The 56,860-nt window shown below is 72.7% G+C and carries 53 protein-coding genes and 1 pseudogene; 22 read left to right on the forward strand and 32 right to left on the reverse strand.

What is annotated here, in order from left to right; all coding sequences use genetic code 11:
• The 3 genes from A6R01_RS13000 to A6R01_RS13010 all read right to left on the reverse strand — a co-directional run.
• Positions 1-883: DUF222 domain-containing protein (locus tag A6R01_RS13000; protein WP_292606528.1), on the reverse strand; the 883-nt coding region annotated here is incomplete at its 3' end.
• A 454-nt stretch (positions 884-1,337) separates the two neighbouring features.
• Complete coding sequence (locus A6R01_RS13005) at positions 1,338-2,786, reverse strand: LCP family protein (RefSeq protein WP_292606530.1); 1,449 nt, start codon at positions 2,784-2,786, stop codon at positions 1,338-1,340.
• A 36-nt stretch (positions 2,787-2,822) separates the two neighbouring features.
• A complete protein-coding gene (locus A6R01_RS13010) occupies positions 2,823-3,326 on the reverse strand; it encodes an acyl-CoA thioesterase (protein WP_292606532.1) in 504 nt (167 codons plus the stop codon).
• 25 nt (positions 3,327-3,351) lie between these two features.
• Between A6R01_RS13010 and A6R01_RS13015 the strand changes: the two genes are divergently transcribed.
• Positions 3,352-4,569, forward strand: a complete 1,218-nt coding sequence (locus A6R01_RS13015) for an LCP family protein (RefSeq protein ID WP_292606534.1) — start codon at positions 3,352-3,354, stop codon at positions 4,567-4,569.
• On the forward strand, positions 4,566-5,456 hold the full coding sequence (locus A6R01_RS13020) for a crotonase/enoyl-CoA hydratase family protein (RefSeq protein WP_292606536.1): 891 nt from the start codon (positions 4,566-4,568) through the stop codon (positions 5,454-5,456). The genes A6R01_RS13015 and A6R01_RS13020 overlap by 4 nt, the downstream gene beginning before the upstream one ends.
• Here the strand turns inward: A6R01_RS13020 and A6R01_RS13025 are convergent.
• The 9 genes from A6R01_RS13025 to A6R01_RS13065 all read right to left on the reverse strand — a co-directional run bounded on the left by A6R01_RS13025 (position 5,444) and on the right by A6R01_RS13065 (position 13,031).
• Positions 5,444-6,259 carry a sigma-70 family RNA polymerase sigma factor gene (locus A6R01_RS13025; RefSeq protein WP_292606538.1) on the reverse strand — a complete coding sequence of 272 codons (816 nt, stop codon included), beginning with the start codon at positions 6,257-6,259 and terminating at the stop codon, positions 5,444-5,446. The genes A6R01_RS13020 and A6R01_RS13025 overlap by 13 nt on opposite strands.
• Before the next feature lie 67 nt (positions 6,260-6,326).
• Entirely contained in the window at positions 6,327-6,875 is a 549-nt protein-coding gene (dps, locus tag A6R01_RS13030; RefSeq protein WP_292606540.1) for a DNA starvation/stationary phase protection protein Dps, read from the reverse strand.
• Between the two features lie 191 nt (positions 6,876-7,066).
• Positions 7,067-8,278 carry a heparan-alpha-glucosaminide N-acetyltransferase domain-containing protein gene (locus A6R01_RS13035; protein WP_292606542.1) on the reverse strand — a complete coding sequence of 404 codons (1,212 nt, stop codon included), beginning with the start codon at positions 8,276-8,278 and terminating at the stop codon, positions 7,067-7,069.
• A gap of 17 nt (positions 8,279-8,295) precedes the next feature.
• Entirely contained in the window at positions 8,296-8,838 is a 543-nt protein-coding gene (gene purE / locus A6R01_RS13040) for a 5-(carboxyamino)imidazole ribonucleotide mutase (RefSeq protein ID WP_292606544.1), read from the reverse strand.
• Position 8,839: 1 nt separating this feature from the next.
• Positions 8,840-10,003: a 5-(carboxyamino)imidazole ribonucleotide synthase gene (locus tag A6R01_RS13045; protein ID WP_292606546.1), complete on the reverse strand. Its 1,164-nt coding sequence runs from the start codon at positions 10,001-10,003 to the stop codon at positions 8,840-8,842.
• Between the two features lie 43 nt (positions 10,004-10,046).
• Positions 10,047-10,358 carry a winged helix-turn-helix domain-containing protein gene (locus A6R01_RS13050; RefSeq protein ID WP_292606548.1) on the reverse strand — a complete coding sequence of 104 codons (312 nt, stop codon included), beginning with the start codon at positions 10,356-10,358 and terminating at the stop codon, positions 10,047-10,049.
• Between the two features lie 263 nt (positions 10,359-10,621).
• Positions 10,622-11,623, reverse strand: coding sequence for an adenylate/guanylate cyclase domain-containing protein (locus tag A6R01_RS13055; protein WP_292606550.1), 1,002 nt, complete (start codon positions 11,621-11,623; stop codon positions 10,622-10,624).
• Positions 11,624-11,663: 40 nt separating this feature from the next.
• A complete protein-coding gene (locus A6R01_RS13060; RefSeq protein WP_292606552.1) occupies positions 11,664-12,176 on the reverse strand; it encodes a PH domain-containing protein in 513 nt (170 codons plus the stop codon).
• A 36-nt stretch (positions 12,177-12,212) separates the two neighbouring features.
• On the reverse strand, positions 12,213-13,031 hold the full coding sequence (locus tag A6R01_RS13065) for a biotin--[acetyl-CoA-carboxylase] ligase (RefSeq protein ID WP_292606554.1): 819 nt from the start codon (positions 13,029-13,031) through the stop codon (positions 12,213-12,215).
• A gap of 52 nt (positions 13,032-13,083) precedes the next feature.
• Here A6R01_RS13065 and A6R01_RS13070 point away from each other — a divergent pair, with 52 nt between their 5' ends.
• From A6R01_RS13070 to A6R01_RS13085, 4 genes are all read left to right on the forward strand, one after another.
• Positions 13,084-14,700, forward strand: a complete 1,617-nt coding sequence (locus tag A6R01_RS13070) for an acyl-CoA carboxylase subunit beta (RefSeq protein ID WP_292606556.1) — start codon at positions 13,084-13,086, stop codon at positions 14,698-14,700.
• Positions 14,697-14,909, forward strand: a complete 213-nt coding sequence (locus A6R01_RS13075) for an acyl-CoA carboxylase epsilon subunit (protein ID WP_292606558.1) — start codon at positions 14,697-14,699, stop codon at positions 14,907-14,909. Before A6R01_RS13070 ends, A6R01_RS13075 begins: the two co-directional genes overlap by 4 nt.
• Before the next feature lie 129 nt (positions 14,910-15,038).
• Positions 15,039-16,538 (forward strand): glycosyltransferase, encoded by a 1,500-nt coding sequence (locus A6R01_RS13080; protein WP_292606560.1) that lies wholly within the window; start codon positions 15,039-15,041, stop codon positions 16,536-16,538.
• On the forward strand, positions 16,535-17,263 hold the full coding sequence (locus A6R01_RS13085) for a hypothetical protein (RefSeq protein WP_292606562.1): 729 nt from the start codon (positions 16,535-16,537) through the stop codon (positions 17,261-17,263). Before A6R01_RS13080 ends, A6R01_RS13085 begins: the two co-directional genes overlap by 4 nt.
• Positions 17,264-17,287: 24 nt before the next feature.
• On the opposite strand, the gene A6R01_RS13090 is transcribed toward A6R01_RS13085, so the two are convergent.
• Together A6R01_RS13090 and A6R01_RS13095 are read right to left on the reverse strand one after the other, a co-directional pair.
• Positions 17,288-18,319, reverse strand: a complete 1,032-nt coding sequence (locus tag A6R01_RS13090; protein WP_292606564.1) for a response regulator transcription factor — start codon at positions 18,317-18,319, stop codon at positions 17,288-17,290.
• Between the two features lie 27 nt (positions 18,320-18,346).
• Positions 18,347-19,369, reverse strand: coding sequence for a glycoside hydrolase family 6 protein (locus A6R01_RS13095; RefSeq protein WP_292606566.1), 1,023 nt, complete (start codon positions 19,367-19,369; stop codon positions 18,347-18,349).
• Between the two features lie 56 nt (positions 19,370-19,425).
• On the opposite strand from A6R01_RS13095, the gene A6R01_RS13100 reads away from it, so the two are divergent.
• Complete coding sequence (locus A6R01_RS13100; protein ID WP_292606568.1) at positions 19,426-20,031, forward strand: nucleoside triphosphate pyrophosphatase; 606 nt, start codon at positions 19,426-19,428, stop codon at positions 20,029-20,031.
• Here the strand turns inward: A6R01_RS13100 and A6R01_RS13105 are convergent.
• From A6R01_RS13105 to A6R01_RS13115, 3 genes are read right to left on the reverse strand one after another with little or no spacing between them, the layout of a single operon-like run.
• Positions 19,955-20,443 carry a GtrA family protein gene (locus tag A6R01_RS13105; RefSeq protein ID WP_292606570.1) on the reverse strand — a complete coding sequence of 163 codons (489 nt, stop codon included), beginning with the start codon at positions 20,441-20,443 and terminating at the stop codon, positions 19,955-19,957. The genes A6R01_RS13100 and A6R01_RS13105 overlap by 77 nt on opposite strands.
• Positions 20,444-20,464: 21 nt before the next feature.
• Complete coding sequence (locus tag A6R01_RS13110) at positions 20,465-21,661, reverse strand: acyl-CoA dehydrogenase family protein (RefSeq protein WP_292606572.1); 1,197 nt, start codon at positions 21,659-21,661, stop codon at positions 20,465-20,467.
• Between the two features lie 23 nt (positions 21,662-21,684).
• Positions 21,685-22,764 carry a hypothetical protein gene (locus tag A6R01_RS13115; RefSeq protein ID WP_292606574.1) on the reverse strand — a complete coding sequence of 360 codons (1,080 nt, stop codon included), beginning with the start codon at positions 22,762-22,764 and terminating at the stop codon, positions 21,685-21,687.
• 199 nt (positions 22,765-22,963) lie between these two features.
• Here A6R01_RS13115 and A6R01_RS13120 point away from each other — a divergent pair, with 199 nt between their 5' ends.
• Genes A6R01_RS13120 through A6R01_RS13135 form a run of 4 tightly spaced genes read left to right on the forward strand, consistent with a single transcriptional unit; the run spans position 22,964 to position 30,197 of the window.
• On the forward strand, positions 22,964-24,751 hold the full coding sequence (locus A6R01_RS13120) for a biotin carboxylase N-terminal domain-containing protein (RefSeq protein ID WP_292606575.1): 1,788 nt from the start codon (positions 22,964-22,966) through the stop codon (positions 24,749-24,751).
• A gap of 23 nt (positions 24,752-24,774) precedes the next feature.
• Positions 24,775-25,257 (forward strand): PH domain-containing protein, encoded by a 483-nt coding sequence (locus A6R01_RS13125; protein WP_292606577.1) that lies wholly within the window; start codon positions 24,775-24,777, stop codon positions 25,255-25,257.
• Positions 25,254-26,744: a PH domain-containing protein gene (locus A6R01_RS13130; protein ID WP_292606579.1), complete on the forward strand. Its 1,491-nt coding sequence runs from the start codon at positions 25,254-25,256 to the stop codon at positions 26,742-26,744. Before A6R01_RS13125 ends, A6R01_RS13130 begins: the two co-directional genes overlap by 4 nt.
• 57 nt (positions 26,745-26,801) lie before the next feature.
• Complete coding sequence (locus A6R01_RS13135; RefSeq protein ID WP_292606581.1) at positions 26,802-30,197, forward strand: pyruvate carboxylase; 3,396 nt, start codon at positions 26,802-26,804, stop codon at positions 30,195-30,197.
• A 6-nt stretch (positions 30,198-30,203) separates the two neighbouring features.
• Here A6R01_RS13135 and A6R01_RS13140 read toward each other — a convergent pair whose 3' ends face one another.
• Positions 30,204-30,740: a helix-turn-helix domain-containing protein gene (locus A6R01_RS13140; RefSeq protein ID WP_292606583.1), complete on the reverse strand. Its 537-nt coding sequence runs from the start codon at positions 30,738-30,740 to the stop codon at positions 30,204-30,206.
• Positions 30,741-30,799: 59 nt separating this feature from the next.
• Between A6R01_RS13140 and A6R01_RS13145 the strand changes: the two are divergent.
• A pseudogene (locus A6R01_RS13145) lies at positions 30,800-31,999 on the forward strand (benzoate/H(+) symporter BenE family transporter).
• Here the strand turns inward: A6R01_RS13145 and A6R01_RS13150 are convergent.
• The 3 genes from A6R01_RS13150 to A6R01_RS13160 form a co-directional block, all read right to left on the reverse strand.
• A complete protein-coding gene (locus A6R01_RS13150; protein WP_292606585.1) occupies positions 31,932-33,143 on the reverse strand; it encodes a SpoIID/LytB domain-containing protein in 1,212 nt (403 codons plus the stop codon). The pseudogene A6R01_RS13145 and the gene A6R01_RS13150 overlap by 68 nt on opposite strands.
• 125 nt (positions 33,144-33,268) lie before the next feature.
• Positions 33,269-34,414: a SpoIID/LytB domain-containing protein gene (locus tag A6R01_RS13155; RefSeq protein WP_292606587.1), complete on the reverse strand. Its 1,146-nt coding sequence runs from the start codon at positions 34,412-34,414 to the stop codon at positions 33,269-33,271.
• Positions 34,415-34,426: 12 nt separating this feature from the next.
• A complete protein-coding gene (locus A6R01_RS13160) occupies positions 34,427-35,989 on the reverse strand; it encodes a hypothetical protein (RefSeq protein WP_292606589.1) in 1,563 nt (520 codons plus the stop codon).
• Between the two features lie 73 nt (positions 35,990-36,062).
• On the opposite strand from A6R01_RS13160, the gene A6R01_RS13165 reads away from it, so the two are divergent.
• A complete protein-coding gene (locus A6R01_RS13165; protein ID WP_292606591.1) occupies positions 36,063-36,758 on the forward strand; it encodes a DUF305 domain-containing protein in 696 nt (231 codons plus the stop codon).
• Between the two features lie 4 nt (positions 36,759-36,762).
• On the opposite strand, the gene A6R01_RS13170 is transcribed toward A6R01_RS13165, so the two are convergent.
• On the reverse strand, positions 36,763-38,115 hold the full coding sequence (locus A6R01_RS13170) for an MFS transporter (RefSeq protein ID WP_292606593.1): 1,353 nt from the start codon (positions 38,113-38,115) through the stop codon (positions 36,763-36,765).
• Positions 38,116-38,177: 62 nt separating this feature from the next.
• Between A6R01_RS13170 and A6R01_RS13175 the strand changes: the two genes are divergently transcribed.
• Both A6R01_RS13175 and A6R01_RS13180 read left to right on the forward strand, forming a co-directional pair.
• Positions 38,178-38,522 carry a DUF2200 domain-containing protein gene (locus tag A6R01_RS13175; protein WP_292606595.1) on the forward strand — a complete coding sequence of 115 codons (345 nt, stop codon included), beginning with the start codon at positions 38,178-38,180 and terminating at the stop codon, positions 38,520-38,522.
• Positions 38,523-38,578: 56 nt separating this feature from the next.
• Entirely contained in the window at positions 38,579-39,223 is a 645-nt protein-coding gene (locus tag A6R01_RS13180; protein WP_292606597.1) for a hypothetical protein, read from the forward strand.
• A 37-nt stretch (positions 39,224-39,260) separates the two neighbouring features.
• On the opposite strand, the gene A6R01_RS13185 is transcribed toward A6R01_RS13180, so the two are convergent.
• Together A6R01_RS13185 and lpdA are read right to left on the reverse strand one after the other, a co-directional pair.
• The gene (locus tag A6R01_RS13185) at positions 39,261-40,655 is read right to left on the reverse strand and encodes an NAD(P)H-quinone dehydrogenase (protein WP_292606599.1); all 1,395 of its coding nucleotides are present in this window, start codon (positions 40,653-40,655) and stop codon (positions 39,261-39,263) included.
• Positions 40,656-40,692: 37 nt separating this feature from the next.
• Positions 40,693-42,093: a dihydrolipoyl dehydrogenase gene (gene lpdA / locus A6R01_RS13190; protein WP_292606601.1), complete on the reverse strand. Its 1,401-nt coding sequence runs from the start codon at positions 42,091-42,093 to the stop codon at positions 40,693-40,695.
• A gap of 46 nt (positions 42,094-42,139) precedes the next feature.
• Between lpdA and A6R01_RS13195 the strand changes: the two genes are divergently transcribed.
• Genes A6R01_RS13195 through A6R01_RS13210 form a run of 4 tightly spaced genes read left to right on the forward strand, consistent with a single transcriptional unit; the run spans position 42,140 to position 44,653 of the window.
• Positions 42,140-42,592, forward strand: a complete 453-nt coding sequence (locus A6R01_RS13195) for a gamma-glutamylcyclotransferase family protein (RefSeq protein WP_292606603.1) — start codon at positions 42,140-42,142, stop codon at positions 42,590-42,592.
• 42 nt (positions 42,593-42,634) lie between these two features.
• Positions 42,635-43,351 carry a purine-nucleoside phosphorylase gene (locus tag A6R01_RS13200; protein WP_292606605.1) on the forward strand — a complete coding sequence of 239 codons (717 nt, stop codon included), beginning with the start codon at positions 42,635-42,637 and terminating at the stop codon, positions 43,349-43,351.
• 12 nt (positions 43,352-43,363) lie between these two features.
• Positions 43,364-44,080 (forward strand): TetR/AcrR family transcriptional regulator, encoded by a 717-nt coding sequence (locus A6R01_RS13205; protein WP_292606607.1) that lies wholly within the window; start codon positions 43,364-43,366, stop codon positions 44,078-44,080.
• 9 nt (positions 44,081-44,089) lie between these two features.
• A complete protein-coding gene (locus A6R01_RS13210; RefSeq protein ID WP_292606609.1) occupies positions 44,090-44,653 on the forward strand; it encodes a TetR/AcrR family transcriptional regulator in 564 nt (187 codons plus the stop codon).
• Here the strand turns inward: A6R01_RS13210 and A6R01_RS13215 are convergent.
• Genes A6R01_RS13215 through A6R01_RS13245 form a run of 7 tightly spaced genes read right to left on the reverse strand, consistent with a single transcriptional unit; the run spans position 44,640 to position 53,241 of the window.
• Positions 44,640-46,673, reverse strand: a complete 2,034-nt coding sequence (locus A6R01_RS13215) for an HtaA domain-containing protein (RefSeq protein WP_292606632.1) — start codon at positions 46,671-46,673, stop codon at positions 44,640-44,642. The two genes, A6R01_RS13210 and A6R01_RS13215, sit on opposite strands and share 14 nt — an antisense overlap.
• A 12-nt stretch (positions 46,674-46,685) precedes the next feature.
• Entirely contained in the window at positions 46,686-48,053 is a 1,368-nt protein-coding gene (locus tag A6R01_RS13220) for an HtaA domain-containing protein (RefSeq protein ID WP_292606611.1), read from the reverse strand.
• Positions 48,050-49,201 carry a hypothetical protein gene (locus tag A6R01_RS13225; RefSeq protein WP_292606613.1) on the reverse strand — a complete coding sequence of 384 codons (1,152 nt, stop codon included), beginning with the start codon at positions 49,199-49,201 and terminating at the stop codon, positions 48,050-48,052. The genes A6R01_RS13220 and A6R01_RS13225 overlap by 4 nt, the downstream gene beginning before the upstream one ends.
• Positions 49,198-50,292, reverse strand: a complete 1,095-nt coding sequence (locus A6R01_RS13230; protein ID WP_292606616.1) for a hypothetical protein — start codon at positions 50,290-50,292, stop codon at positions 49,198-49,200. Before A6R01_RS13230 ends, A6R01_RS13225 begins: the two co-directional genes overlap by 4 nt.
• Positions 50,271-51,068, reverse strand: coding sequence for a heme ABC transporter ATP-binding protein (locus A6R01_RS13235; RefSeq protein WP_292606618.1), 798 nt, complete (start codon positions 51,066-51,068; stop codon positions 50,271-50,273). The genes A6R01_RS13230 and A6R01_RS13235 overlap by 22 nt, the downstream gene beginning before the upstream one ends.
• Positions 51,065-52,135 carry an iron ABC transporter permease gene (locus A6R01_RS13240; RefSeq protein WP_292606620.1) on the reverse strand — a complete coding sequence of 357 codons (1,071 nt, stop codon included), beginning with the start codon at positions 52,133-52,135 and terminating at the stop codon, positions 51,065-51,067. Before A6R01_RS13240 ends, A6R01_RS13235 begins: the two co-directional genes overlap by 4 nt.
• The gene (locus A6R01_RS13245) at positions 52,132-53,241 is read right to left on the reverse strand and encodes an ABC transporter substrate-binding protein (protein ID WP_292606622.1); all 1,110 of its coding nucleotides are present in this window, start codon (positions 53,239-53,241) and stop codon (positions 52,132-52,134) included. Before A6R01_RS13245 ends, A6R01_RS13240 begins: the two co-directional genes overlap by 4 nt.
• A gap of 185 nt (positions 53,242-53,426) precedes the next feature.
• Between A6R01_RS13245 and A6R01_RS13250 the strand changes: the two genes are divergently transcribed.
• Positions 53,427-54,080 carry a heme oxygenase (biliverdin-producing) gene (locus A6R01_RS13250; RefSeq protein WP_292606624.1) on the forward strand — a complete coding sequence of 218 codons (654 nt, stop codon included), beginning with the start codon at positions 53,427-53,429 and terminating at the stop codon, positions 54,078-54,080.
• Here the strand turns inward: A6R01_RS13250 and A6R01_RS13255 are convergent.
• Positions 54,019-54,504, reverse strand: coding sequence for an SRPBCC family protein (locus A6R01_RS13255; RefSeq protein ID WP_292606626.1), 486 nt, complete (start codon positions 54,502-54,504; stop codon positions 54,019-54,021). The two genes, A6R01_RS13250 and A6R01_RS13255, sit on opposite strands and share 62 nt — an antisense overlap.
• 30 nt (positions 54,505-54,534) lie before the next feature.
• On the opposite strand from A6R01_RS13255, the gene A6R01_RS13260 reads away from it, so the two are divergent.
• Together A6R01_RS13260 and A6R01_RS13265 are read left to right on the forward strand one after the other, a co-directional pair.
• On the forward strand, positions 54,535-56,058 hold the full coding sequence (locus A6R01_RS13260; protein ID WP_292606628.1) for a phospho-sugar mutase: 1,524 nt from the start codon (positions 54,535-54,537) through the stop codon (positions 56,056-56,058).
• Positions 56,059-56,575: 517 nt separating this feature from the next.
• Positions 56,576-56,860, forward strand: a 285-nt coding sequence (locus A6R01_RS13265; RefSeq protein WP_292606630.1) for a hypothetical protein, incomplete at its 3' end; no start/stop codon positions are given.

A 56,860-nucleotide genomic window follows, 5' to 3' on the forward strand; every position in this document is an offset into this window, starting at 1 on the left:
GGGCGTTGGCTGCTCGACCACCTTCGGGAGCCAGGTCGAGGGTGAGGTCGCCGCGGCTGAGGTAGCCCAGGGCTTTGGCCCGGCGGACGTCGAGGGAGTCGGTGGAGCCGGCTGCGAGGAGTTGGTCGGCGATGGTGCGGATGGCGTGCTCGAGCTCTTCGGCATCGGCACGGTCGAGAAGGCCGGTGAGGTGGACGCCGTTGGCGGTGCCGATGGACCACGCGGTTGAGAGGTCGAGGGTGACGTGCAGCGTGGACTGGGTGTCGGCCTCTTCCATCTCGCATGCCTCGGGGTCGAACCGTGCGGCGGCTTCTGCGACGAGTCGTTTGACGGTGGTGAAGGAGGCGGTGTGGATGACGTGGGCGAGGTGGGCGTCGACGAACGCCGCAGCTTCTGCGGTCAGGGCGCGGGTGAGGTCGGTGACGCGGCGGACCCGCCAGACCTGGACCTGGCCGTCCAGCAGGCGCTGCCAGATCTTGGGGAGTCGGTAACGGGCTTCGACGGCGTCGGAGAGCAGCATCCGGCCCGAGTCGGTCGAGCGACCCAGGGCGGCGGCGAGCTCGATGACCGCGAACTCCGAAATCTCCGGTGCACCGGGGCCGGCGAGCTCGAGCATCGTGTCGGCACCGGGCATCCCGAACCGGGACAGCCAGGCGTTCTCTGCTTCGGTGTGGGCGTCGTCGTCGGGCAGCCCGAATGTGCCGTACAGGTCGGGGAGCAGCTGGCCGGTGGTGTGGCGCTCAGCCCACTCGGCGATCGCGATGAACCGGTCCCGGTCGGCCTGGTCAGCAGCCTGGTCGAGGTCGCGAATCTCGGTCAGCAGGTCACCGGTCGGCACAGGAGTGGAGTCCTGTGCCGAGTGATCCTGGTGCCCGAGTGCCATGACCAGATTCTACTGGAACACCAGTTCGAAAGGAACCCTGGATGCGGGCCCGGGGAAGAATCTGTGGAGGACGAGTCAAGCGCAACCCAAGCGAGCACCCCGGCGGACCGAAAGGGTCAAGCGAACCTCAACCAAGTACCGAAATCGAATGCCCACCGGAAGCACGCCTTCGATAAATGCAGGACCTGCTGCAGCGCGAACGCCCAGGCGCCCACCCACCCGGACCACCGAGTCGATGCAGACCGGAGGGCGTGCCGTGAAAGGGGTTCACGAGGAACCCTCCAGTCACCCCGTAGAGCAGGCTGCTTGTCGGCGTACGGGGCTTCGAGGCTCGTCGCTGGCGCTCCTCGCACCTCAACCGGCGGTGGAGGCCGTCGCTCGGCGCCTCCTCGACCGGCGGTGGGGGCGGGGTCTCGAGACGGCGCTGGCGCGCCTCCTCGACCGGCGGTGACGATCAGCAGGCGGAGGCCAGGTCGCCGGCCTGGTTGGCGGCGTAGCCCTCCGACAGCGAGCCGAGCGAGCCTCCGGTGACAGGGGCGCCGGCGTTCTTCTTCGACGTCTTGCCCTTGGACGGGGCGGCGGTGCCCTCGGCCTTCTCGATCGCGGCGGTGACCTTGCGGTGGACCAGGTCGATGTCGGGGTCGGCGGTGTTCACCATCGGCGGGACGATCGAGAGGGTCGAGATCTTCTGCGACTTCGCCTTCAGCGCGAGCTCGAGGAACGTGTCGACCTCGGAGGCGGGGACGTTGGTCGAGATCAGCTCCGAGGACGCCTGGGCGATGGCCTGGAAGTTGCGCAGGGCGACGCTGGGGCTGACCTGCTGGAGCATCGCGTTCATGACGCACTTCTGACGGGCCATGCGGGAGTAGTCGTCGGAGTCGTATCGCGCCCGGGCGTACCAGAGCGTCTCGAAGCCGGAGAGCTTGCGCGTGCCGGGGTCGATGTAGTGGAAGAAGTCGTCGTGGGGCAGGCCGACCGGGATCGCCTGCCGCACGTTGAGCGTGATGCCGCCGACGGCGTCGACGAGGTCCTTGAAGCCCTGGAGGTTGACCATCGCCCAGTAGTTGATCTGCAGGCCGGTGATGCCCTCGACCGCGGAGATGGTCGCGTCGACGCCCGGGTCCTCGCTGCCCTCGAAGAGCTCGGTGTTGTCCTGCGCCCAGGTGCTGACGCCGTTGAGGTAGTCGGCGTCGAAGCCGTCGGGGAACTGCTCGGCCATCACCGACCCCTCGGCGAAGGGGAAGTTCTGCATGTTGCGCGGCAGCGAGACGAGCACGGTGCGGCCGGTGTCCTCGTCGATGGAGGCGACGGTCAGGGAGTCCGGGCGCAGGCCCCAGCGTCCGGCGCCGGAGTCACCGCCGAGCAGCAGGACGTTGAAGCGGCCGTGGTGGGCGTCGGTGACCTGGCCGGAGCCGAACATGGTGAGCATCAGGTCGCGCTGGACGCCGACGACGTGCGCACCGAAGAGCAGCGCGCCGGCGACCGAGAGGCACAGCACACCGTTGACGCCGACGGCGGCTCGACGGTGGGCCAGGCCGAGGGTCAGCGGCTGACCCAGGCGCCAGGCGTCCATGAACAGGAACGCCCAGCCGACCGCGCCGACCAGGAGTGCCAGGCGCAGCAGCAGGAGGAACCACGGGGTCGAGCCGAGGGTGAGGGCGAGCCCGTGGTCGAAGGCCACCGCCACCGCTCCCACGACGACCAGCAGCCACATCCCCACCCAGGTCCGCAGCGCGACCAGGCCGACGCGACGGTTGCCCCCGGCCGCCAGCTGCGCCGAGCCGGGCACGACCAGGGTCATCACCATCAGCGAGAGGGCGCGACGGAACCGGATCCGCGCGGCACGCTCGGCGACCGAGGTGCGCGCTGCCTGGACGGGCGACCCGGGGGAAGGGGCGGGCATGCCCAGCAGTATCACCAGTCACAGGCGCCACACTCCTTAGGCGCGCCGACCCGCCTCGATCTCGGACTTGCGGGCCAGTCGGTGCGCGCGACGGATCTCCGCCTCGCGGTGCCGCCGCAGGTCGTCGGGCGTCTCCGGCACCAGGGGTGGGACCTCGCGCGAGCGGCCCTCCTCGTCGATGGCGACGAAGACGAAGTACGCCGACGCCACGTGCAGCCCGTCCGCGCTCGGGTCGTTCCAGGGCTGGGCCTCGACGCGCACCCCGATCTCCATCGAGGAGCGCCCGGCCCAGTTCACCTGGCCCAGCGTGCGCACGATGTCGCCGACGTGGACCGGGGCGAGGAAGACCATCTCGTCGAGGGCGGCGGTGACGGCCGGGCCGCCGCTGTGTCGCTGGGCCACCGCGCCGGCGGTCGAGTCGGCGAGCTTGACGATCTCCCCACCGTGCACGTTGCCGAGCAGGTTGGCCTGCGGCGAGTGCGTCATCACCGCCAGGGAGACCCGCGCGAAGGCCGGGGACCGCGGTTCGAGGGAGGCCACAGGCACGCACGGTAGCGTCCCCGCCATGACGGAGCGTCCCCCCACCGGCGGCGATGGCGAGAAGCCGCCCTACGACTGGCTGTACGGCAAGCAGGGCCGCCCCACCGACGGCGGCGCCGACGCCGACCCCGATGCCACCCGTCGCATCCCGGTGCAGCCGCGCGGGACCTCCGGCAGCCCGCGCCAGCAGCCCCCGCCACGGCAGCAGCCGGCACCCCAGCCGACCCCCCAGCCGGCCCCACCGCTCGCCCCGACTCCCCCGTCGGGCCCGTCGGGACGCGGACCACGCAGGCGACCGCGGTTCCGGCTCCGCTACGTGTTCCTGCTGCTGGTCCTGTGGCTGATCTTCCTCGTCTACACGCCCTTCCACGCCTGGACGAAGATCTCCGAGTCCGGTTTCGAGCCCAAGGGCGAGCGCCCCGCCGAGCAGCCGGGCACGACGTACCTCATGGTCGGCAGCGACTCCCGCGCCGGCCTGTCGCCCGAGGAGCGCAAGGAGCTCGGCACGGGCAACGCGTCCGGGCAGCGCACCGACACGATCATGATGCTGCACACCGGGTCCGGCCCGAACCTGCTGATGTCGATCCCGCGCGACTCGCTCGTCGAGGTGCCCGGCTACGGCACCAGCAAGATCAACGCCGCCTACGCGTTCGGCGGCCCCAAGCTGCTGACCGAGACCATCGAGCTCAACACCGGCATCCGCGTGGACCACTACGTCGAGATCGGGATCGGCGGGTTCGTCGACCTCGTCGACGCCGTCGGCGGCATCGAGATCTGCCCGAAGATGGCGATGAAGGACCCGCAGGCCAACCTGGACGTCAAGAAGGGCTGCCAGGAGGCCGACGGCAAGACCGCCCTCGGCTACGCCCGGTCCCGCAAGCTCTACACCGGGCTCGGTGACATCCAGCGTGCCCAGGCCCAGCGCGAGGTCGTCTCCGCCGTCGGCGCGGAGGTGCTCTCGCCGTGGTCGGTGCTCAACCCGCTGCGCTACTGGAACCTCAACATGGCCGCCACCCGCACCGTGGAGTTCGGCAAGGGCATGTCCCCGGTCCGGGCCGGCCTCTGGGCGATGGCGATGACGCAGGTCAACGGGGAGAACGGCCTGACGTGCGGGGTGCCGATCAGTGACCTGTCGGTGCGCTGGGACTCCGAGCGCGCGCCGCGGATGTTCCAGGCGATCATCGACGACGACACGGACCGCATCGGCAAGCAGCTGTGCTCTCCGTCAGGATTGGCCTCATGACGCAGACGCCCGAGAGGACCTACGAGACCCTCGACTGGCAGGTCGACGCCGACGGCGTCGCCACCTTGACCCTCACCCGTCCCGACGCGCTCAACGCCTTCGACCTGACGATGGCCCGCGAGCTCGAGCAGGTCTTCCGCACCGACGCCCGCGCCGACGACGTCCGCGCGGTGGTCGTCACCGGCTCCGGCCGCGCGTTCTGCGCCGGCATGGACCTCTCCGCCGAGGGCAACGTCTTCGGCCTCGACGAGTCGGTGCGCCCCACCCCCGAGGAGTTCCGGGCCGCCTACGACGAGCCGCCGTACGACGAGGGCGTCCGTGACACCGGCGGCAAGGTCACGCTCGCGATCCACGCCCTGCCCAAGCCGGTCATCGCCGCCATCAACGGCCCGGCCGTGGGCATCGGCGCGACCATGACCCTGGCGATGGACCTGCGCCTGGCCTCGACCAAGGCCCGCATCGGCTTCGTCTTCGGTCGGCTCGGGATCGTGCCCGAGGCCTGCTCGACGTGGTTCCTGCCCCGGTTGGTCGGTCCGCAGCGCGCCCTGGAGTGGATCTACTCCGCGGAGATCCTCACCGCCGAGCAGGCCCTCGAGGGCGGGCTGCTGCGCTCGGTGCACGAACCCGACGACCTGCTCCCGACCGCGCTGGAGCTGGCTCGCTCCTTCGTCAAGGACCGCTCGCCGATGGCGCTGGCCCTGGCCAAGCAGATGGTCTACCGCAACGGTGCCGCGGCGCACCCGTTGGAGGCGCACCTCTCGGACTCGCTGGCGATGTACTGGACGTCGATGGGCGACGGCAAGGAGGGCGTGGCCGCCTTCCTGGACAAGCGGGCCCCCGAGTTCACCCGCAAGGCGTCGCAGGCTCCGCGGATCTACCCGACCTGACGGGTCGCGCCGGCCTCGACCGGCTCCTCGAGCGCCTCGCGCAGGCGCGCGAGGATGCCGGCGAGGAGGCGCGACACCTGCTCCTGGGAGACCCCGACGGCGTCACCGATCTCGGACTGGGTGCGGTTGTCGAAGAACCGCATGCCCACGATCGTGCGCTCCCTCTCCCCCAACCCGACCAGGAGCGGGAGGACGGCCAACCGTGCCTCGGTGGAGGCGAACGCCGGGTCCACGTCGCCGAGCCGCGCCACCGGCGACTCCTCGGTGGTGGGACGGGGCGCGTCCAGCGAGACCGGCGCGTAGCAACCTTCCGCCGACAGCGCGTCGCGGACCAGCGGCACCGACAGCCCCAGGTGGGCGGCGATCTCAGCGACGTCGGGTTGTCGGCCCAGACGCTGCGACAGCTCGGCCTCGGCCGAGACGACCGCGGCCTGGGTCTCCTGCACCGAGCGCGGCGGACGGACCGTCCAGCCGGCGTCGCGGAAGTGTCGCCGCAGCTCCCCGCGCAGGGTCGGGACGGCGAAGCTGAGGAAGTCGTCGCCCAGCGTCGGGTCGAAGGCCCGGACGGCCTTCACGAGCCCGAGGCTCGCGACCTGGTCGAGGTCGTCGTCGGCGATGCCGCGACCGCGGTAGCTGCGGGCGATGTCACGCGCCACCGGCAGGTTGAGCGAGACGACCTCGTTCTCGTAGCGCGTGCGCGTGGCGCCCGACGAGGCGCGGGCACGCATCAGCAGCCGGGCGGTCTCGGAGCGCCGCCTGGCTTCGCCCACTCGCGCGGTGAGCGCCTCCCGGTCGTCCCCCACACCACGATGGTGGCACGGTCGGGACGGCCGGGAGGGCGATTCCCGCGACTGCGGGTGCGACGGTGGGTCAGCCGGCGGCGCGCGCCGCGCCCTGCTCCGAGGAGGCACCGCTGGTGGAGAGCTCACCGCTCTTGTCCTCCAGGTGCGCGCGGATGAACCAGTGGAACAGCTCGAGCTTGTCGGTCTGACCGATGAACATGTCCTCGGTGACGGGGTCGAGCTCGCCGAGCTCCGCGATCGCCTCGCGGTAGCTGGTGATCACGCCCTGGTAGACGACGTCGAGGGCACCGAGGTGCTCCTGGGTGGTCGCACGCCCGATGGAGTACTCGTCCCACGAGCGGTTCTCGACGATCGCGGCGGGGGTGCCGACCGGCGAGCCACCGAGGGTCGCGATCCGCTCGGCGAGGTCGTCGGCGAAGCCGCGGACCTCCTCCACCTGCGGATCGAGCATCTCGTGGACGGCGATGAAGTGCGGGCCGACGACGTTCCAGTGCACGTGCTTGAGCGTCAGGTGCAGGTCGTTGGCGGCGTACAGGCGGTCCTGGAGCAGCTCGACGACGCGCACGGCGTCCTTCTCGTCCAGACCGGGGGTCGTGTACTTCAGGTTGATAGCCATGTCCTCGAAGTTACCCACGGCCACGGGGGGTCATACCACCCTTCCGGGGAGGGGGCCGGTGCCGCCCGGGGGGACGGTTGGGGACGCGGCACCGGCCTCCCCGAGTTGGCGGAGGACCGCAACACATCGGGTCCGTACCCGGCCACCACCGCCCGATGCGCGGGCAGGGCGGTGGTCCAGACCGAAGGCCCTCAGCGGCCCCCGCTGGGTCCCCGCACGAGTCGCTCGGTGCCGCGCGCGGCGAGCGCGACCAGGCCCTCCAGCGGCCCGCGGCGACCGAGCAGCGCCACGACCGCACCGGCGACCACGACCACGCCGACCTGGACCACGGTCCCCTGGCGCCCCTCCGCCGGCGGGAGGAGGTCCGAGGTCATCAGGACGTGCAGGGTGTAGAGCGTCAGCGTCATGGCCCCGGCGCCGGTGAGGACGGTGACGAGGTGACGGGCGGGTCCGTCGAGGGCACGCAGCGCCCACACGAGCAGTGCTACCACCGCGAGGGCGGCACCACCGGTGCGGAGCAGGTCGAAGGTGGTGCTGGAGTGCGGGGCCGAGACCAGCAGCCACTGCCACGCGCCGTCGACCGGGGTCTGACCGTAGAGGCCGGTGTCGATGAGGCGGTGCAGGCGCTCGAGCGCCTCCTCGTCGTCACGACCGACCAGCAGCCACAGGTCCCGGTCGAGCCGGCGGACCGTGCCCTCGCGCGCCAGCAACCGGTCCGAGACCAGCTCGGCCGCTGCGGCGACCAGGGCCGCCGCCACGGCGACCAGGCCGAGGACCCGCCCCGGCACCCGACGCAGGTCCAGCCGGCCCAGCGCCATCCCGGCCAGCAGGTAGGCGCTCCACACCAGCACGGGGTAGTAGCCGGTGAACAGCACCTCGGAGGCCAGTCGGCCCGGCTCCTCGAGCCCCTCGATCGAGGGGCTGTCGTAGCCGCGCGGCGGCAGCCCGGGACGCACCCACCACAGCAGCACGGGCGTGACCAGGGTCGCGAGGAGGCAGAGCACCGCCAGCAGCCGGGCGCTGCACCCGACGAGCAGCACGCCGATGGCCAGCAGCACGGCGTAGTTGACCAGGATCACCGCCACGCCGGAGTCGACCCCACCGAGGACCAGGCCCAGGAGCCCCACGCCCAGGGCCCGCACCAGGAGGCCGGCGCTGCGGGCCACGCGCGCCTCACCGCGCAGCGGTCGGGGGCCGCCGGTCATCAGGGACAGGCTGACCCCCGCCAGCAGCGCGAAGAGTGCGGAGGCGCGTCCGGAGAGCACCTCGGCCACCCACGTGGGGTCACCGGAGTCACTGCGGGTGGCCAGCAGGTGGGTGGCCATCATCCCCAGCAGGGCCAGGAACCGGGCCGCGTCGAGGCCGACCAGCCGCCCCTGCGCCCGCGCGCCCGTCGTGCCCACCGGGAGGGACGTCCGGGCTAGAAGCCGAGCCGGCGCTCGGGCTGGGCCTCACGCCGCACGACCTCGCCCTTGGCGTGGGCGCTGTCGCGCAGCGAGGCCTGGAAGGCGACCATCCGCTCGCGCAGCCCGGGGTCGGAGGCGGCCAGGATCCGGACGGCCAGCAGGCCGGCGTTGCGGGCGTTGCCGACCGCGACCGTGGCGACCGGGACGCCGGCGGGCATCTGGACGATCGAGAGCAGCGAGTCCATGCCGTCGAGGTACTTCAGCGAGACCGGCACCCCGATGACCGGCAGCGGCGTGACGGCGGCGAGCATGCCCGGCAGGTGGGCTGCTCCCCCGGCGCCGGCGATGATGACCGACAGTCCCCGCTCGGCGGCCTGCTCGCCGTAGGCCAGCATCTCGTGGGGCATCCGGTGCGCCGAGACGACGTCGGCCTCGATCTCCACGTCGAACTCCCGGCACGCCTCGGCCGCGGCCTGCATGACCGGCCAGTCCGAGTCGGACCCCATGACGATGCCGACCCGGGCGCCGCTCCCCGTGCCGGTGACCTGCTCGCTCATCTCACTCGCTCTCGTTGCCGAGGTCACCGCGGAACCAGGCCGCGGCGTGCCGCGCCCGCTCCAGGCAGTCCTCGAGGTCGTCGCCGTAGGCGTTGACGTGGCCGACCTTGCGGCCCGGACGCATCTGCTTGCCGTAGAGGTGGACCCGCAGGTGAGGATCGCGGGCCAGGGCGTGCGGGTAGCCGTCGTAGAGCCGCCCCACCTCGGGGTCGGGCCCGCCGAGGATGTTGACCATGACCGTCCATCGCTCGCGCGGGGCGGGCGAGCCCAGCGGCAGGTCCATGACGGCGCGCAGGTGGTTCTCGAACTGGGAGGTGACCGCACCGTCCTGCGTCCAGTGGCCGGTGTTGTGCGGGCGCATCGCCAACTCGTTGACCAGGATGCGCCCGTCGGTGGTCTCGAAGAGCTCGACGGCCAGGATGCCGGTCACGCCCAGCTCGCCGGCCAGGCGCAGGGCGATCTCCTGCGCGCGGCCCGCGAGCTCCTCGGAGAGGTCGGGCGCCGGTGCGACGACCTCGTGGCAGATCCCGTCGAGCTGGGTGGAGGCGACGACGGGGTACGCCGCGGCCTGGCCGCTCGGCGAGCGCGCGACGAGTGCGGAGAGCTCGCGCCGGAAGTCGACGAGCTCCTCGGCGAGCACCTGGACACACGCCGCCTCGGCCGCCGAGAAGGCCTCCGCGCAGTCGGCCGCCTCGCGCACGACCCACACGCCCTTGCCGTCGTAGCCGCCGCGGGTGGTCTTCAGGACGCAGGGGAACCCGAAGGCGACCACCTCGTCGACGTCTGCCACGACGGCGTTGCGCGGGCAGGGCACGTCCAGCTCGGCCAGGCGGCGGCGCATCACGGCCTTGTCCTGGGCGTGGACGAGCGCGTCGGGGCCGGGACGGACGGCCACGCCGTCGGCCTCCAGGGCGTGCAGGTGCTCGGTCGGCACGTGCTCGTGGTCGAAGGTCACGACCGGACAGCCGTCGGTGACCCGACGCAGCGTCGGCAGGTCGCGGTAGTCGCCGACGAGCTGGTCGACGACGACCTGGGCGGCGGAGACGCCCTCGGCCTCGGCGAGCAGGCGCAACGGCAGGCCGAGCGCGATGGCCGGCTGGGCCATCATCCGGGCGAGCTGACCGCCCCCGATGACGGCGAGGGTGGGCGCGTGGGACTCAGGCACCGGGTCAGCCTAGGGCCGCTCCCGTGGTGGTGGCGTCGCGGGGTCAGGCGGCCGGCGAGGACTTCTCGAAGCGCAGGCCCTTGCCACGGATCGTGGTGATCAGGTGCGGGTGGCGCGAGTCGTCGCCCAGCTTGCGTCGGACCCAGCCGAGGTGGACGTCGATGGTCTTCGAGGAGGTCCAGAACGACGTGTGCCACACGTCGCGCATCAGCTCCTCGCGGGTGACGATGTCCCCGGCGCGGCTGATGAGGGCGTGAACGAGGTCGAACTCCTTGCGGGAGAGCGTGATCTCCTCTCCTGCGCGCCAGGCGCGGCGGGTGGTGGGATCGATGCTGATTTCCTGGACCTTGATCACCCGCACATCGTAAAAAGCAAAATGATTCCCCGGTAGGGGTTTGGCCCGACATGACAGTGACCTCTTCCTGCCAAGAGTCGGCCCCTAGGCCGCCTCCGTGGCCCTCCGCGGGCAGCATCGGGCCAGGTGGGACGGGGATCAGGGCCCGTCGGCCGCGTGGGGATGTCGGGATTGACGCGATCGCATGACTCGACTTGACAGACTCATCTGTCAGTTCCGTCCCCATCCCCCCGGGCGGTCCAGACCTCCGGTCGTCCGAGGCGTCAGTGCCGACGTACGGCGACGGGCTCGACGATCCCGAAGCCGCGGACCGGCCGCGCGGCCATCCGCCGGGTCTCGAACTGGTCGGCCGGCAGCCGTGCCGCGGTGCCGGAGTCGATGATGATGCGGTTGCGGCGCGCGACGTTGGTCAGCCGCGCGGCCATGTTGACCGGCGGGCCGAAGACGTCCCCGAGCCGCATGACGACCGAGCCGCTGGCCAGGCCGACGCGCACGTCCGGCATCCGCGGGTCGCGACCGATGACCTGGATGATCCCCTCGGCGGTGTCGTAGGCGCGGACGGTGTCGTCGTTCACGAAGAGCACCGAGTCGCCGATGCTCTTGATCACCCGCCCCCGCTGGCTGGCAACGACGTCGGCACAGCGCATCTCGAAGAGCTCGACGAGGTCGCCGATGCGGTCCTCGGTGAGGGTGTTGGACAGGGCGGTGAACCCGACGATGTCGGCGAAGCCCACGGTGAGGTCGGTGACGTGCAGGTCCTCGTCGTCCTGGTCGGCCAGGGCCTCGATCCGGCCCGCCGCCGCGGCGAGGTGACGGCGCCAGGCGTAGATCAGCAGCTCCTCGAAGGGCCGCGAGAACTGCTCGACCAGCGCCACGGCCGTGTCGATGCGTGTGCGTCCGGAGCCCTCCGCCGTCATCTCCTCGACCCGCTGGGTCAGCGAGGAGATCTCCCAGTCGGCCAGGCGCGCCATCGTCTGGCCCAGCGCCCGGGTGAGGTTGACGGCCAGGTCCATGTCGAGCAGGCCGGCCTCCATGACCCCGGCGAGCAGTCGCATCGCATCGGCGTCGGCGGCCAGGAACGCGGGGGTGTCGTCGGGGTACTCCGGGAACCCCAGCGCCCGCCAGAGCCGGCGCGCCTGCTCGCCGGTGACGCCGGCGGCGTCGGCGAGCTCCGGGGCGGTCAGCTCGGGCAGCCCACCCAGGATCGCCTGCTCGAGGTCGCCGGGCTGGGGGCCGGTCACGGGGCCGGTCACGGGGCCGGTCACGGGGCCGCTCGTGGGAGCACCCCCCGAGCCGGGCTCGGGGTCAGGCGCCCTCGTCATGACGACCACCCCGGGAGTGCAGAGCGTGCAGCAGGTCGTTGAGCCGGGCCTGGGCCTCGCGCACCCGCGGGATGTCGGGGAGCGCGACCGCGCCGTCCGGGCTCGCGTCACCGATCACGAGGGTGCCGCACCCCAGGAGACGGTCGCTGAGGTGCCGCTCGACCTGCACGTCGCTGATGCGGGACAGGGGGATGTCGTGGCCGCGGCGGGTCAGCACGCCGGTCCGCGTGATGATGCGGCGGTCGGTGATCGTGTAGTGCCCCACCAGCCAGGTCAGCAGCGGCCACACGAACAGCCACAGCACTCCCAGCGCGACCGCGCCCCAGACGATCCACGCCAGCAGCCGCTGGTCGCCGTCGACGCGGGTCTCCACGAACGTCCCCACCGCGAGCAGCAGCACGAGCGCGAGGACCGGCAGCAGCAGCGCCTTGGGGTGGGTGCGCGTGGAGACGACGACCCGCTCCCCCTCGCTCAGCAGCGTGCGTGAGATGGCCACGTCCCGATCATGTCACCTCCGGCCGTCGGCGCGCCCTCAGGCGGGTCGGACGTGGACGACGTCGCCCGCTCCCACGGGCACCTCGGGCCCGGCGGCCGGGGCCACGACCAGGCGGCCGTGCTCGTCGATCGAGGTGGCCCGCCCGACCAGTCGGCTGCCGTCAGGGAGGGAGACCTCGACGTCGCGCCCGACGGTGCCGCAGACCCGGGTGTAGGACTCGCGCAGCCGTGCGACGGATCCGTCCTCGACGCCGGCCTGCCAGGCGCCGTAGGACTCCAGCAGGGTGTCGACCAGCGAGGCGAGCAGGACGGTGCGGTCGGGCACGGGGTGCCCGAGGCCCTCGGACTCGACCAGCAGGGAGGTCGCCGTGGGCACCGGGAGCTCCTCCGCGGCCACCAGCACGTTGAGGCCGATGCCCACCACGGCAGCCGGGCCCTCGGGGGTCTCGACGCGCTCCACGAGGATCCCGGCCACCTTGCGGTCACCGATGAGGACGTCGTTGGGCCACTTGAGGACGGCGCCGAAGCCCGCACCGGCCAGGGCCTTGGCCACGGCGTACCCCGTCAGCAGCGGCAACCACGGCCAGGTGGCCGACGGGACCTCGGGGCGCAGGAGCGTGGAGAAGGTGAGGGCGCTGCCCGCGGGGGTCTCCCACGTGCGGTCCAGGCGCCCGCGGCCGGCGGTCTGGTGCTCGGTGGCCACCACCAGGCCCTCGGGCGCCCCCTCGCGGGCCCGCTCGGCCAGGACGGCGTTGGTCGACGGCGTGTGCGGGAGCACCTCCACGCCCAGGGACGCGAGGCGGCCGGGGTCGAGGGGGTTGTCGACAGGTGGGCGCTGGTCCGAGGCGTCGGTCACGGGCACTAGATTGGCGTACGACGCACCGACGGACCAGAGGAGAGTCGCACCTGTGAGCGCAGCGCCGGACCAGAGCCCCGAGGCCGAGGGCCTCGACATCCACACCACGGCCGGCAAGCTGGCCGACCTGGACCGTCGCCTCGACGAGGCCGTGCACGCCGGGTCGGCCAAGGCCGTCGAGAAGCAGCACGCCAAGGGCCGCAAGACCGCCCGCGAGCGCATCGAGATGCTCTTCGACGAGGGCTCCTTCGTCGAGCTCGACGAGCTGGCCCGCCACCGCTCGACCGCCTTCGGCCTGGAGAAGACCCGCCCCTACGGCGACGGCGTCGTGACCGGCTACGGCACCATCGACGGCCGCCAGGTCTGCGTGTTCTCCCAGGACTTCACCGTCTTCGGCGGCTCGCTGGGCGAGGTCTACGGCGAGAAGATCGTCAAGGTCATGGACCTGGCCATCAAGACCGGCTGCCCGATCATCGGCATCAACGAGGGCGCCGGCGCCCGCATCCAGGAGGGTGTGGTCTCCCTCGGTCTCTACGGCGAGATCTTCCGCCGCAACGTGCACGCCTCGGGCGTGATCCCGCAGATCTCTATGATCATGGGCAACTGCGCCGGCGGGCACGTCTACTCCCCCGCCGTCACCGACTTCACCGTGATGGTCGACCAGACCTCGGCGATGTTCATCACCGGCCCCGACGTCATCAAGACCGTCACCGGCGAGGACGTCTCCATGGAGGAGCTCGGCGGCGCGCGGACCCACAACACCCGCTCCGGCAACGCGCACTACATGGGGTCCGACGAGGAGGACGCCATCGAGTACGTCAAGGCGCTGCTGTCCTACCTGCCCCAGAACAACCTCGACGAGCTCCCGACCTTCCCCGAGGACCCGGTCATGGAGATCACCGACGAGGACCGGGCGCTGGACACGATCATCCCCGACGGGGCCAACCAGCCCTACGACATGCACGACGTCATCGGCTCGATCGTCGACGACGGCGAGTTCCTCGAGGTCCAGGAGCTCTTCGCGCCCAACCTGATCATCGGCTACGGCCGGGTCGAGGGCTCGCCGGTCGGTGTCGTGGCCAACCAGCCGATGCAGTTCGCCGGGACCCTCGACATCGACGCCTCGGAGAAGGCCGCGCGCTTCGTGCGGTTCTGCGACGCCTTCAACATCCCGGTCCTGACCCTCGTCGACGTGCCCGGCTTCCTGCCCGGCACCGACCAGGAGTGGAACGGCATCATCCGACGCGGCGCCAAGCTGATCTACGCCTACTCCGAGGCCACCGTCCCGCTGGTCACCGTCATCACCCGCAAGGCCTACGGCGGCGCCTACGACGTGATGGGCTCCAAGCACCTCGGCGCCGACATCAACGTCGCCTGGCCCACCGCCCAGATCGCGGTCATGGGCGCGCAGGGCGCGGCCAACATCGTGCACCGCAAGACCCTGGCGGCGATCGAGGCCGAAGGCGGGGACGTCGAGGCCAAGCGGGCCGAGCTGATCGACGAGTACGAGACCACCCTGGCCAACCCCTACATCGCGGCCGAGCGCGGTTACATCGACGCCGTCATCCAGCCCCACGAGACCCGCGTCGAGGTCATCCGCGCGCTGCGCCTGCTGAAGACCAAGCGCGCGAGCCTGCCGGCCAAGAAGCACGGGAACATCCCGCTGTGAGCGAGGACCAGAAGCCGCTGCTGCGGGTGGTCAACCCCGACGCGACGCCGGAGGAGGTCGCCGCCGTCGTGGCGGTGCTCTCCGCCCTCGGCGGCGGTGCTCCCGCGCCGGCGCCGCCGCGCTCGCAGTGGGCCTCGCCGCACCGCCAGGTCCGGCGCACCCTGCCGCACGGGGCAGGTGCGTGGCGCGCAAGTGGCCTCCCTCACTGAGAGGTTCCACTAGCATTCGTCCACAGGAAGTCCTGAGGAGATCTTGAGCCTCCACAGGGCGCGGTCTTGAGGTCGACTCCCCAGACTCGTGGTGAGGCGCCGACAGGGCGCCAGCCATGGGAGAGACGAATGAGCGACGACACCCGGCTCGACAGCCGGCCGCAGACGTGGGCGCCCCCCGCGCCCTCCTCGGCCGTGCCCGACTACGTGCGCCGGTCCGACCCAGGGATGGAGGCCTACGCCGACGACTTCATGGACGGCCTGGACTCCATCCCGACCTACCGTCCCACCGTCGGCTGCATCATCCCCGCCTACAACGAGGCCGAGACGATCGCCGGCGTGCTGGACTCGCTGCTCCAGCAGACCCGGCTGCCCGACGTCATCCACCTGATCGTCAACAACACCTCCGACGAGTCGGTCGAGATCGCCAGCCACTACGCCGGTCCGCACACGCGGATGACCCCCAGCGGCGAGCAGCACACGACGATCTACGTCCACGACATCGGCAAGAACCCCGACAAGAAGGTCGGGGCGCTCAACTACGGCTACTCCCTGGTCGAGCACATGGACTACCTGCTCGGCGTCGACGGCGACACCACGCCCGAGCCGGACGCGATCCAGCACCTGGTCGACGAGATCGCCAGCGACGACCGGATCGGCGGCATCTCCGCGATCTACTCCATCGACGACAGCGCGCTGAACAGCTGGATGGAGAAGTTCCTGATCGCCGGGCAGCGCGCCCAGTTCTCGGCGTTCAACATGCAGAACCTCCTCAAGGGCCGCAACATGGCGGTGCTCGGCGGGCAGTTCTCCATCTTCTCCACGCAGGCGCTGCGCGACGTGATGCGCGACAGCCACCAGCGCACCCCCTGGGTGAGCGACTCCGAGGTCGAGGACTCGCTGCTGTCGCTGCAGATCAAGTCCGCGGGCTACCTCACCAAGATCTCCGCCCGGGCCCGCGCCCACGTGGGCGGCATGAACACCCTGCGCTCCCTGGACGCCCAGCAGGTGAAGTGGAACTTCGGCGCCATCGACCTGATGTGGCCCGGCCAGCGCGGCGACACCCGCGGGCAACCGTTCCACCCGAACCTGCGGCTGCGCTGGTTCGAGCACCTCTCGATGGTGCAGAACATGACCACCCGGTTCCTGTTCATGGTGCTGCTGGCGTGGTCGCTGCTCTTCGACGCCTTCGTGTTCAGCCCGCTGTGGCTGATCCCACCGCTGGCCGCGGTGTGGCTGAACTTCCGGGTGGCGCACTCGATGGAGTTCCGCAACAAGCGCGACTACCTCTTCGTGCTGCTGATCTTCCCGGCCGAGCTCTACATGTTCACGCGGATGGGGCACTTCGTCCGCGCGTGGTGGAAGTTCTTCACCAACCAGCAGTCCGACAACTGGGCCGCGCAGGCCAAGGCCGAGCGCGGCAAGGGTTCGGCCTGGATGTACCCCTTCGCCATCGCCGGCGCGATCTACGCCGTCCTGGTGGCCGGCTGGGAGTTCGGGCCGTGGAGCGTCGACCTCAAGTCCGACGTCCTCTACGTGGGGTGGCGCGTGCTCGGGGTGCTCACGATCCTGCAGACTGCCTGGATGATCATCAAGGCCAGCAAGCGCTACAAGGGGTACAAGGCATGAGTCACCGCTCCGCGCGCGGCCGGTCGGCCGCGCGGACCGTCGCGCTCGCCCTCGCGGCCTCGCTCACGCTGAACGGCTGCGGGCTGCTCGACAACGGCGGCAGCGAGCCCACGCCCGCGGAGACCGAGCCGGCGCTCGAGCGGGTCTACGACTCCCAGTTCACCCGCGACGGCACCTTCCAGAGCCACATCTCGGTCGACGGGGCCGAGGACATCGACTTCGTCTACACGCTCTACCCGACCAAGTCCACGCCGCGCACCAACGAGTGGTACCCCCGCGGCAAGAAGTTCTTCTCCTTCACCTTCCAGGCCTACGACCTCGCCCAGGACCTGCGCGACCCCTTCCGCACCAAGCGCAAGGTCTACCTGTCGAAGATCAAGGTCACCTCGCGGACCATCACGAGCGGGGGCGGCAAGACCCAGCGCCCCTACCAGCTCAACGCGGTCGCCAAGAACATCACCTTCGACCCCGAGCCTCTCTCGACGAAGTACGGCATGCTCATCACCTCGCCCAAGGGCGCCTTCGAGCTGCGCAACCAGGCCATCAAGCCGACCTCGCTCGACACCCGGGGCATCGACCTGATGTTCACCGCCACCGTGTGGATCCAGACCGAGGCCGGTGGCTCGGAGTACATCCAGCGCGAGGTCGAGCAGACGGTCCCGATCGCGATCTTCGAGTCCGAGGAGAAGACCGAGGTCGCCGAGATCCCGGTGAACGCCAACTGACCCGTCAGGGTCGGCGCGGCAGGGTCAGAGCGACTCGGCCAGCCGATAGCCCACGCCGCGCACGGTCTCGATGAACCTGGGGTTCGTGGAGTCGTCGCCGATCTTGCGGCGCAGGTTGGCCACGTGCACCTCGACCGAGCGCTTGTCGGCCTCGTTGACGAAGTACGACGTGACGTACTGCTGACCGCGCATCGTCAGGACCAGGTCGGCCTTCGAGCGCACCCGGCGGCCGGTGCTGAGCAGTGAGGCCAGCAGGTCGAACTCCGTGCGGGTCAGGTCGACCGACCCGCCGTCGACGGTCACGATCCGCGTCTCGTTGTTGAGCGCCAGGCCGTTGAACCGGATCCACGCGCCGTCGGGCGCGGGACCTCCGGGCCCGGCGGCCACGGGCGGCACCGGTTGACCGGGCACGGCCTGGAGGTAGGTCTGCTGGGCCGGCTGCTGCACGGGCGCCGGCTGCTGCTGGACCGTTACCGGCTGCTGCTGGACGGGCGGCGGCTGGACCGGCGGCTGCTGCTGGACGGGCGGCTGGTAGGCCGGCGGCGCCGGCTCGGCCGGCCGGGCGGCGTGGGCGCCACCGCGCGGGGCGTCGTCGGCGAACTCCCGCGCCGCCTTGGTGGCCCAGGACTCCTCCTCCGGGGGCGCGGGCGAGGCGGCAGCGGCGCCGCCGACGTCCGAGCGTCCGCGGGGACGTCGCAGCATCGAGTCCGCACGGGCACGCAGCTCGCGCGGGCGGAAGGGCTTGACGAGGTAGTCGTCGGCGCCGGCCTCGAAGCCGGTCACGACGTCGATCTCGTCACCGAGGGCGGTGATGAAGATCAGGTAGGTGTTGCTGAACTCGCGCAGCCGCTTGGCGACGGCGAAGCCGTCCATGCCGGGCATGTTGACGTCGAGCGTGGTGATCAGCGGGTTGTGCCGGCGGACGGCGTCGACCCCCTCGAGGCCGTCCTCGGCCAGGACGGTGCGGAAGCCGGACTGGCTCAGCACGAGGTCGATGAGGTCCCTGACGTCGGGGTCGTCCTCGATGATGACGGCGGTCCAGTCGGCACCTTCCATGCGCGGGAGCCTATAGCAGGCATAGGATCACCATCCGGCGGCACGGGCAAGTTCGACCGCCATGTCGAGGTAGACCTCCCCCGCGGGCGGCCCCTGGTTGCAGGTCCCGTCGGACTCGGCGGGCGGTTTGACCCACAGGTAGGCGTCCAGGCCGGTGCCGTCGGCGACGTACCCCGGCAGCTTGCCCAGGGCCCGACCGTCGGGGTTGCACCAGACCTCGGTGGCGCCGTTGCCGTTGCGACCCCGATCGGTGATCCAGTGGGTGCCACCCAGCGCCGCGCTGAGCCGCTCGGCGAAGACGAGCTCGTCGGCGTCGGTCTGGTAGTTGGAGACGTTGGTGCTGAAGCCGCGCACCCGGTCGATACCGACGTCGCGAAGCATCTGGGCCATCGGCCGCACCGCGACCCAGTCGGAGTGGCCGGCGTCGACGTACGTCGTGACCCCCGCGGTCGCCAGGACGTCGACGGCCTCCCCCAGCAGGCGCACCCGCTGGTCGACCACATCGCACTCCGGAGCCGAGGCCAGCGCGTCGGGTTCCACCACCACCGCGGCCGTCGCATCGGCGGCCGCGAGGGCGTCGGCCACCTCCTGGACCCACGGACGGTAGGACTCCTCCTCCATCCCGCCGGCGGAGAACCCGCCGGAGCAGTCGCGACCCGGGATGCCGTAGAGCACGAACAGCGGCACCTCGTCCCGCTCCTCGGTGGTGGCGACCAGGTCGGCGACGTACTCCCCGACGGTGCCGCGGGGGAACTGCTCGGGGGTGAGCCAGATCCCCGACGGCACCGCCGCCATCCGCATGAGCAGGTCGGCGTCGTCGGCCCGCCCGTCGGCGCGCAGCTGGTCGGCCGCCCGGCGCGTCCGGTTGAGGGGGTCGACGTACTGGGCGCGCTCGGCGAAGACGTTGCGGGCCTGGGGATCAGCCTCCTCGAAGGGGCCCCACTCCTGCCCGCGGGCGAGGAGCACCCCGACGACGACCAGCGCCACCGCGACCCCTGCTGCCAGGAGGACCTTCACGATCCCGTGCTCCCCACGACCCACGAGCGCCATGCTCCCATCATGCCGCTGCCTCATGCCGCTGCCGGGAGGCCGGTACGGTCCGTGCCGTGCCGACCTTCGTGCTCGCCTCCGCCTCGCCCGCCCGCCTCGCCACGCTGCGCAGCGCCGGCCTCGACCCGGTCGTCGTCGTGTCCGGCGTCGACGAGTCCGTGCTGGACGGGTTGCCGCCCGCCGAGCTGGCCGTCGGGCTGGCCGAGCTCAAGTGCCGCGCCGTCCTGGAGCGGGACGAGGTGCCCGAAGGCGCCCTGGTCCTGGGGTGCGACTCGGTGCTCGAGCTGGACGGTCAGGCCCTGGGCAAGCCCGGCTCCCCCGAGGAGGCGACCCGGCGCTGGACCGCGATGCGCGGGCGCAGCGGGGTGCTGCGCACCGGTCACTGCCTGCGCGACACCGCCAGCGGAGCGGAGCGGTCGGTCACCGCGTCCACCACCGTCCACTTCGCCAGCCCCAGCGACGAGGAGGTCGCGGCGTACGTCGACCGCGGCGAGCCGCTGCACGTCGCCGGCGCCTTCACCGTCGACGGGCTCGGTGGCGCCTTCGTGCGTGGCATCGAGGGGGACCACCACAACGTCGTGGGCGTCAGTCTCCCGGTGCTGCGGGAGATGGTCGGGGAGCTCGGTCACCGGTGGACCGATCTCTGGGCTCCGCGCGCTTGAACACCCACATCCGGAACAGCGCGAAGCGGGTCAGGAAGCCCAGGAAGAGCCCCACCACGTTGGCCGCGACGTTGTCCGCGACCGCGGAATCGAGCATCAGCACGTTGCGGCTGCCCCACAGGCAGATCACCGGGATGACCAGGCTGGCGGTGCTGATCGCGAAGAACAACGGCGCCCCGCCGAGGAAGCCGGTGGCCTCACGGTGGCGGAAGGCCCAGACCCGGCTGAGCTGGTAGGTCAGCAGCATCGAGATGCTGTTGGCGATCAGGAACGCAGTGACCGGGTAGCCGTTGAGCCACGCACCGGCACCGCCCGGCTCCCAGTGCACGAGCCAGTTGAACAGCCCTGCGGCGACCAGGGACGCCACCGTCCCGATCACCGCGGAGCGGCTGAACTCGCGACGGATGCTCACCGGGCCATCCTGGCCCAGGGCTCACTCGACCGGCAGACCCAGTCCACGAGCGATCAGCATCCGCTGGACCTCCGAGGTGCCCTCGCCGACCTCGAGCACCTTGGCGTCCCGGTAGAAGCGGGCGACGGGGTACTCCTCCATGAAGCCGTAGCCGCCGAAGACCTGGGTGGCGATGCGGGTGGCGGTCACCGCCGACTCGGTGGAGTAGAGCTTGGCGACCGCGGCCGCCTGCTTGAACTCCTGGTACGGCGCACCCGCGTCCTTCAGCGCCGCGGCCCGGTAGGTCAGCATCCGCGACGCGTGGAGCATGACCTCGAGGTCGGCGATCTGGAACGCCACGCCCTGCTTGCGACCGATCGGGCCCCCGAAGGTCTGGCGCTCACCGGCGTACTCGACGGCCATGTCCAGGCAGGCCTGGATGCAGCCGACCGACAGCGCCGAGATGGCGACCCGGCCGTCGTCGAGGGTCGCGAGGAACTGCGCGTAGCCGCGGCCCTGCTGCCCGAGCAGGTGGTCGGCGGGGACGTGGCAGTCCTCGAAGGAGAGCGGGTGGGTGTCGGAGGCGTGCCAGCCGAGCTTGTCGTAGGCCTTCTCCGCGGTGAACCCGGGCGTGCCGGAGGGGACCATGATCGCGGAGATCTCGGGCCGGCCGTCCTCCCGCGTGCCGGTGCGCGCGGTGACCGTGACCAGCGAGGTGATCGAGGAGCCGGAGTTGGTGATGAACTGCTTGGCCCCGTTGACGACCCACTCGCCGTTGACGAGCTCGGCCTTGGTGCGGGTGGCACCGGCGTCGGAGCCGGCACCGGGCTCGGTGAGGCCGAACCCGGCCAGCTGCTCACCGGCCACGAGCGCGGGCAGCCACTGCTCCTTCTGGGCGTCGGTGCCGTAGGTCAGGATCGGGTTGATCCCCAGGCCGACGCCGGCCTGCAGGGTGATGCCCATCGACTGGTCGACGCGGCCGATCTCCTCGATCGCCACGCACAGGCTGGTGAAGTCGCCGTCCTCGCCCGCGCCGCCGAACTCCTCGGGCGCGGTGAGGCCGAACAGCCCGAGGGCGCCCATCTTCTGCACCACGTCCACCGGGAAGTGGTGCTCGCGGTCCCACTGGGCGGCGTGCGGCGCGATCTCGGCCTGCGCGAACTCACGGACGCTGCGTCGGAACTCCTCGTGCTCCCGGGAGAGCTCGAACGGGGTGCCGGTGGGGTGGGTGCCAGTCATGGCGGCGAGACTACCGCCGTTGGTTAGCGGTTGTTAACCACCAGGGGCGGGGTGCTGATGACGATCGGCTCGCCGAGCAGCCCCACCGTCACGGTGATCGAGCCGGTCTCGGTGTCCACGGCCACGTCAAGCGGCGGCGTCTGCGGCTCCGGCTCGGGCTCCGGCTCGGGCTCGGGCTGGGTCAGGAGGGCGAAGGCGGTCACCGCGGTGGCCGCGAGGCCGACGCCGATGCCGATCCGGCGTCGGTCGACCGGCTCAGCGGGGCGCTCGACGCCCGGCACCCAGCTGCGGCGCGGGCGGGCCCTGAGCCAGGAGGCGCCCTCGGCCCCGAGGGCCATGCCGGCCACCCGCGGGCGCAGCGACCCGTGCAGGGCCAGGATTTCCTCGACAGCGGGGGCGCAGTCGGAGCAGGCGGCGGCGTGGGCGCGCAGGGTGCGCTCCCGTGCGGCGTCGACGACGAGGTCCTCGGTGCGGTGGGCGGCCACCAGGGCGCACCCCGAGGCGGCCAGGTCGCGGGCGGCGGTCTCGGTGGTCCCGAGCCGGGAGGCCAGCGCGCTCAGCGGCTCGGCACCCGCGGCGCCGTGCACGAGCGCGGTGCGGCGCTCGGGGCTGAGCGTCTCGAAGGCCGGCTCCCAGTCGTCGCGGGGCGCAGGGACGACCGGGCCGGCCACCACGCCGGCCGCACCGCTCGCGCCCGCGGTCGACGGGCCGTCGAGCTGCAGCAGCCCGTCACGCAGCCGGGCGTCGAGCTCGAGGAGCTCTCCGACAGCGCGGGCGCAGGCGGGGCAGGTGTCGGCGTGGACGGCCAGGGCCTTGCGCTCGGGACGGGTCAGGCGCTCACCGGCGCTGTCGACCAGGCGCAGCACCAGCGAGCCGCACTCCTCGTCGTAGCCCGTGCCGATGCCGAGGACGACCTCGCGGCGGAACGCCAGCACCGTGGAGGCGACCAGCGCCTCGGTGTCCTCCACCGTCCGGCCGAGCCGCTCGGCGAGCTCGGCCACCGGCTCGCGGTCCACGACGCGCGCCCACAGGGCGGTACGACGCTGGGGGCTGAGGGCGGTCCAGGCGGCAGCCCACGGGTGGGTGGGGGTCGTCTCGCTCACACCCGGTTCAACGCGCGCACGCGTGCACGGTGATGGTGACCTGGTTCACGTCCAGACCAGTGGCGGCGAGTCGCCGCCGGGCGTCGGTGTCCGAACGTCGTACCTGTCCCGATCGGGTGCTCGGCGGGCGATACCCTGCGTCGCGGGCCACCCACGGCCCGCCCTCAGCCACCCCGCACCACGCCAGGCAGGAGTCCACGTGCCGGAGATCAAGCCACTGCAGAAGGTCCTCATCGCGAACCGAGGCGAGATCGCGGTCCGGGTCATCCGGGCCTGCAAGGACGCCGGCATCGGCAGCGTCGCGGTGTACGCCGAGCCCGACCGCGACGCCATCTTCGTGCGGATGGCCGACGAGGCCCACAGCCTGGGTGGCGCCACGCCGGCCGAGTCCTACCTCGACATCGAGAAGATCATCGCCGTGGCGCAGAAGTCCGGTGCGGACTCCGTGCACCCCGGCTACGGCTTCCTCGCCGAGAACGCCGACTTCGCCCAGGCCGTCATGGACGCCGGGCTCATCTGGATCGGTCCCCCGCCGGCCGCCATCGAGGCGCTGGGCGACAAGGCCAAGGCCAAGCACATCGCCGACCGCGCCAACGCCCCGCTCGCCCCGGGCACCAAGGACCCGGTCGCCGACGCCGACGAGGTCGTGGAGTTCGCCAAGGCCAACGGCCTGCCGGTCGCCATCAAGGCCGTCTTCGGCGGCGGTGGTCGCGGCCTCAAGGTCGCCCGCACCCTCGAGGAGATCCCCGACGCCTACGAGTCCGCGGTCCGCGAGGCCGTGACCGCGTTCGGCCGCGGCGAGTGCCTGGTCGAGAAGTTCCTCGACAAGCCGCGCCACGTCGAGACCCAGTGCCTGGCCGACCAGCACGGTAACGTCGTCGTGGTCTCCACCCGCGACTGCTCGCTGCAGCGCCGCAACCAGAAGCTGGTCGAGGAGGCGCCCGCGCCGTTCCTGACCGAGGAGCAGGTCACCGAGCTCTACGAGTCCTCCAAGCGCATCCTGAAGGAGGCCGGCTACTACGGCGCCGGCACCTGCGAGTTCCTCGTCGCCCAGGACGGCACGATCTCCTTCCTCGAGGTCAACACCCGCCTCCAGGTGGAGCACTGCGTCTCCGAGGAGGTCACCGGCATCGACCTGGTGCGCGAGATGTTCCGCGTCGCCGCCGGCGAGGAGCTCGGCTACGACGACCCGGAGATCCGTGGCCACTCCATCGAGTTCCGCATCAACGCCGAGGACGGCGGCCGCAACTTCATGCCGGCGCCCGGCACCCTCTCGGCGTGGACCCCGCCGCAGGGCCCCGGCGTCCGCGTCGACGGCGGCTACGAGAACGGCCAGACCGTCCCCGGCTCCTTCGACTCCCTCATCGCCAAGCTGATCGTCACCGGCAACAGCCGTACCCAGGCGATCGAGCGGTCGCGCCGCGCGCTCTCGGAGTTCGAGGTCGACGGCATGCCGACGGTCATCCCCTTCCACAGGGCGGTGCTCGAGGACCCGGCGTACGTCGGTGCCTCCAACCCCTCCGGCGAGGGCTCCTTCGACGTCTACACGCAGTGGATCGAGACCGAGTTCGACAACCAGATCCAGCCCTACTCCGGTGACGCCGCCGAGGCCGAGGAGGCCGGCGAGCGCCAGACCGTGGTGGTCGAGGTCGGCGGCAAGCGCCTCGAGGTCGTCATCCCCGCCGGGCTCGGCGGTCTGGCGGCCGGTCCGGCCGCCGGTGCCAAGAAGCCCAAGCGTGCCGCGGGCAAGAAGGCCGGCGCCGCCGCCTCCGGTGACGCCGTCACCTCGCCGATGCAGGGCACCGTGGTCAAGGTCGTCGCCGAGGAGGGCGCCACCGTCGCCGAGGGCGACACCGTGGTGGTCATCGAGGCCATGAAGATGGAGCAGCCCCTCAAGGCGCACAAGGCCGGCACCGTGACCGGCCTGACCGCCGAGGTCGGCGCCACCGTCACCAACGGCCAGGTCATCTGCGAGCTCAAGGACTGACAGCAGACCGTAGGTTGGGGGGCGTGACGTCGTTGCGCCCCCCGGCCCACCGGGTGCACCCCCGGGCCCGTCTGATGTGGCAGCTGGCCGCGGGCACCGAAGTGCTCGTCCTGGCCGTCGCCCTCGTCGCCACCGGCGTCGTGGCCGACCTCTACGACCTGCGCTGGTGGATGCCGGTCCTGCTGGCGACGTACGCCGTCGTGCGCGGCGTCGTCGTGCCGACCTGGCGCTTCCGGGTGCACCGGTGGGAGGTCACGCCGCAGGCGGCCTACACCCAGACCGGCTGGTGGGCCCGCGAGCGGCGCCTGGCCCCGATGAGCCGCATCCAGACCGTCGACTGGGACCAGGGGCCGCTGGAGCGGCTGCTGGGCCTGGCCAACGTCACCATCACCACCGCGTCGGCCGCCGGCGCGCTGAGCATCGGCGGGCTCGACCAGGCCACCGCCGAGTCCCTGGTCGCGGAGCTGACCGCCAAGGCCGAGGCCGCCGGCGGGGACGCCACGTGAGCGACTGGCAGCGCCTGGACCCGCGGATGCTGGTCGTCGAGCCGGTCTCCGAGCTGCGCCGCTTCCTGCCGGTCCTCCTCGGCGCGCTGCTGGCCGGCGGCTTCGCGCGCGGTGGCGGCTTGGGCTGGGAGCTGCTGGCCGTGGCCGTCCCGGTCGCGATCGGCGTCGCGCGCTACCTGACCACCCGCTACCGCATCCTCGACGGCCGCGTGGAGCTGCGCCGCGGCCTGCTGCAGCGCACGCTGCGCACCGCCCAGCTCGACCGGGTCCGCACCGTCGACGTGACCGCGAGCCTCGTGCACCGGGTCCTCGGCCTGGCCACGGTGCGCATCGGCACCGGGGCGGGCGCCGAGCAGGACCTCGAGCTCGACGGGCTGCGCGCCCCGCAGGCCCAGGAGCTGCGGGAGGCACTGCTGGCGCGCGTCGCGCACGAGGCCCACGCGCCCGACGGCGCCGAGGCGGCCGCCCCCCGGGCGGCCCCGACCGAGCGGCCGGTGCTGCGGCTGGACCCCGGCTGGGCGCGCTACGCCCCGTTCACGAGTGCCGGCGTGGTCGCCGCCGCGGCGCTGCTCGGTGTCGCCTCCCAGGCGCTGCCAGACTCGGCCTGGCGCCTGGACCGGCTGCCCGACCTCGCCCCCGCCGGGTGGGGCTGGCTGCTGCTGGTGGCGGTCGGGGTGCTCGGCGCCGCCGTGTCCAGCGCAGTGCTCGCGGTGCTCGGCTACCTCGTCGCCCACTGGGACCTCACCCTCACCCGCACCCCCACGCAGTGGCGGCTGACCCGCGGCCTCCTCACGACCCGTGAGACCTCCGTCGAGGACGCCCGCCTGGCGGGAGTCGTCGTGCGTGAGCCGCTCGGGCTGCGGCTGGCCGGCGCCGCCGAGCTGGGGGCGGTCGTCACCGGCCTGGGCCAGGGCGAGAAGGGCACGCTGACGCTGGTCCCTCCCGCCCCGCGGGCAGTGGTCGACGGCGTCGCCGGGGCCGTCCTGGGCGACGACCGACCGACCGACGCCCCGCTCACGGCCCCGCTGCGGACCCACGGGCCCGCCGCCGTACGCCGGAGACGACTGCGTGCGCTGGCGCCGGCCGTGGTCCTCGTGGCGCTGGCGGCCGCGTCGGTGGTCGCGGACCTGCTGACGCCGTGGTCGCTCGCGCTGACCCTGCTCGTGCTGCCGGCCGCCATCGCCCTCGGGGAGGACCGCGCCCGGTCGTTGGGGCACCTCGCGAGCGAGGGCTTCCTGGTCTCGCGCTCGGGCAGCCTGGCCCGGCACCGGGAGGTGCTGGGCGCCGAGCACGTCATCGGCTGGACCGTGCGCGACACCTGGTTCCAGCGCCGGTCGGGACTGGTGACCCTGGAGGCCACGACGGCCGGTGGCAGCCAACGGGTGCAGGTGCTCGACGTGCCGGAGCACGACGGCCTGGTGCTCGCGGCGGCCCTCACCCCGGACCTCCTGGCCGAGGTCGGATATCGGACGCCGCCGTCGCAGTGACGCCGGTCACCGAGACAGACGGTCCCCATCCGGCGCCCCCGTCGGTAGGTTCCCGACATGTTCTCCAAGGTGCTGGTGGCCAACCGGGGCGAGATCGCGGTCCGCGCGTTCCGCGCCGCCTACGAGCTCGGGGCGCGCACGGTCGCGGTGTTCCCGCACGAGGACCGCTGGTCCGAGCACCGGCTGAAGGCCGACGAGGCCTACGAGATCGGTGAGCGCGGCCACCCGGTCCGCGCCTACCTCGACCCCGAGGGCATCGTCGAGGTCGCGGTCCGCGCCGGTGCGGACGCGGTCTACCCGGGCTACGGCTTCCTGTCGGAGAACCCGGCGCTGGCCGAGGCGTGCGCGGCCGCGGGCATCACCTTCATCGGTCCCGGCTCGGAGGTCCTCGAGCTCACCGGCAACAAGGCACGCGCCATCGCGGCCGCCAAGGCCGCCGGTGTCCCGACGCTGAAGAGCGTCGAGCCCGACACCGACGTCGACGCCCTGGTGGCGGCGGCCGGGGCCAGCGAGATCCCCTACCCGCTCTTCGTGAAGGCCGTGGCCGGCGGCGGCGGGCGCGGCATGCGCCGCGTCGACTCCCCCGGCGCCCTGCGCGAGGCCGTCGAGACCTGCATGCGCGAGGCCGACGCCGCCTTCGGCGACCCGACGGTCTTCATCGAGCAGGCCGTGGTCGACCCGCGCCACATCGAGGTGCAGATCCTCTCCGACGGCACCGGTCCCGACGGCGTCATCCACCTCTTCGAGCGCGACTGCTCGGTGCAGCGCCGGCACCAGAAGGTCGTCGAGATCGCGCCCGCGCCCAACCTCGACCCCGAGCTGCGCGACCGGATCTGCGCCGACGCCGTCCGCTTCGCCCGCGAGATCGGCTACAAGAACGCCGGCACCGTGGAGTTCCTCCTCGACCCCGACGGCCACTACGTCTTCATCGAGATGAACCCCCGCATCCAGGTCGAGCACACCGTCACCGAGGAGGTGACCGACGTCGACCTGGTGCAGTCCCAGATGCGGATCGCCGCGGGCGAGACGCTCGCCGACCTCGGCCTCTCCCAGGACACCGTGCGGCTGCGCGGCGCCGCCCTGCAGTGCCGCATCACCACCGAGGACCCGGCCAACAACTTCCGCCCAGACACCGGCGTCATCACGACCTACCGCTCCCCCGGCGGCGGTGGCGTGCGCCTGGACGGCGGCACGGTCTACACCGGCGCCGAGGTCTCCGCGCACTTCGACTCGATGCTGGCCAAGCTGACCTGTCGCGGCCGCACCTTCGAGCAGGCCGTCGACAAGGCCCGCCGTGCGCTCGCGGAGTTCCGCATCCGCGGTGTCTCCACGAACATCCCCTTCGTCCAGGCGGTGCTCGACGACCCCGACTTCGCCGCCGGACGCGTCACCACCGCCTTCATCGAGACCCACCCCGAGCTGCTGCAGGCCCGCGGCAGCGGCGACCGCGGCACCAAGTTGCTGACCTACCTGGCCGAGGTGACGGTCAACCAGCCGCACGGCGCGGCCCCCGTCGAGCTGGACCCGACGACCAAGCTCCCGGCCATCGACCTCGACGCCGCCCCGCCGGCCGGCACCCGCCAGCTGCTGCGCGAGGTCGGCCCCGAGGAGTTCGCCCGGCGCCTGCGCGCCCAGGACCGGGTCGCGGTGACCGACACGACCTTCCGCGACGCGCACCAGTCGCTCCTCGCCACCCGGGTCCGCACGGCCGACCTGCTGGCCGTCGCGCCGCACGTCGCGCGCACCACCCCGGAGCTGTGGAGCCTGGAGTGCTGGGGCGGGGCGACGTACGACGTCGCGCTGCGCTTCCTGGCCGAGGACCCGTGGGAGCGGCTGGCCGCTCTGCGCGAGGCCGTGCCCAACGTGTGCCTGCAGATGCTGCTGCGCGGTCGCAACACCGTCGGCTACACGCCCTACCCCACCGCGGTCACCGACGCGTTCGTGCAGGAGGCGGTCGACACCGGCCTCGACGTCTTCCGGATCTTCGACGCCCTCAACGACGTCGAGCAGATGCGCCCGGCCATCGAGGCGGTCCGCTCCACCGGCAGCGCGCTGGCCGAGGTCGCGCTCTGCTACACCGGCGACCTCTCCGACCCCGGCGAGAGCCTCTACACCCTCGACTACTACCTGCGCCTGGCCGAGCGGATCGTCGACGCCGGCGCGCACGTGCTGGCGATCAAGGACATGGCCGGCCTGCTCCGCGCCCCCGCGGCCCGACGCCTCGTCACCGCGCTGCGCGAGCGCTTCGACCTGCCGGTGCACCTGCACACCCACGACACCACCGGCGGCCAGCTCGCCACCCTGACCGCGGCGATCGAGGCCGGGGTCGACGCCGTGGACGCCGCGACCTCCTCGATGGCCGGCACGACCAGCCAACCACCGCTCTCGGCGCTGGTCGCGGCCACCGACCACTCCGAGCGCGAGACCGGGCTGTCGCTCGCGGCGGTCAACGCGCTGGAGCCCTACTGGGAGGCCGTGCGCCGGGTCTACGCGCCCTTCGAGTCCGGGCTCACCGCCCCGACCGGTCGCGTCTACCGGCACGAGATCCCCGGTGGGCAGCTCTCCAACCTGCGCCAGCAGGCGATCGCCCTCGGCCTCGGCGAGCGCTTCGAGCAGGTCGAGGACATGTACGCCGCCGCCAACGACATCCTCGGCAACGTCCCGAAGGTGACCCCGAGCTCGAAGGTGATCGGCGACCTGGCGCTGGCGCTGGTCGGTCTGGGCGCCGACCCGGCCGAGTTCGCCGAGGACCCCAGCCGCTTCGACCTGCCCGACTCCGTCATCGGGTTCCTCAACGGCGAGCTCGGCGACCCGCCGGGCGGCTGGCCCGAGCCGTTCCGCAGCAAGGCGCTGGCCGGCCGCACCTGGAAGCAGCCCGCGGCCGAGCTCACCGCGGAGCAGTCGGCGGGCCTGGAGAGTGCCCGGCGGCGGACCTTGAACGAGCTGCTGTTCCCCGGCCCGACGCGGTCCTTCGCGGAGTCCCGCGAGACCTACGGCGACACCTCGGTGCTGTCCACGCTGGACTACCTCTACGGGCTGCGCAGCGGCGTCGAGCACGAGGTGACCCTGCAGGAGGGCAAGACCCTCATCCTGGGCCTGCAGTCGATCAGCGAGCCCGACGAGCGCGGCTTCCGCACCGTGATGGCCACCGTCAACGGCCAGATCCGCCCGGTCGCGGTCCGCGACACGAGCGTCTCGGCCGAGGTGGCGGCCGCGGAGAAGGCCGACCCGGGCACGCCCGGTCACGTGGCCGCGCCGTTCCAGGGCGTCGTGTCGGTCGTCGTCGAGGCCGGTCAGCAGGTCGAGGCCGGCGAGACCGTGGCGACGATCGAGGCGATGAAGATGGAGGCCGCGATCACCGCGCCGATGGCCGGCACCGTGCAGCGGGTGGCCCTCTCGGGCACCCAGGCGGTCGACGGCGGCGACCTCGTGGTGGTGCTCAGCCCCGCGTGAGGCCGCTCAGGTCGGCGTGACGATCACGTCGACCGCACTGAGCTCCACCGACGACGTGCACGCGTAGGCGTGCGGCACGTCGGCGGGCCAGTGCACGTGCGTGCCGGGGACCAGGTCGACCACCTGCTCCTCCCCGGCCGCCCCGTAGCTCAGCCGCCCCTCCCCCGACAGCACCACGAGCTGCTCGACCGCGCCGGCGGCGTGGGCGGGCGAGGAGCGCTCGGCCCCGGGTCGCACGCGGACGAGGTAGACCTCCGTGGTGCGGTCGGGCTCGGTCAGCAGGTGCAGGCGGACCGCGGTGAGGGCGTCGTCGCTCAGCGCGTCGGAGGCGCCCGCCTCCGCCACGAGGGCGACCAGCGGGACACCGAGCGGGCCGGCGACGGCGTACACGGTGTCGAGGGTGGGGTTGCGGCGCCCGCCCTCGAGCTCGGAGAGGGTGGCCTTCCCGATGCCGGCGGCGGCCGCGAGCGCGCTGAGCGACATGCCCCGCTCCTCGCGCAGCGCGCGGATGCGGGCTCCCGTGGACGCGCCTGGTCCGGCCACGCCGGCCTCCCCTACAGTCTGTTCCGTAAACGGAACGGTACTACCTCGCAGGAGCCACCATGCACGAACAGGGGACCCCGGTCAGCGCGGGGGTGGTCGCGGCCGTCGTCGGGTTCTCCTCCTCCTTCGTCGTCGTGCTCGCCGGGCTGACCGCCGTCGGCGCCACCCCGGACCAGGCGGCGTCTGGCCTGCTGGCGCTCTGCGTCGCCCAGGCCCTGGGGATGCTCTGGCTCGCGCTGCGGCACCGCACCCCGGTCTCGCTGGCCTGGTCCACCCCGGGCGCGGCGCTCCTGGTGACCACCGGCGCCGTCCAGGGCGGGTGGCCCGCCGCGGTCGGCGCGTTCGTGGCGACGGGCGTCCTGGTCGTGCTGACCGGGCTGGTGCCGAGGTTCGGCGACCTCGTGGCCGCGATCCCGCCGTCCCTGGCCCGGGCGATGCTGGCCGGCGTCCTGCTGCCGCTGTGCGTCGAGCCCGTCCTCGCGCTGGCCGACTCCCCGGCCATGGTCGCGCCGGTCGTGCTGACCTGGCTGGTGCTGCAGCGCCGGGCGGCCCGCTGGGCGGTGCCCGCCGCACTGGTCGTGGCGCTGGTCGTGGTGGTCGTGACCGCCGGGGACGCGGTGGCCGCCGGGGACCTGCTGCCCACGCTCGCTCTCACCGCGCCGACGTGGTCGTGGCAGGCGATGGTCGGGGTCACGCTGCCGTTGTACGTCGTCACCATGGCCTCCCAGAACGTCCCCGGCGTCGCGGTGATGGGCAGCTTCGGCTACCGCGTCCCGTAGCGGGAGTCGATGGGCGTCACCGGGCTCGGGACGCTGCTCGTCGCCCCGCTGGGCGGGCACGCGGTCAACCTGGCCGCGATCACCGCCGCGCTGACCGCGGGGCCGGCCGCCGGCCCCGACCGGGACCAGCGCTGGCGCGCCTCGGTCTCCGCGGCGCTCACCTACCTCGTGCTCGCCGCGGGCGCGGGCGCGCTGACGGCACTCGTGGCCGCGGCCCCGGACGGGGTCGTGCAATCGGCTGCCGGGCTGGCGCTGCTCGGCACGCTGGCGGCCTCCCTCTCCGACGCGCTCGCCGACCCGGCGGACCGGCTGGCCGCCATCGGCTGCCTGGTGGTCGCCGCCTCGGGCGTGAGCATCCTCGGCGTCGGCGCCGCGTTCTGGGCGCTGGTGGTGGGGCTGGTGCTGCGGCGGGTCAGCCCGTCCGCACCGTCACCCACGTCGAGCGCAGTCCCAGCCCGAAGCGGAACGCATCGCCGCTGAGCGTCACCTTGCCCTGCGAGCCCGTCAGCCGGATCGAGCGCACCCGGCCACCCCACTGGCCGTTGCCGTCGCGGGAGAGCACCTCGACCTTGCGCAGGTCGCCGAGGGCCGGCCACTGCGACTCGATCCGGTCGTCGGTCACGGTCACCGACCAGCCGTGGACCGGGTTGCCGTCGTGGCCGTCGTAGGGATCCTCCTGCGCGACGAGGTAGTCCCGCGAGCCGGCGGAGGTCCACCCCCCGCTGCTGGCGGAGAACTGCGTGAAGGCGGGCTGGCCGTCGACGACGCGGGCCTGGCCCTTGGTCTCGCGGATGGCGGCGTCGGAGGCGGGGTGCTCGGCGGAGGCACCGCCGTAGACCTGGCAGGAGGTCGTGTCGCAGACCTGGTAGTGACCGGCGCGCGGGTGGGCCCGCTCGTACGCCGCGTAGGTGCGCGCGGCCACCGCCTGGGCCTGGACCGCCGCGGGGCTCCAGGAGGCGGGCATCTCCAGGGGGACGACGCCGCGGAGGTAGTCCTCCAGCCGGAGCCGGTTGACGGTGTCGCGGGCCTGGCTGCCCTGCGAGGGTGCGGCGGCGCGGAGCTTGCCGCGGTAGGCCCGCTCGGTGCCGCCGGGGAGGACGAGGGTGATCGGCTTGTTCTTGGCGTAGAACTCCCCCTCGCCCTGCAGGACGAGGAGCTTGCGCCAACCGCCGGAGTCCTTGGCGCCCCGGGGCAGGTAGGCCACCTTCGCCCGACCCTTGCGGTCCTGGCGGACCCGCCAGGCCTGCACGTCCACCCCGTCGGGCTGCTCGGGCAGCACCGTGTGCTCGCCCGTCCCGAGGTCGGTCATGCGCAGCGTGCGCCGGGGTCGCACCACCAGGTCGTCGCTCGTGTCGGCGCTGACCAGCACGCTGATCCGACCCGCGGCGCGCCCGGCGTCGGTGCCCGGGTAGTAGAAGGACAGGATCTCGGCGGCGCTCAGGCCCTCGCGGGCCGCACCCTCCGCGCCGTGCTGCGACATGCCGTGGCCGTGGCCGTAGCCGCGGCCCTGGATGCGCAGCGTCGGCTCGCCCTGGACGTCCCACCGGTCGGAGGCCGCCGAGGCGGGCGCGGGGACCGCGACCAGGGCCGTGGCGACCGCCAGGACGAGGGCGCGGACGAGCATCGGTGGACTCCTGTGACGGCTGGTGCGGAGGGGGGCGAGGAGGCCGGTGTGACCACACCAGCACCCCATCGCACCATGCGTCACACGGAGCGGCAATGGCCTCGCGCGAACTACAGATCTGTAGTTCAGGGCACCTCGCGCAGCAGGGTGCTGGGCAGGCCCAGCCGGATGCGGAAGGTGTCGCCGCTGACGGTGCTGGAGCCCTCGCTGCCGGTCACCGTCACCCGCACGACCCGACCGCCGAAGGCCCCTCGCCCGTCGCGCTCGACGACCTCGATGCTCTCGTAGTCACCGACGGTGTCGAAGGCCGTCTCGAGGTCCGACACCGAGATCGTCCGGCTCCAGGTGAAGGGGTCCCACGGGTCCTCGCGCGCAGGCAGGTAGTCGAAGGGCCCGGCGACGCTGTAGCCGCCGTTGCTCGCGGAGAACTGCGCGAAGATCGGCTCGCCGCCCGTGACGAGCACCTTCTTCCGGGTCGCGCGGATGGCGTCGTCGGAGGCGGGGTGCTCCGCGGAGGCGCCGCCGTAGACCTGGCACCGGTCGGTGTCGCAGATCTCGTAGTGCGACGCCAGCGGCTCCCCCCGCTCGAAGGCCGCATAGGTGCGGGCCGCGACCGCCTGGGCCCGCACCGCGTCGGGGTCCCACAGCGCCGGCACCTCCTGGGGCACGACCCCGCGCAGGTAGTCCTCCAGGGAGACCCGGTTGACGGTATCCCGGTCGGTGCCGGAGTCGTCGGCCGAGGCCGAGCGCAGCCGTCCCCGGTAGTCGGTGCGGCCCTCGGGGGTCACCAGGGTGATCGGCCCCCTGCCGGAGAACTCCGCGTCCCCGCCGAACCGCTTGCTGGTGCGCCAGCCCCCGCCGCCGCGGCGCGCCTGCAGCACGCTGCGGCCCCGGCCGTCGGCGCGGACCCGCCACTGCTTCGCGCGACGGTCCAGCCGCTGGAGGGACCAGCGCTTCGTCGTACCGACCTTGGTGAGGGTGAGCCCGGAGCGGGCCAGCACCCGGGTGTCCCCGTCGTCGTCGGCGGAGACCAGGACGTCGACCGCACCGCCGACCTTCCCCAGCCGTGCGCCCGGGTAGTAGGTGCGGACGATCTCCTTCCACCCCACGCCCTGGCCGGCGGCGCGCTGGGCGCCGTACTGCGAGAGGCCGATGCCGTGCCCGAAACCGCGACCCTCGAGCTCCAGGGGGTCGGCCGCAGCGGCAGGCGCGGTCGGGGCCAGGAGCCCGAGGGTCAGCGTGACGGTGAAGGCGAGGGTCCGAGTTCCCATGCCCCTATGACATCACCCGCCATAGGTTGGTTGCGACTGAGCGTTGAAGGTGCCCATCGTGACCTTCTTGGCCGCGTTCACGATCGGGTCGTCGATCGAGAAGACCTCCAGGCCGCGCGTGATGTCGCTGGAGTAGATGTAGCCGTTGTACCAGTAGACCGACCAGGCGCCGCCGAGCTCGAGGCTCGTCGTCGAGATGGGGCCGCGGTCCCAGTAGGCGAACTCGGTCGGGTTCGCGGAGTCGGTGAAGTCGAAGACCGAGAAGCCGCCCTGGTACCACGCCTGGACCATGATGTCCTTGTCCTTGACCGGGATCAGCGAGCCGTTGTGTGCCACGCAGTTCTCGGTGAGGGCCTGGATGCGCGAGATCTTGTAGTAGCTCTGGAACTCCAGCTGCCCGTCGACGATGTCGTAGATCCCGTTCGCACCCTTGGTGGGGCCGAAGCCGGGGTGGCAGGTCGGCAGCGAGCCGCCGCCGAGCTCGTCGGTGAACAGCACCTTGGTGCCGGCGTTGTTGAAGGTGGCGGAGTGCCAGAAGGCGAAGTTCAGGTCGTCGGTCACGACCTCGGTCACCTTCGGCTTCTTGCGCTTGCTGATGTCGAGCAGGATGCCGTCGCCCATGCACGCGCCGGCCGCGATGTCCTTGCTGGGGTAGGCGGTGATGTCGTGGCAGCCGCTGGTCGAGCTCGAGGTCAGCAGCGGGATCGGACCGCCCGGGTTGCCGCCGTCGGGGAAGAGGACCGGGGTGGCCGCGAGCTTCGCGCGCGCCGGCTTCTTCACCGGGATCTTCACGACCGAGATCTTGTCGTGCGGCGGCTGGCAGTCGGGGTAGTCCGCGCTCGGCGAGTACGACGACACGTAGACGAACAGGGACTTGCCGTTCTTCGTCGGGGCCAGCGTGTGGGTGTGGGAGCCGCAGTCGGTCTCCACGGCCGCGACGTACTTGGGCTTGCGGGGGTTGGAGACGTCGAAGACCCGCAGGCCCTCCCAGGCCGACTTCTCGGTCGCCGACAGAGCGGTGCTCGAGCACGAGTCGTCGCTACGGCTGGCGTCCACGCTCATCACCAGGATGTTCTTGTGGACCGACAGGTCGCCCTGCCCGCCGGGGCAGAACACCTGCGCGACACGCTTGGGCTTGGTCGGCTTCTTGATGTCGAAGACCTGGAAGCCGCTGTAGTTGCCGTCGTAGAGCCAGCGGCCCCTGAACGCCATGTCGGTGCCGTAGGCACCCTCCTCGGCGAAGCTGCCCTCCAGCGGGAGGTGCGCGACCAGCTCGACGTTGTCGGACTTGTCGACCTCGTCCTCGCTGGTCAGCGGCAGCGGCTCCTGCGCCAGGGCGTCGGCGAGGCCCGCCGTGATGTCCGCGAGGGCCGACCCGGGCAGCTGGCAGCCGAGGGCGAAGTTGTCGCCGGCATCGACGAGGGCGGCGTACTCCTCGGCGGTGCAGGCTCGGACCCCGGGGTCGGCCTCGGCGGAGACGTTGACCGCCGTCATGCCGAGGCCCGCCGCGAGGGTCACGGCCAGGCCGGCGAAGGAGAGTCGGGCGCGCGTGGAGGGGAGGGAGCGGTGGCTCATGGCCGTGCAACCGTCGAACCGGGCCGGAGGTTACGGGTCGGACGCGAACGTCGCGTGGTGCAATGGAAACGTCATGCGCCTGTCATCCACGCCACGCCGTCTGGCGTCCGCCTTCTTCGCCGGGTCCGTGCTCCTCGCGCTGCCCGCGTGCACCGGGTCCGAGCCCTCGGCCGCACCCGACCCGGCGGCGAGCCCGACCTCGCAGGTCCGCGAGCTGGTGCCGGGGGCACCCGGGGAGCCGGTCGCCACCGCGTCCGGGCCGATCGACGTCGAGGTCCCGGGCTGGAGCCACGCCGACCTGGCCTTCGTGCAGATGATGATCCCGCACCACCGTCAGGCGCTGGAGATGGCGGCGCTGGCCCCCGAGCGGGCCTCGTCGGCCGAGGTGCTAGCGCTGGCGCGCCGCATCGACGCGGCGCAGGCGCCGGAGATCTGGCTGATGAGCCAGTGGCTGGCGGCCGAGGGGCTCGACGTGCCCGAGACCGGCGACGACCCCTCGGAGTGGGACCACGCCGCCCACGGCCACGCCGGGATGGCCGGGCTGCTGACGCCGGAGGAGATGGCCGCGCTCATCCGGGCGGAGGGCACGGAGTTCGACCGGCTCTTCCTTGAGGGGATGATCCGCCACCACGACGGGGCCGTGCAGATGGCGACCGAGGGGATGCCGGAGTCGACGAACGCGCGCGTCCTGGAGCTGATGGAGGAGGTCGCGACCGGCCAGCTCGCCGAGATCGCCCGCATGGAGCGGCTGCTCGACCAGCTGGGCTAGGGCATCACGGCGAGGGCCGGTCCATCACCGCGGTGTCGGTGTCGATGAGCGACGGCGGCCCGACCGCGATCGCCTCCTCGGCGTCGGGCACCGAGGATCGAGCGTCCGCGAGCACGTCGGCCGGGACGCGCTCCTCCAGCCACCGTCGGGCGTACGTCGCGGCCGGGTGGATGGCCACGGTGGCCAGCACGATGATGCCGGCGATCACCATCCATCCCCACGCGCTCCACGTGATCGCGAGGAAGGTGTACGCCGCCGGCGCCCAGACCCGCCCCAGGGTGCCGCTGAACTCGGCCGCGCCCTGGTACCTGCCTCGCTGCCGCGGGTCCATCAGATCGGCCTCGAAGGTCCAGCTCGCCGCCGACAGCTTCAGCTCGGCGCCGGTCAGGGTCACGTGCCCGAGCCAGATCAGCAGGATCGTCACCCAGCCGACCGTCTCGTGCGTCGCCATCGTGATGACGCAGGACACCACGATGAAGACGGACGACAGTCGCATCGCCCTCAGCGCCGTCGGCACGTCGGCCACTCCGCGTGCCGCGGCCATCGGCAGCACGATGCACATGACGGTGTTCGTGGCCAGCAGCAGCGCCACCAGCCATCGCGGGGCATCGGTCTCGCTGACCACCCACAGCGGGATCACCATGTGCAGCAGGACCTGGTTGGTCCAGGAGACGCCGAGCAGGAAGGTGGTGGCCATCCAGCCCGGGTTGCGCAGCGGACCGGGCCCGGGGACCTTGGCCTTGCGCTCCTCGGGGGTCTTGGAGTCGTGGGAGGCGTCGGGCAGCCGGGTGATCGCGGCGGCGTTGACGAGGAAGACCGACGCGGTGAACCACGGCAGCCCCTGCAGGAGCAGGTCGCCCGGCACCGCGAGGGCGAGCAGACCCACCGCGGCGCCGATGGTGAAGCCGGCGTTGAGCGCGGAGTACATGTAGGCACGCGACTGCACCCGCTCGCCCGGGGGGAGCACGTCGATCGTGTAGGCCCCGTGCGCCGCGCCCCCGAGCACACCGATGACCTCCATCGCGACCGCCATCGCGACGTAGGTCGAGAAGCCCTCGATGAAGGGCCACAGCGCGAACATCGACGCCTGTCCCACGGCGCTGACCGCCCACATCCGGCGCGGTCCGAACCGGTCCACGAGCTTGCCCATCGGCAGCGCGGCCAGGAACGCCGCGACCCCCGCGATGGTCAGCCCCAGCCCCACCTCAACCGGTCGCAGTCCGACGACGACGGTGAAGAACACCGCCGAGCCGGCGAGGAACGCGCCGTCGCCGAGGGCGAAGAGGAGCGACTGTCGAGCCAGCCTCCCGGCCAGTGGCGAGGGCGGGCGGGCGTGGCGGAGCAGAGCGGTGAACATCGCCGCGGATTCTGTCCCTCCGGACCGACATCTGTCGCATCCATTACGTAGGGTCAGCAGCCATGCACCGCCTCTACACGACCAGCGTCGCCTCGGTCTTCCCGCACTACGTCGCGAAGGTCGAGCGCAAGGGCCGGACCCGGGAGGAGCTGGACGCCGTGGTGACCTGGCTGACCGGCCTCTCCCCCGCGCAGGTGCAGCAGCACCTCGACGCCGGCACGACCTTCGAGGACTTCTTCGACGCCGTCGAGCTCAACCCCGACGTCTCCCTCATCACCGGGTCCGTGTGCGGGGTGAAGGTCCAGGAGGTCGAGGACCCGCTGATGCGCCGCATCCGCTACCTCGACAAGCTCGTCGACGAGCTGGCCAAGGGTCGCCCGCTGGAGAAGGTGCTCCGCTCCTCCTGACGCCGTCCACCCGACCGCGGCGTTTCACACCCTCCACCACGGGACAGGTATCGCTCATGTGGAACCCCATCCGCCGGCGCCGTGAGCGGCGCGAGGCCCACCTGCTCGAGCGGCAGGCGTTCCGGGCTGCGAAGCGCCTGGCGCGCGAGGACCTGATGGTCCTCGGCGAGGACGTCGCCGGCCTGGCACTGCCGCCCGAGGCCTCCCAGGAGGTCCGCGAGCACCACCGGTTCGCCCTGGAGGGCTACGACCGGGCGCGCGGGATGCTCGACGCCGCGGACAGCACCGACGACGTCGACCGCCTCGACGAGGTGCTCCAGCTGGCGCGCTGGGAGCTCGCCGCGGTCCGGGCCCTGGAGGCCGGCGAGCCGTTGCCCCCGCGACGCGGACCGTGCTTCTTCAACCCCCAGCACGGGCCCGCGGTGGCCCGTCTCGACTGGGCTCCCCCGCACGGCAGCAGTCGCAGGGTGGAGGTGTGCCGGGGGTGCGAGCTGCGCGTCGAGACCGGTGCTGACCCCGCCCATCGCGAGGTGCGGGTCGGGGACCGCTACGTCCCGTGGTGGCAGGCACCGTCGGCCGCCCACTTCACGAGCATGCCGCTCGCGGAGTCCGTCGAGCACGGCCCGCTGGTCACCGCAGCGCTCACCGAGGCCCGCATCCACGCCTCGTTGGCCGGCATCTCGATCACGGTCAGGGGCTGACCGCCCCAGCCCGGCTCAGACCCGGCCCGGACACGGCTCAGACCCGGTGCAGCCTCCGGGCCGCCTCGGCGATCGACCCGCTCATCGACGGGTAGACCGTGAACGCCTGGGCCAGCTGGTCGGCGGTCAGTGACTCCGCCACCGCGATCGAGACGGGGTGGATCAGCTCGGAGGCCCGCGGCCCCACGACGACTCCGCCGACGACGATGCCGGTGCCGGGACGGATGAAGAGCTTCACGAAGCCGTCGCGGACGCCCTGCATCTTGGCCCGCGGGTTGCCCGACAGCGGCAGCATGACGACCTCGGCCTGGATCTCCCCGGAGTCGACGGCCTGCTGCGACCAGCCCACCGTCGCGATCTCCGGGGCGGTGAAGACGTTGGAGGAGACCTTCTTCAGGTCCAGCGGGTGCACGGTGTCGCCGAGCAGGTGCCACATCGCGATCCGGCCCTGCATCGCGGCCACCGAGGCGAGCATCAGCACGCCCGTGCAGTCGCCGGCGGCGTACACGCCCCGCGCCGAGGTGCGCGAGACCCGGTCGACCCAGACGAACCCGCCGTCCTTGAGCTGGACGCCGGCCTCCTCCAGGCCCATGTCGGCGGTGTTGGGGACCGACCCGAGCGCCAGGATGCAGTGCGAGGCCTGCACCTCGCGGCCGTCGGTCAGGGCCACGGTGACGACGTCCCCGTCGCGGGTCACCGACTCCATGCGCGACTTCGACAGCACGTTCATGCCGCGGCGTTTGGAGACCTCCTCGAGCACGAGCGAGGCGTCGGCGTCCTCCCCGGGCAGCACCCGGTCACGGGAGGAGACGAGGGTGACGGGGATGCCGAGCGCCTGGTACGCCGAGGCGAACTCGGCCCCGGTGACGCCCGACCCCACGACGACCAGCGACTCGGGCCGCTCGTCGAGGTCGTAGACCTGCTCCCACGTCAGGATGCGCTCGCCGTCGGGCTGGGCGCTGGGCAGCGTGCGGGGCGCGGCACCGGTCGCGACGAGGACGGCGTCGGCCTCCAGCGTCGTCTCCGAACCGTCGGCGGCCGTGGCCACCACGCGGCCGGGGCCGTCGAGACGGCCCCGCCCCTGGACGACCTGCACGCCGTCGCGGTCGATGCGGCGGGCGATGTCGCGGGACTGGTCGGCCGCCAGCGCCTTCACGCGGGTGTTGACCCGCGCGAGGTCGACGGCGATGCCGGACGCGGCGTCACCCTCCTTGTCGCGCATGGTGATCCCGAGCTCGCCGGCCTCGGCGACCTCGGTCATCACCTCGGCGGTGGCGATGAGGGTCTTGCTGGGCACGCAGTCGGTCAGCACCGCCGAGCCACCGAGGCCGTCGGTGTCGACGATGGTCACCTCGGCGCCCAGCTGGGCGGCGACATGGGCTGCTTCGTAGCCGCCGGGGCCTCCCCCGACGATGACGACGCGGTCGGTCATGCGGCTCCCCTCCGGGTCAGCTGGTGGTCGATGTGGCTCAGAAGTTGATCATGTGGCCGGTGATGCCGTGCACCGCTTCCTTCACGGCCTCCGACAGCGTCGGGTGGGCGAAGACGTTGCGCGCGACCTCGTCGGCGGTGAGGTCCCACTTCTGCGCCAGCGTCAGCACCGGCAGCTGCTCGGTGACGTCGGGGCCGATCATGGCCGCGCCGATGATCTCGTTGTGCTCGGCGTCGGCGATCACCTTCACGAACCCGATGGCCTCGCCGAGGCCCTGGGCCTTGCCGTTGGCCGAGAACGGGAAGGTCGCGGTCTTGACGTCGTAGCCCTTCTCCTTGGCCTGCGCCTCGGAGTAGCCGAAGGAGCCGATCTGCGGCTGGCAGTAGGTGGCGCGCGGGACGAAGTCGTACTCGACCGGCATGGTCTCGGCGCCGGCGAGGGTCTCGGCGGCCACGATGCCCATCGCCTCGGCGACGTGGGCCAGCATGAGCTTCCCGGTGACGTCGCCGATCGCGTAGACGTGCTCGACGTTGGTGCGGCAGAACTCGTCGATCTCGATGGCACCGCGATCGGAGACCGCGACTCCGGCGGCCTCGAGCCCGTAGCCGTCCAGGCGGGGCGCGAAGCCGAAGGCGGCGAGGAACTTGTCGGCCTCGAGCACCTGGCTCTCGCCGCCGTCGGCGGGGCTGACGGTGACCTTGACGCCCGAGCCGGTGTCCTCGACCTTCTCCACCTTCGTGGAGGTCATGATCTTCACGCCGAGCTTCTTGTAGTGCTTGGCGAGCTCCTTGGACACGTCCGCGTCCTCGGTGGGGACGATGCGGTCGAGGAACTCCACGATCGTGACGTCGACGCCGAAGTTCTTCATCACGTAGGCGAACTCGACACCGATCGCACCGGAGCCGCCGATGATCATCGAGGAGGGCAGGTCGGAGTCGAGGATCTGCTCCTCGTAGGTCACGACGTTCTCGCTCAGCTCCAGGCCGGGCAGCAGCCGGACCTTCGCGCCGGTGGCGATGATCAGGTCGTCGCAGGTGTAGGAGGTGGTCCCACCGTCCTTGTCCTTGACGTCGATCGAGGTCGGGCCGGTGAGGGTGCCCCAGCCGTCGATCTCGGTGATCTTGTTCTTCTTCATCAGGAAGTGGACGCCCTTGACGATCCCCTCGCTGACCTTGCGGCTGCGCGCGTGGGTGGGGCCGAAGGACATCGTGGCGTCGCCCTCGATGCCGAACTTCGCCTTCTCGTGGGTGAGCGTGTGGGCGAGCTCGGCGTTCTTCAGCAGCGCCTTGGAGGGGATGCAGCCGACGTTGAGGCACACACCGCCCCAGTACTTCTCCTCCACGACGGCGACGGTCTTGCCGAGCTGCGCCGCGCGGATGGCGGCCACGTAGCCGCCGGGGCCTGCACCGAGAACGAGGACATCGAAGTGGGTCGTCACGAGGTCCACCCTAGTCCCGGACGCACGAGCGTTAGCCTTCGGTGTCGTGACGCTCTACGCCGCCTACGGGACCAACCTCGATCCCGCCCGGATGAGCGAGCGCTGCCCGCACTCGCCGCTGCGCACGACGGGCTGGCTGGAGGGCTGGCGACTGACGTTCGGTGGTGAGGAGCACGGGTGGGACGGCGCCCTGCCGACCATCGTCCAGGACGCCTTCGAGCAGGTCTTCGTGGCGATCTACGACGTGACCCGTGAGGACGAGACGGCCCTGGACGGCTGGGAGTCCGCCGACAGCGGGCTCTACCGCAAGACCAAGGTGCGGGTCTCCACGCTGACCGGTGAGGTCGTGGCCTGGGCCTACGTCCTCGACGCCTACGAGGGCGGGCTGCCCTCCGCCCTGCACCTGGGTGTGCTGGCCGACGCCGCCGAGGCCGCCGACGCGCCCGACGACTACGTCGCCGCCCTGCGACGGCGCCCCTGCCGCTCGACGGGTCTGTGAGTCGGTCCCTCCACGGGACCGGAGGGCGTATCCTCACCGCTCGTGACTGACGAGCCGACGCCCTACACCCGCGCCGACGACGCTGCCGCCCGCCTCGCGGAGCTGACGGGGGTCGAGCGCCACGACGTCGCGCTGGTCCTCGGGTCCGGCTGGCTCCCGGCCGTGGACGCCTCGGTGCGCGCCGGCGACCGCCAGCTGCTGGTCTTCCTCTCCCGCACCCACTACTACGAGGGCAAGGGCGTGGAGGCCGTCGTGCACGGCGTGCGCACGGCCGCCGCCGCCGGTTGCCGGGCGATCGTGCTGACCAACGGCTGCGGTGGCCTCAAGGAGTCCTGGACCCCCGGCACCCCGGTCCTGATCAGCGACCACATCAACCTCACCGGCCGCTCCCCGATCGTGGGTGCCCGCTTCGTCGACCTCACCGACCTCTACTCCGCGCGGCTGCGCGCGATGTGCCGCGAGGTCGAGCCGTCCCTCGACGAGGGCGTCTACGTCCAGTTCCCCGGACCGCACTACGAGACGCCGGCCGAGGTCCGGATGGCCGGTGTCCTCGGTGGCCACCTGGTGGGCATGAGCACCACGCTCGAGGCCATCGCGGCCCGGGAGGCGGGCATGGAGGTGCTGGGCATCAGCCTGGTCACCAACCTGGCGGCCGGCATCAGCGACCAGCCGCTGGACCACTCCGAGGTGATCGAGGCCGGTCGCGCGGCCGCCTCGCGCATGGGCGACCTCCTCAGCCGCGTCGTCCCCCGGATCTGACAGGAGCCCACCGTGACCGCACCCTCCTCCCCGGACACACCCGCTGACGGTCCCGCCACCGGTCCCTCCACCGGTCCCTCCGCCGGTCCTGCCTCGAGCGGCGCCGAGACCCGCGAGCGGCTCCTGGTCGCGGCCACGCGGGCCTTCGCCGAGCACGGCGTCGCCAACGCCTCGCTGCTCGACATCACCCGCCAGGCCGGCCAGCGCAACCGGGGCGCGGTCCACTACCACTTCGGCTCGCGCGAGGGACTGCTCGCCGCGGTGCTCGAGCAGCACGCCGACTTCCTGGCCGAGCGCGAGCACCGCCTGCACCAGGCGGCGCTGGAGCGCCCCGCCGACGACCTCCCCGCGGCCCTGGAGGCGCTGGTGCGACCGGCGACCGAGCTCTCGGAGACCGGGTGGAGCGGCCGCTGCTACCTGGTGGTCGTCGCCGACCTGATCGCCGACGAGCAGCACGACAAGGACGCCGACGTCCGGGCCGCGCTCGAGCGCACCGGCGGCGTCCCTGTCTACGAGCTCATCTCCGCGCGGATGCCCGAGATGCCCGAGGAGGTCCGGGCCGAGCGCCTGGCACTGTTGACCTCCTTCGTCCTGCGGGCCATCGGCGATCGTGCCCGGGCCGAGGAGCGCGGCTCGACGCAGCGCCTGGGGCTGGACACCGAGACCTTCGTGCGCAACCTCGTCTTCATGGCCACCGGCATGCTCCGCGCCGACCTGCCCCGGACCTGACGTAGCCCCGTGCCCAGGATCACCGGCGGGTCGCTCGCCGAGCACCGCGCACAGATCCACCAGCGCGTCTTCGCCGCCTTCGCCGACCTGCTGGCCGAGCGCAGCTTCGACGCGATCACGATGGCGCAGATCGCGGCCGGCGCCGAGGTCGGCCGCACCACGATCTACCACCACTTCCCCGACAAGGAATCGGTGGTGGTCGCCTTCGCCACCCATGAGACCTCGCGCTACCTCCAGCGTCTCGAGGAGGTTCTGGCCCAGGCCCCCGACCCGGCCGCGCGGCTGCGCGCCTACGTGCACCACCACCTGGCGTCCGGCGAGGAGTTCCACCTCGGCCTGGGCCCACGGCTGTACGGCGTGCTCCCGGCCGAGTCGCGCGAGGCCATCCGCGAGCACGTCGTCGCGGTCGAGGAGGTGCTGCGCGAGGTGCTGGACGACGGCCAGCGCGCCGGTCTCTTCACCGTCGACGACCTCGACGCGACGCTCGCGCTCATCCACGCCTGCCTCGCTCCCCGGGGACTCGCCCCGGAGAGCGTGGCGACGTTCGTGCTGCGAGCGGTCAGCGCACCTTGAAGCGGACCCGGTCCTTGGACCGGTCGTGGTCCTCGTCGCCCTCGTAGGTGGCGATGGCCACGAGCTTGCCCTCGCTGGCCCGGTCCAGCCGCACCTTCACCTTGCCGCCCGAGCGCAGCGTGGCCCGATGGGTCTCGACCCGGCCGGACTGGCGGACCTTCAGCACCACCCGGCCCGAGGCCGGCGCGCCGTCCGCGGTGACGAGGATGCGCATCGCGCCGCGTCCACCGGCGGCCGGCTTCTTCAGGACCCGGAGCATGGTCGTGGTCGTCACGGGTCCGGCATCCCTCCCGGGCAGGGGGGTGACGGTGTCCTGGCTGGTGTTGGAGTGCGTGTGGGCCTGCCAGGTGAAGACGGAGACCGTGCCCTCCGGCGCCCCGTCGGGCAGGGACAGGGTGCTGCTGAACGCCCCGTCGAGGATCCGTCCGGGGGTCACCCAGTCCACGGCCAGGAACTGCTCGGTGTTCTCCCGCTCCGAGACGTCCGGGAGCACGTCGCCCTCGGCGATGCCGACGTAGACGCCGCTGTCGCCGGGGCAGCTCTCCGCGCGGAAGCCGGTGCCGAGGATCCGGTAGCTGTCGCCGCTCGTGGTGTCGAGGCGGGACACCGCGACCGACGGCGAGGCCGGGGCCGGCTCGCACGTCTCCGGCTCGGGCTCTGGCTCGGGCTCCGGCTCGGGCTCGGGTGACGGGACGTGCACCGCGGTGGCGGTGAGCGGCGCCGGTGCCTTGGCGTCCTGGGCCGGGTCCTCGCTGGTGGCCCGGAAGTGGTCGCGCGACTCCTCGGTCACCTGGTCGAGGAAGGCCGCGGGGAAGCTCCTGCCCACCCCGGCCCAGTCCGGGGTGGCGCCGAGGGTGGCGACCCCGTCGGAGACGGACCAGTCCTCGCCGGTCACCGAGAACGTCGCGACGACCACCCGGGTCGGCGTCGTGCTCGTGCCGGGCAGGATCGGGAGCACGGCCGACAGGGGGCTGGGGGTCTCGCCGGACACCACGGCCGTGACCTGCCCGGCGCCGGTCTCGTCCACCTGGAGCCGCGGCTCGGCGAGCGTGAGGGAGTACTGCGTCGAGATGCCGAGGAACGGGTCTGGCACCGATCCGGTGACCGAGCCGGCGTACGACACCGTGGTGACGCCGGTGGCCTCGTCGTGGCTGCCCCGGCCGTCGGGGAACGTGACGACCCCGTCGGACTCCGTCGCACCTCCGGAGAGGCTGCGGTCGAAGACGTCGGTGAACTCCTGGGAGACCGCCCAGTCCAGGGTCAGCGGCGCCGCGGGCTCGGGCTCGGGCACGACGTCGGTGGGTGTGGCCTGGGCGACGAAGGCCGCCGGACGCTTCTTCTCGTCCGAGCCCGAGCCGGTGGCGTAGAAGTGGGCGCGGACACCGGAGGTGATCTGGTGCAGGAAGGGGACGGCCCAGGCGCGGCCGTCGATCGGGGTCCCCTCGTCCATGCCGAGCTCGGCGGCGTCGTCGCTGCCCGGCTCGACGACACCCGCCCAGTCGGGGGTCGCCGACAGCGAGGCGAGCGCACCGTCCGGTGACCAGTCGGACGAGCCGGCGTCGAAGCCGAACAGCACGACCCTCGCGGGCTGGGTCTTCTGCGCCTCCTCGCCCTGCGCGGCGATGTTGGCGGCCGAGACCAGCGCCGTCATCTCCCCGCGCCCGGAGCCGTCGACGTGCAGCACCGGCTCGGCGATGCGGACGTGGTAGAACTCCTGGCCCAGCTGGAAGGCACCTCTCACCGAGCCCTGGTAGGCCACCTCGGAGACGCCGGTGGCGGGGTCGTAGGTGCCGCTCCCCCCGGGGAAGGTGACCACACCGCCCGAGTCCTCGGTCGCGCCCCCGCCCAGCTCGTGGCTGCTGAGGTGGTCGTCGAACTGCTGGGACACCTCCCACCGCAGCACCGGGGCCGTCGCGGTGGTGTCACCGCTGCTCTCGTCGGCGACGGCGGGCGCCGCGAGGATGCCCGCGAGCACGACGGGCAGCGTGCCGAGGCAGCAGACCACCAGGCCCGCGAGCATCCTGCGCACGGCTCAGCGCACCGTGAGGGTCAGCCGGTCGGCCGACCGCGCGTAGGTGTCGGACGGCTTGAAGACCACGACGACCTTCCACTTCCCACGGGACAGCTTGGGCAGCGTGACGCTGGCCTTGCCACGGGTGACGGCCTTGGTCACCTTCTTGGTCTTGCCGCCCTTCTTCGCGGTCACGACGGCCTTGCCGGTGGCCTTGCCCGCGTCACCGGTGACCTTGGCCAGGAGCACGCCACGACGCTTCGTCGTCGGCTTCTTCTTGACCTTCACCGTGGTCGTCGAGGCGACGTCGGCGAGCCCGAGGGCCGCCCAGTCGATCGCGACCTCGGTCTCGGTGTCCTGGCTGGTGTTGGAGTGGGCGTGGGCCTGCCACGTGTAGACGCTGTAGTCGCGCTGAGCGTCCAGGTCCGCCGGGTCGGCGGTCAGGGTGACGTCGATGGTGCCGTCGGTCATCTGCGCGGCCGGCACCCAGGCGGCGGCCGCGAAGGCGTCCTGGTCCTCCTGCGAGTCGGTGTCCGGGAGGCCGCCGGCCGGCGCGAGGCCGACGTACACCCCGTCGTCACCGGGGTTGGTCTCGCCGGTGAAGCCGGAGCCGTCCACGTCGAGCACGAGGGCGTCGGGCGTGGCGGAGGAGGTGCTCACCGCGACCTGCGGCCCGGCGGCCTCGGCCGCGAACGCCGCCGGCTGCTTGGTCGCGTCGGAGCCGGAGCCGGAGGCGTAGAAGTGGGCACGCACGCCGGGCGTGAGCTGGGCCAGGAACTCCGGCGCGAACGACTGGCCGTCGACCGGCTGGGTGTCGGAGAGGCCCAGCGCCAGCGCGGCCGGGCTGCCGGTGGGCAGCACGCCGGCCCAGTCCGGCGTCGCCTGCAGCGTGGAGAGCCCGCTGGTCGGCGTCCAGGCCGCGTCGGCGAACGTCGTCACCAGGACCCGGGCGGGGTCGGTGGCCGCCGCCTCGCCCTGCTGGGAGGCGGCGTTGGCGGCGGAGACGACGGCGGTCAGCGACCCGCTGCCGTCCTCGGCGACCGAGACGACGGGGTCGGCCAGGGTGACCGAGTAGTACTCCGTGCCCATCATCGCGAAGGCGCCCTTCACCGAGCCGTCGTAGGTCAGGGTGCCCGCACCGGTCGCCGGGTCCAGGTCGGCGGCGACGAGGGGGAACGACACGACGCCGTCCTCGTCCTCGCTCGCGCCGTCGGACAGCGTGTGGGTGGACAGGTGGTCGTCGAAGCGGGGCGAGATCTCCCAGCTCAGGACGGGCGCGGCGGCGTCGGCGTGGGCCGGGGCGGCCAGCCCGACGACGGCGGCGGAGGCCGCGAGCGTCGGGACCAGGGCCGTGGCCAGGCTGACACCGAGGGCGGTGGCGCGGTTCATGGCGTGTTCCTCTTCTTGACGGGGACGAGCAGGACCGCGACCGAGAGCAGCAGCAGGCTGCCCCCGACCCACCACAGCGGGTCGGGACGGTCACGTGGGGTCGCCGTGGCCGGGGCGGGTGCCGGGGCCGAGGGGGGCGCGGCCGCCGCGGTCACCGTGGCGGTCACCGTCGCCGGGGGCGGGACGACGGTCGGCGGAGCCGGCGCCGCGGTGGTGCCGGGGCTGGTGGGGGCGGCGGTCGGCGTCGGTCCCACGACGTCGTCCTCGCCCGTCGACAGGGTCAGCGGCGCGGCGACCTTGAAGGCGTCGGTGGCGCCGCCGCTGGAGTACCAGAACGCGGCGGTGCCGAGCCGGTCCATGACGTCGACGAAGGACTGCGGGAAGGAGCCGGCGTGCTCGCCGTCGCGCTGCTGCGGGACGCCGCTCACCCGCACCCCGAGGTACGCCGGCCGCCAGCTGAGCCCGGCGTCGAGGCTGCCGTCGGTGAGCGCGTCCACCTCCACGTCGGGCAGGTCCGCGACCGTGACCCGCTCCGGGGCGACCGGCTCCCACACGTCCGGGTCCGCCTGCGAGGAGGCGTAGCCCGACACCTCGGCGGTGAGCGCCCCGGCACCGTCGGCGACCTCGAGCACGGGGTCGGCGAGGTGGAAGAAGCTCATCCCGGAGTAGTAGAGGACCGTCACCTCGCCCTCCCAGGCGATGGTGGCGGTGCCCTCGACGGGGTCGACCACACCGTCGCCACCCGAGACGGTGACGGTGTGGTTGCTGAAGGTGCCGGCCGTCGGGGACCCGAGCGGCTCTCCGGCGCTGGTGGTGCGCAGACCGGCCCAGGTGGCACGCCGCCAGGCGGTGCCGTCCCACTTCTCGACCCGGACCGCGCCGTCGCGGCTGCTCCAGTCGGCCCGGTCGATCGTGGTCCCGCCCCGGCCCGGGTCGGGGATGCGACCGGCGGAGAAGAAGTTGTAGGTGTCGGGGGCGAAGGCGCGGTTGCTCGACTCGTCGTTGAGGCCCCAGCGCAGGGTGACGTCCTCGAGCGCGGTGGTGGTGGGTGCGTCGGGCTCGGCCGGCTGGTCCTGGGCCGCGGCCGGCAGGGCGACACCCGCGGCGCCGACGGCGAGCAGCAGCGCGGCGAGGAGACGGCGGCTCATGCCCGCCTCCCGCGCACGAGCAGGGCCAGGCGCAGCAGGGCCAGCGCCAGCAGCGGCGCCCCGGCGACCACGAGCAGGACGGCGCCGGGGTCCCGGCCCGACTCCTGGCCGGACTCCTGGCCGGACGCGGCGACGCGCTCGACGGGGAGCGTGCCGGCCTGCTGCACCGCGAAGGACACCTCCGGCGCGTCCGTGCCCTCGCCCGCCCACAGGCGCAGCACGTGCGTGCCCGGGCCGAGGTCGACCGGGAGCGCGAGCACCCCGGCGAGCGTGCCGTCGGAGCCGGCGACGAAGGGGCCCGCTCCCGCGACCCCGTCGTCGAGGACCAGGGAGTACTGCCGGCCCGCGGTGAGGCCCACCGCCGAGAACGGCAGGACGTGGCCGGCCACCGCCGACTCGCGGTCGACCTCGAGCGCGGCCGCCGCCGAGCGGGTGCGTCGCCCGCGGGACGTCTCGCGCTCCTGGGTCGCCGGCTCGGTGACCTCCGCTCCGGCCACGGGCGTCGGCTCCCCCGTGGCGGTCGGGTCGTCGGCGTCGTACAGGTCGGAGACGGTGACGGGCGTGAAGGTCTCGTTGGTGGCGTTGCTGACGCCGTGCGCGCCGACGGTGATCACGCCGCAGGTGACCTCGCGGCAGTCGATGGTGCGCGACCCGCCGCTGCGGTCGAAGGCCTCGAAGACCGCCCCGGGGACGGTCAGGGTGGCCGACCAGGCGCCGGTCCGGGTCATCGTCGCCTGCGCGGAGGAGGAGGTGTCGGAGCCGGGGAAGGCGACGAACTGCTGGAAGCCCTGGTTGTCGCGCGACTCGCTGTCGGGGACGTAGAAGTAGTCCTCGCCGGTGCGCCCGCCCTGGCTGGGGCGCCAGCCGTCGCGAACGTGGCCGAAGAACACGTAGACGCCGCCGTGCCCGCCCTGCACGGCCTGGAACCCGCTGCCGCGCACGGTCAGCGTGGTGGCGTACGTCGGGTCCACGACCGCACCGCCGTCGGGGCCGGTGACGGTGACGCGTCCCTGCGCGTGCGCGGGGCCGGCCATCCCGACCGGCACGACCAGCCCGGCGAGCAGCAGGATCAGGACAGCAGCGCGTCGCACGACGCCTCCTCCCGGACCGGGACGACGACCAGCGCACCGTCGACGTCGACCACCCGCACGGGGTGCTGGTAGACCTCGCCGAGCAGCTCGGCGGTGAGCACCTCGTGGGGAGCCCCGTCGGCGCGGACCGCGCCGCGCGCGAGGACGCAGATGCGGTCGGCGTACGCCGCCGCCAGGCTCAGGTCGTGCAGCACGACCACCACGGCGCGACCGACGCGCGCGAGGTTGCGGGCGACCGACAGCACGGCCTCCTGGTGCCGGATGTCGAGGGCGGCCGTGGGCTCGTCGAGCAGCACCACCGCGGTGTCCTGCGCCAGCACGCGGGCCAGGTCGGTGCGGGCGCGCTCGCCACCGGAGAGCGTGGGGTATCTGCGCTCGGTCAGGTGCACGACGTCCGCGCGCTGCAGCGCCTCGTCGACGAGACGCTCGTCGTCGTCCTCGTGGCCGGTGCGCGCCCACGGGGCACGCCCCATCGCGACGACCTCGCGGACGAGGAACCCGAAGGCCAGCCGCCCCTGCTGCGGGAGCACGGCGCGGCGCCGGGCGAGGTCGAGGGAGCGCATGGACCGGACCTCGCGCTCGCCGAGCCGGACCGTCCCGGCGTCGAGGTCGAGGTCGCCGGCCAGGGCGGCCAGCAGCGTGGACTTGCCGGCGCCGTTGGGGCCGACGAGCGCGACCAGCTCGCCCCCGCGGACCTCGAGGTCGACGCCGTCGAGGACGGTGCTGCCGTCGAGGCGGACCGACACGCCCTCGGCGCGGAGCCGGGTGGCGCTCATGCCCAGGCCCCCGAGGTGCGGCGGGCGCGACGGATCAGCCAGAAGAAGAACGGGCCGCCCACCAGGCTGGTGAGCATGCCGATCGGCAGGTCGGCGTACGCCACGAGGGTGCGCGCGCCGAGGTCGGCCACGACCAGCAGCAGTGCCCCGCCGAGCGCGCTGGCCGGCACCAGCAGTCGGTGACCGGGGCCTGCGAGCAGCCGGACGAGGTGCGGGACGACCAGGCCGACGAAGGCGATGATCCCGCAGAAGGCGACGGCGGCGGCGGTCAGCAGGGCGACCACGACGATGGCGCCCATCCGCAGCCGCTCGACGTCGACACCGACGTGCCGGGCGGCGCGGTCGCCGAGCGCGAGCAGGTCCAGGCGGCGCGACATGGCCATGGCGGCCACCAGGCCGACGACCATGAAGGGTGCGGCGACGCCGACCTGCTCCCAGCGCGAGCCGTTGAGGCTGCCGAGCTGCCAGAACACGATCTCCTCGCGGGCCTGTTGGTCGCCCAGGAACAGCAGGAAGGCCAGTCCGGCGCTGGCGACCGCGTTGACCGCGATGCCGGTGAGCACCAGCGTGACCACCTCGGTGCGTCCGCCGTCGCGGGAGAGCAGGTAGACCAGGATCGTGGTGACCAGGCCGCCCACGAACGCGAAGAGCGCGACGGTCCAGGTCCCCACCAGGGCGAGGTCGAAGACGATGACGGTCGAGGCCGCCAGCGCGGCGCCGGCGGAGACGCCGACCACCCCGGGCTCGGCCAGCGGGTTGCCGAAGATCCCCTGCATGAGGGCCCCGGCGGTGGCCAGCGCGGCGCCGGCGACCGCGGCCATCACGACGCGGGGGAAGCGGACGGTCCACAGCGTGACGTCGCCCTGCGGGTGGCTCGGCATCGGGCCGAGGTCCAGGCCCAGGCGGTGCAGCAGCGAGCCGACCACCTCGGCCGGGGCCACGTCGAGCTGGCCGCGACCCGCGGCCACGACGACGGCGGTGAGCAGCGCGAGGGACAGCATGCCCAGCAGGCCCACCCGCCGCACCGACGTACGCCGCTGGGCGGCCGTGACGGGGACCGCGGTCACGACCCGGCTCCGGGGGCGTGGACCGCGACCGCGAGGGCGTTGAGCGTGGTGGCCGTCGTCGGCCCGAAGCCGAGGATCTCGGCGTCGGCCATGTCGACGAAGCGGCGCTTCTGCCCCGACGGGGTGCTGGCGAGCGCGGGCAGCCGCTCCAGCAGCCCGTCCACCCCGCCGGCGGACTCCAGCCCGTCGGTCATCATCAGGACCAGCTCGGGCTGGGCGGCCACGATGCCCTCGTCGGTGACCGGCTTCATCCCGTCCCAGCCGATCTCCTCGGCCACGTCGTAGAGGCCGACCGCGTCGATGAGGGAGTCGGCGCCGCTGCCCTCGCCGAAGAGGTAGTAGACGCCCGACTGGCCGCGGACATAGAGGAAGACCGTGCGCAGCCGCTGGGTCGGGTCGGCCGGGGCGACGGCCTCGATCTGCTCGGTGACGGCGGCGACCTCGGACTCGATGCGCTCGGCCAGCGTGCGGCCGCGCTCGGGCACGCCGAGGGCGTCGGCGACCTCCATCGTGAGCGAGGAGAGGTTGTCGAGGCCGCGGTGGGAGTCGGTGACGACGACGGGGATGCCGGCGTCGCGCATCTGGAGCACGACGTCCCAGGGGCCCAGGGAGGTGTCGGTGAGGATGACGGTCGGGTCGAGCGCGAGGATCGCCTCGGCGTTGAGGTCGTGGCCGTTCTGCGTGACCAGCGGCAGGTCGGCGGCCTCGGCGAACTGGGTGGAGGTGTCGCGCCCGACGACCTGGCCGCCCAGGCCGAGCTCGTGGACGGTGCGCGAGAGGGTGCCGTGGAGGTCGAGGGCCAGGATGCGGCTGGTGTCGGCGACCGTGACCTCGGTCCCTTGCGCGTCCTCGACCGTGACCGGCAGCTGCGGCTGGGGACCGGTCACCGGGTCGACGGGTGTCGGGGCCGTGACGGCGCTCGTCGGGCCCTCCCAGGAGCGCGGATCGGCCAGCACGTCGTCGCGCACGTCGGCGAGCGAGGGCGCCACCGTCGTGGTGGCGGACGAGGACGCGGTGCCGTCCGCGCCGGCCGCGCAGCCCGTGAGAACGGTGGTGAGCAGGAGGGCGCACACGGCGGCCAGGGCCGCGGGCAGGGGGGAACGCATGGGTACCGTCTCTCGATCCGGGCGCGGCCTGGCCACGCGAAGTTAGGTGAGGCTAACATCATCTAACCAAGGGTAGCCTTACCTGTCCAGACGTTTGTTGACACAGTGTCGACTTGTTGTCGACACTGTGTCGAGAACTCCGCCCGCACGGCCGTCCGTGCACGTCCCCACTCCCAGAGGACCCGATGACCACCACGCTGCTCGCCCTCTCCGCCGCCATGCGCGAGGGCTCCCGCGCCGAGCACGAGGCCGCCGAGGGCTCCTCGTTCATGAGCGAGCTGCTCGACGGCGGCATCGCACCCGAGGGCTACACCGCCTACCTCCTGCGGCTGCGCACGGTCTACGCCGCGATGGAGTCCGTCGGGCGCCAGCACCTCGACGACCCGTTCGTCGCCGCCGTGCACGACGTGGACCTCGAGCGCCTGGCGGCCATCGACGCCGACCTGGACCACTGGGCCCCCGACGGCCCGCGCGAGGTCGACTCCCCCGCCGCGGACGCCTACGCCGCCCGACTGCGCGCCTCCTCGGCCTGGGGCGGCCTCTTCGCCGCGCACCACTACACGCGCTACCTCGGCGACCTGTCCGGCGGCCAGGCCATCGGCCGCTGCCTGGACCGGGCCTTCGAGCTCGACGGCCGCGGCATCGCGTTCTACGACTTCGCAGCGATCGGCAAGCCCAAGCCCTACAAGGACGCCTACCGCGCGCGGCTCGACGCCCTCGGCACCTCCCCGGAGGAGACCGAGCGGGTCGTCGCCGAGGTCAAGGTCGCCTTCGGGCTCAACCAGGCACTGTTCGAGGAGCTGGGCCGCGACCTCCCCCGCTGGCGACGCGCCGCCTGAGCCCCGCCACGCACGACCGCATCATCCGGTCGTGGTTCCAGCGCAGCAGCGGTCGCGCCGGTAGCGACGCGACGGCCAGGAGCCCGCGCACCCGCACGTCCTGGGCGAAGTCCAGCCGTGTCCCCGGACCCTCCGGCGCGAGGTCGAACGACACCCGCCCCTCCAGGTCGCCCTCCACCGACACCTCCAGCCGCTCGGGCCGGTCCACCTCCTCGGTGAGCAGCAGCTCGAGGGTGTAGGGCAGCACCGAGCGGCACAGCACCAGCCCCCGCCCCTCACCGGCCACGGCCACCGCCACGACCTCGGGCCACCACTCCACGTAGTGCTCGACGTCCACCAGCACCTCGCGCACCCGCGCGGGTGGCGCGTCGACGTGCCAGCGGTCGCGGAAGGAGTACGCCGCGACGGGCTGCAGGATCGGCACGAGCACCATCCTGCGGCTACCGTCCGGTCCATGACGAGCCCCTCGGAGTCCGAGCTGACCGACCTCCTCGCCCGCGCCCGCGCCTGGGCCGCGGCCGACCCCGACGCCACGACGCGCGACGAGCTGGAGCGGATCGTCGCCGAGGTCGAGGCCGGCGGGGACCCGACCGACCTCGCCGACCGTTTCGACGGGACGCTGGAGTTCGGCACCGCCGGCCTGCGCGGCCGGCTCGGCGCCGGCCCCAACCGGATGAACCGGGTCGTCGTCCTCCGCGCCGCCGCCGGGCTCGCCGCCCACCTCGGCCCGGGCGGCGCCGTGGCGATCGGGTACGACGCGCGCCACCTCTCCGACACCTTCGCCGAGGACACCGCCGCCGTCATGCGCGGCGCCGGGCTCGACGTGTGGCTGCTGCCCCGCCCCCTCCCGACCCCCGTCCTCGCCTACGCCGTGCGCGAGCTCGGCTGCGTCGCCGGGGTCATGGTCACGGCCAGCCACAACCCGCCCGAGGACAACGGCTACAAGGTCTACCTCGGCGACGGCAGCCAGATCGTCTCGCCGGTCGACGCCGAGATCGCCGAGCGGATCGCCGAGGTCGGCGACCTCACCTCGGTCGCCCGCGGGTCGGACTGGCAGGTGCTGGGCGAGGACCTCCTCGACCGCTACCTCGACCGCATCGCCGGATTGGTCGCCGACGGGCCTCGTGACCTCGCCGTGGTCCACACCTCGCTGCACGGGGTCGGCGGCTCCCCCGTGGCGCAGGTGCTCGAGCGGGCCGGGTTCCCTGCGCCGTACGCCGTCGCGGAGCAGGCGCAGCCCGACCCCGACTTCCCGACCGTCGCCTTCCCCAACCCCGAGGAGGACGGCGCGATGGACCTCGCCCTGGCGCTCGCCGAGCAGCGTGGGGCCGACCTGGTCGTCGCCAACGACCCCGACGCCGACCGTTGCGCCGTGGGGGTCAGGGATGGTGAGGCGTTCCGGATGCTCACGGGCGACCAGACGGGAGTGCTCCTGGCCGAGCTGCTGCTGCGCCGCGGCGTGGACGGCACGTACGACCCCGACCACGTGAAGGACAAGGACGGCGTCTCCGCGCTGGTCCTGCTCTGCGAGCTCGCCGCCTCACTGAAGGCCGAGGGCCGTTCGTTGCTCGACCTGCTCGACGACCTCGCCCGGGAACACGGCCTGCACGCCACCGACCAGGTCTCCGTGCGCGTCTCGGACCTGACGCTGATCTCCGGCGCGATGGAGCGGCTGCGCAGCACTCCCCCGACCTCGCTCGGCGGCCTCGACGTCCTCGGTGTCGACGACCTCGCCGAGGGCTCCGACGACCTGCCGCCCACCGACGGCCTGCGCTTCCGCCTCGCCGACGGCGCCCGCGTCATCGTGCGCCCCAGCGGCACCGAGCCGAAGGTGAAGTGCTACCTCGAGGTCGTCGTCCCCGTCGAGGACGCCAGCGACAACCCGGACCAGACCGACGCCGTCGAGGCGGCCCGGATCTCCGCCGCCACCCGCCTGGACGCCCTCGGCTCCGACATCCGCGCCGCCGCGGGCCTCTGACGCTCCCTCACCGCCGGTCGAGGAGGCGCGCCAAGGACGTCCCATCCGCCGGTCGAGGAGGCGCTCAAGCGACGGCGCCCCCCGCTGGTTGAGGTGCGAGGAGCGCCAGCGACGTCCCCTGCCGGTCGAGGAGGCGCCGAGCGACGGCCCCCACCGCTGGTTGAGGTGCGAGGAGCGCCAGCGACGAAGCCTCGAAACCCCGTACGCCGACAAGCAACCTCATGCCGGCGCGACTGGAGGGCCTGTCGTGAACCCCTTTCACGGCAGGCCCTCCGGTCTGCTTCGACTCGGTGGTCGGGGTGGGTGGGCGCCTGGACGTTCGCGCTGCAGCAGGTCCTTCACTTATCGAAGGCTTGCTTGCGGTCGACTTCGATTTCGGTACTTGGTTGAGGTTCGCTCGACCCTTTCGGTCCGCTGAGGTGCTCGCTTGGGTTGCGCTTGATTCGCCCTCCACACATTCGATCCGGGGCCCCGCAACAGGGTTTCATTCGAACTGATGTTCTAGTAGTATCTGGTCATGGCACTCGGGCAGCAGGATCAGTCGGCTCAGGACTCCGCTCCTGTGCCGACCGGTGACCTGCTGACCGAGATTCGCGACCTCGACAAGGCTGCTGACCAGGCCGACCGGGACCGGTTCATCGCCATCGCCGAGTGGGCCGACCGCCACACCACCGGCCAGCTGCTCCCCGACCTCTACGGCACGTTCGGGCTGCCCGACGACGACGCCCACACCGAGGCCGAGAACGCCTGGGTGTCCCGGTTCGGGATGCCCGGCGCCGACACCATGCTCGAGCTCGCCGGC

This window comes from Nocardioides sp. REDSEA-S30_B4, from assembly GCF_001627265.1.
Taxonomy (GTDB): domain Bacteria; phylum Actinomycetota; class Actinomycetes; order Propionibacteriales; family Nocardioidaceae; genus Nocardioides.

Coding starts and splice junctions, on each gene's coding strand:
- A6R01_RS13185 (WP_292606599.1), bottom strand. CDS start 40,655: ATGACCGACCGCGTCGTCATCGTCGGGGGAGGCCCCGGCGGCTACGAA.
- A6R01_RS13165 (WP_292606591.1), top strand. CDS start 36,063: ATGCGCCTGTCATCCACGCCACGCCGTCTGGCGTCCGCCTTCTTCGCC.
- A6R01_RS13015 (WP_292606534.1), top strand. CDS start 3,352: ATGACGGAGCGTCCCCCCACCGGCGGCGATGGCGAGAAGCCGCCCTAC.
- A6R01_RS13235 (WP_292606618.1), bottom strand. CDS start 51,068: ATGAGCGCCACCCGGCTCCGCGCCGAGGGCGTGTCGGTCCGCCTCGAC.
- A6R01_RS13215 (WP_292606632.1), bottom strand. CDS start 46,673: ATGCTCGCGGGCCTGGTGGTCTGCTGCCTCGGCACGCTGCCCGTCGTG.
- A6R01_RS13080 (WP_292606560.1), top strand. CDS start 15,039: ATGAGCGACGACACCCGGCTCGACAGCCGGCCGCAGACGTGGGCGCCC.
- A6R01_RS13090 (WP_292606564.1), bottom strand. CDS start 18,319: ATGGAAGGTGCCGACTGGACCGCCGTCATCATCGAGGACGACCCCGAC.
- A6R01_RS13170 (WP_292606593.1), bottom strand. CDS start 38,115: ATGTTCACCGCTCTGCTCCGCCACGCCCGCCCGCCCTCGCCACTGGCC.
- A6R01_RS13220 (WP_292606611.1), bottom strand. CDS start 48,053: ATGAACCGCGCCACCGCCCTCGGTGTCAGCCTGGCCACGGCCCTGGTC.
- A6R01_RS13180 (WP_292606597.1), top strand. CDS start 38,579: ATGTGGAACCCCATCCGCCGGCGCCGTGAGCGGCGCGAGGCCCACCTG.
- A6R01_RS13175 (WP_292606595.1), top strand. CDS start 38,178: ATGCACCGCCTCTACACGACCAGCGTCGCCTCGGTCTTCCCGCACTAC.
- A6R01_RS13250 (WP_292606624.1), top strand. CDS start 53,427: ATGACCACCACGCTGCTCGCCCTCTCCGCCGCCATGCGCGAGGGCTCC.
- A6R01_RS13155 (WP_292606587.1), bottom strand. CDS start 34,414: ATGGGAACTCGGACCCTCGCCTTCACCGTCACGCTGACCCTCGGGCTC.
- A6R01_RS13160 (WP_292606589.1), bottom strand. CDS start 35,989: ATGAGCCACCGCTCCCTCCCCTCCACGCGCGCCCGACTCTCCTTCGCC.
- A6R01_RS13005 (WP_292606530.1), bottom strand. CDS start 2,786: ATGCCCGCCCCTTCCCCCGGGTCGCCCGTCCAGGCAGCGCGCACCTCG.
- purE (WP_292606544.1), bottom strand. CDS start 8,838: ATGAGCGAGCAGGTCACCGGCACGGGGAGCGGCGCCCGGGTCGGCATC.
- A6R01_RS13260 (WP_292606628.1), top strand. CDS start 54,535: ATGACGAGCCCCTCGGAGTCCGAGCTGACCGACCTCCTCGCCCGCGCC.
- A6R01_RS13225 (WP_292606613.1), bottom strand. CDS start 49,201: ATGAGCCGCCGTCTCCTCGCCGCGCTGCTGCTCGCCGTCGGCGCCGCG.
- A6R01_RS13150 (WP_292606585.1), bottom strand. CDS start 33,143: ATGCTCGTCCGCGCCCTCGTCCTGGCGGTCGCCACGGCCCTGGTCGCG.
- A6R01_RS13095 (WP_292606566.1), bottom strand. CDS start 19,369: ATGGCGCTCGTGGGTCGTGGGGAGCACGGGATCGTGAAGGTCCTCCTG.
- A6R01_RS13245 (WP_292606622.1), bottom strand. CDS start 53,241: ATGCGTTCCCCCCTGCCCGCGGCCCTGGCCGCCGTGTGCGCCCTCCTG.
- A6R01_RS13085 (WP_292606562.1), top strand. CDS start 16,535: ATGAGTCACCGCTCCGCGCGCGGCCGGTCGGCCGCGCGGACCGTCGCG.
- A6R01_RS13020 (WP_292606536.1), top strand. CDS start 4,566: ATGACGCAGACGCCCGAGAGGACCTACGAGACCCTCGACTGGCAGGTC.
- dps (WP_292606540.1), bottom strand. CDS start 6,875: ATGGCTATCAACCTGAAGTACACGACCCCCGGTCTGGACGAGAAGGAC.
- A6R01_RS13135 (WP_292606581.1), top strand. CDS start 26,802: ATGTTCTCCAAGGTGCTGGTGGCCAACCGGGGCGAGATCGCGGTCCGC.
- A6R01_RS13110 (WP_292606572.1), bottom strand. CDS start 21,661: ATGACTGGCACCCACCCCACCGGCACCCCGTTCGAGCTCTCCCGGGAG.